47 protein-coding genes and 2 pseudogenes (1 of these 49 running past the window's edge) are annotated in these 57671 nt (G+C 39.6%); 25 read left to right on the forward strand and 24 right to left on the reverse strand.

Annotated features, from left to right (window positions below):
- Nucleotides 1-988: NHLP bacteriocin system secretion protein (locus tag HWQ42_RS27350; protein ID WP_292817437.1), on the forward strand; the 988-nt coding region annotated here is incomplete at its 5' end.
- Nucleotides 989-993: 5 nt separating this feature from the next.
- The gene (locus HWQ42_RS27355; RefSeq protein WP_292817564.1) at nucleotides 994-5583 is read left to right on the forward strand and encodes an NHLP family bacteriocin export ABC transporter peptidase/permease/ATPase subunit; all 4590 of its coding nucleotides are present in this window, start codon (nucleotides 994-996) and stop codon (nucleotides 5581-5583) included.
- A 159-nt stretch (nucleotides 5584-5742) separates the two neighbouring features.
- Here the strand turns inward: HWQ42_RS27355 and HWQ42_RS27360 are convergent, their stop codons facing one another.
- Nucleotides 5743-6969, reverse strand: a complete 1227-nt coding sequence (locus HWQ42_RS27360; RefSeq protein WP_292817439.1) for a glycosyltransferase family 4 protein — start codon at nucleotides 6967-6969, stop codon at nucleotides 5743-5745.
- A gap of 505 nt (nucleotides 6970-7474) precedes the next feature.
- On the opposite strand from HWQ42_RS27360, the gene HWQ42_RS27365 reads away from it, so the two are divergent.
- From HWQ42_RS27365 to HWQ42_RS27380, 4 genes are all read left to right on the forward strand, one after another.
- Nucleotides 7475-7690 (forward strand): hypothetical protein, encoded by a 216-nt coding sequence (locus HWQ42_RS27365; protein ID WP_292817441.1) that lies wholly within the window; start codon nucleotides 7475-7477, stop codon nucleotides 7688-7690.
- A gap of 976 nt (nucleotides 7691-8666) precedes the next feature.
- Nucleotides 8667-9830 carry a glycosyltransferase gene (locus HWQ42_RS27370; protein ID WP_292817443.1) on the forward strand — a complete coding sequence of 388 codons (1164 nt, stop codon included), beginning with the start codon at nucleotides 8667-8669 and terminating at the stop codon, nucleotides 9828-9830.
- Between the two features lie 446 nt (nucleotides 9831-10276).
- Nucleotides 10277-11134 (forward strand): hypothetical protein, encoded by an 858-nt coding sequence (locus tag HWQ42_RS27375; protein ID WP_292817445.1) that lies wholly within the window; start codon nucleotides 10277-10279, stop codon nucleotides 11132-11134.
- Nucleotides 11135-11855: 721 nt separating this feature from the next.
- Nucleotides 11856-12254, forward strand: a complete 399-nt coding sequence (locus HWQ42_RS27380; RefSeq protein WP_292817447.1) for a hypothetical protein — start codon at nucleotides 11856-11858, stop codon at nucleotides 12252-12254.
- A 266-nt stretch (nucleotides 12255-12520) separates the two neighbouring features.
- Here HWQ42_RS27380 and HWQ42_RS27385 read toward each other — a convergent pair whose 3' ends face one another.
- Both HWQ42_RS27385 and HWQ42_RS27390 read right to left on the reverse strand, forming a co-directional pair.
- A complete protein-coding gene (locus tag HWQ42_RS27385) occupies nucleotides 12521-12727 on the reverse strand; it encodes a hypothetical protein (RefSeq protein ID WP_292817572.1) in 207 nt (68 codons plus the stop codon).
- Nucleotides 12728-12959: 232 nt separating this feature from the next.
- On the reverse strand, nucleotides 12960-13448 hold the full coding sequence (locus HWQ42_RS27390) for a hypothetical protein (protein WP_292817449.1): 489 nt from the start codon (nucleotides 13446-13448) through the stop codon (nucleotides 12960-12962).
- Between the two features lie 170 nt (nucleotides 13449-13618).
- Between HWQ42_RS27390 and HWQ42_RS27395 the strand changes: the two genes are divergently transcribed.
- Nucleotides 13619-15001, forward strand: coding sequence for an XRE family transcriptional regulator (locus tag HWQ42_RS27395; RefSeq protein WP_292817451.1), 1383 nt, complete (start codon nucleotides 13619-13621; stop codon nucleotides 14999-15001).
- Between the two features lie 191 nt (nucleotides 15002-15192).
- On the opposite strand, the gene HWQ42_RS27400 is transcribed toward HWQ42_RS27395, so the two are convergent.
- Nucleotides 15193-15699: a hypothetical protein gene (locus HWQ42_RS27400; protein WP_334811796.1), complete on the reverse strand. Its 507-nt coding sequence runs from the start codon at nucleotides 15697-15699 to the stop codon at nucleotides 15193-15195.
- A gap of 255 nt (nucleotides 15700-15954) precedes the next feature.
- Nucleotides 15955-16185: a helix-turn-helix transcriptional regulator gene (locus HWQ42_RS27405; protein ID WP_190737527.1), complete on the reverse strand. Its 231-nt coding sequence runs from the start codon at nucleotides 16183-16185 to the stop codon at nucleotides 15955-15957.
- Nucleotides 16186-16345: 160 nt separating this feature from the next.
- Between HWQ42_RS27405 and HWQ42_RS27410 the strand changes: the two genes are divergently transcribed.
- The 11 genes and pseudogenes from HWQ42_RS27410 (at nucleotide 16346) to HWQ42_RS27460 (ending at nucleotide 22211) form a co-directional block, all read left to right on the forward strand.
- Nucleotides 16346-16942, forward strand: a complete 597-nt coding sequence (locus tag HWQ42_RS27410) for a hypothetical protein (RefSeq protein WP_292817455.1) — start codon at nucleotides 16346-16348, stop codon at nucleotides 16940-16942.
- A 40-nt stretch (nucleotides 16943-16982) separates the two neighbouring features.
- A complete protein-coding gene (locus tag HWQ42_RS27415; protein WP_292817457.1) occupies nucleotides 16983-17150 on the forward strand; it encodes a hypothetical protein in 168 nt (55 codons plus the stop codon).
- Between the two features lie 123 nt (nucleotides 17151-17273).
- On the forward strand, nucleotides 17274-17600 hold the full coding sequence (locus HWQ42_RS27420) for a hypothetical protein (RefSeq protein WP_292817459.1): 327 nt from the start codon (nucleotides 17274-17276) through the stop codon (nucleotides 17598-17600).
- Nucleotides 17593-17793, forward strand: coding sequence for a hypothetical protein (locus HWQ42_RS27425; RefSeq protein WP_292817461.1), 201 nt, complete (start codon nucleotides 17593-17595; stop codon nucleotides 17791-17793). Before HWQ42_RS27420 ends, HWQ42_RS27425 begins: the two co-directional genes overlap by 8 nt.
- Nucleotides 17794-17818: 25 nt before the next feature.
- Nucleotides 17819-18273 (forward strand): annotated as a pseudogene (locus HWQ42_RS27430) (DUF1392 domain-containing protein).
- 43 nt (nucleotides 18274-18316) lie between these two features.
- Nucleotides 18317-18610 (forward strand): hypothetical protein, encoded by a 294-nt coding sequence (locus tag HWQ42_RS27435; protein WP_292817463.1) that lies wholly within the window; start codon nucleotides 18317-18319, stop codon nucleotides 18608-18610.
- The gene (locus HWQ42_RS27440; RefSeq protein WP_292817464.1) at nucleotides 18594-18791 is read left to right on the forward strand and encodes a hypothetical protein; all 198 of its coding nucleotides are present in this window, start codon (nucleotides 18594-18596) and stop codon (nucleotides 18789-18791) included. Before HWQ42_RS27435 ends, HWQ42_RS27440 begins: the two co-directional genes overlap by 17 nt.
- Entirely contained in the window at nucleotides 18788-19477 is a 690-nt protein-coding gene (locus HWQ42_RS27445) for a hypothetical protein (protein WP_292817465.1), read from the forward strand. The genes HWQ42_RS27440 and HWQ42_RS27445 overlap by 4 nt, the downstream gene beginning before the upstream one ends.
- Entirely contained in the window at nucleotides 19465-19650 is a 186-nt protein-coding gene (locus tag HWQ42_RS27450; RefSeq protein ID WP_292817466.1) for a hypothetical protein, read from the forward strand. Before HWQ42_RS27445 ends, HWQ42_RS27450 begins: the two co-directional genes overlap by 13 nt.
- Nucleotides 19634-21892 carry a plasmid replication protein, CyRepA1 family gene (locus HWQ42_RS27455; protein ID WP_292817467.1) on the forward strand — a complete coding sequence of 753 codons (2259 nt, stop codon included), beginning with the start codon at nucleotides 19634-19636 and terminating at the stop codon, nucleotides 21890-21892. Before HWQ42_RS27450 ends, HWQ42_RS27455 begins: the two co-directional genes overlap by 17 nt.
- Nucleotides 21867-22211: a hypothetical protein gene (locus HWQ42_RS27460; protein ID WP_292817468.1), complete on the forward strand. Its 345-nt coding sequence runs from the start codon at nucleotides 21867-21869 to the stop codon at nucleotides 22209-22211. The genes HWQ42_RS27455 and HWQ42_RS27460 overlap by 26 nt, the downstream gene beginning before the upstream one ends.
- Here HWQ42_RS27460 and HWQ42_RS27465 read toward each other — a convergent pair.
- The 4 genes from HWQ42_RS27465 to HWQ42_RS27475 all read right to left on the reverse strand — a co-directional run bounded on the left by HWQ42_RS27465 (nucleotide 22167) and on the right by HWQ42_RS27475 (nucleotide 27399).
- Entirely contained in the window at nucleotides 22167-22442 is a 276-nt protein-coding gene (locus HWQ42_RS27465) for a hypothetical protein (protein WP_292817469.1), read from the reverse strand. The genes HWQ42_RS27460 and HWQ42_RS27465 overlap by 45 nt on opposite strands.
- A gap of 275 nt (nucleotides 22443-22717) precedes the next feature.
- Nucleotides 22718-24976, reverse strand: a complete 2259-nt coding sequence (locus HWQ42_RS27470) for a glycosyltransferase (protein ID WP_292817470.1) — start codon at nucleotides 24974-24976, stop codon at nucleotides 22718-22720.
- 46 nt (nucleotides 24977-25022) lie between these two features.
- Nucleotides 25023-25109 carry an adenylyl-sulfate kinase gene (locus HWQ42_RS35635; protein WP_334955196.1) on the reverse strand — a complete coding sequence of 29 codons (87 nt, stop codon included), beginning with the start codon at nucleotides 25107-25109 and terminating at the stop codon, nucleotides 25023-25025.
- A 4-nt stretch (nucleotides 25110-25113) separates the two neighbouring features.
- On the reverse strand, nucleotides 25114-27399 hold the full coding sequence (locus HWQ42_RS27475; RefSeq protein ID WP_292817471.1) for a glycosyltransferase: 2286 nt from the start codon (nucleotides 27397-27399) through the stop codon (nucleotides 25114-25116).
- Between the two features lie 168 nt (nucleotides 27400-27567).
- Between HWQ42_RS27475 and HWQ42_RS27480 the strand changes: the two genes are divergently transcribed.
- The 4 genes from HWQ42_RS27480 to HWQ42_RS27495 all read left to right on the forward strand — a co-directional run bounded on the left by HWQ42_RS27480 (nucleotide 27568) and on the right by HWQ42_RS27495 (nucleotide 33642).
- Nucleotides 27568-28356: an ABC transporter permease gene (locus tag HWQ42_RS27480; protein WP_292817472.1), complete on the forward strand. Its 789-nt coding sequence runs from the start codon at nucleotides 27568-27570 to the stop codon at nucleotides 28354-28356.
- Nucleotides 28353-29708, forward strand: a complete 1356-nt coding sequence (locus HWQ42_RS27485) for an ABC transporter ATP-binding protein (RefSeq protein WP_292817473.1) — start codon at nucleotides 28353-28355, stop codon at nucleotides 29706-29708. The genes HWQ42_RS27480 and HWQ42_RS27485 overlap by 4 nt, the downstream gene beginning before the upstream one ends.
- A 112-nt stretch (nucleotides 29709-29820) precedes the next feature.
- Nucleotides 29821-31275 (forward strand): tetratricopeptide repeat-containing sulfotransferase family protein, encoded by a 1455-nt coding sequence (locus HWQ42_RS27490; protein WP_292817474.1) that lies wholly within the window; start codon nucleotides 29821-29823, stop codon nucleotides 31273-31275.
- 78 nt (nucleotides 31276-31353) lie between these two features.
- On the forward strand, nucleotides 31354-33642 hold the full coding sequence (locus tag HWQ42_RS27495) for a glycosyltransferase (protein ID WP_292817476.1): 2289 nt from the start codon (nucleotides 31354-31356) through the stop codon (nucleotides 33640-33642).
- Between the two features lie 620 nt (nucleotides 33643-34262).
- Here the strand turns inward: HWQ42_RS27495 and HWQ42_RS27500 are convergent.
- Nucleotides 34263-36275, reverse strand: coding sequence for a tetratricopeptide repeat protein (locus HWQ42_RS27500; protein ID WP_292817478.1), 2013 nt, complete (start codon nucleotides 36273-36275; stop codon nucleotides 34263-34265).
- A gap of 1065 nt (nucleotides 36276-37340) precedes the next feature.
- Between HWQ42_RS27500 and HWQ42_RS27505 the strand changes: the two genes are divergently transcribed.
- A complete protein-coding gene (locus HWQ42_RS27505) occupies nucleotides 37341-37475 on the forward strand; it encodes a hypothetical protein (protein ID WP_292817480.1) in 135 nt (44 codons plus the stop codon).
- 25 nt (nucleotides 37476-37500) lie between these two features.
- On the opposite strand, the gene HWQ42_RS27510 is transcribed toward HWQ42_RS27505, so the two are convergent.
- The 13 genes from HWQ42_RS27510 to HWQ42_RS27570 form a co-directional block, all read right to left on the reverse strand.
- Nucleotides 37501-40440: an AMP-binding protein gene (locus HWQ42_RS27510; protein ID WP_292817482.1), complete on the reverse strand. Its 2940-nt coding sequence runs from the start codon at nucleotides 40438-40440 to the stop codon at nucleotides 37501-37503.
- 61 nt (nucleotides 40441-40501) lie between these two features.
- Nucleotides 40502-40651: a tetratricopeptide repeat protein gene (locus HWQ42_RS27515; protein WP_292817566.1), complete on the reverse strand. Its 150-nt coding sequence runs from the start codon at nucleotides 40649-40651 to the stop codon at nucleotides 40502-40504.
- Between the two features lie 15 nt (nucleotides 40652-40666).
- Complete coding sequence (locus HWQ42_RS27520; RefSeq protein WP_292817484.1) at nucleotides 40667-40852, reverse strand: tetratricopeptide repeat protein; 186 nt, start codon at nucleotides 40850-40852, stop codon at nucleotides 40667-40669.
- A 70-nt stretch (nucleotides 40853-40922) separates the two neighbouring features.
- Complete coding sequence (locus tag HWQ42_RS27525) at nucleotides 40923-42134, reverse strand: sulfotransferase (protein ID WP_292817486.1); 1212 nt, start codon at nucleotides 42132-42134, stop codon at nucleotides 40923-40925.
- Between the two features lie 25 nt (nucleotides 42135-42159).
- Nucleotides 42160-43770 (reverse strand): tetratricopeptide repeat protein, encoded by a 1611-nt coding sequence (locus HWQ42_RS27530; RefSeq protein WP_292817488.1) that lies wholly within the window; start codon nucleotides 43768-43770, stop codon nucleotides 42160-42162.
- An 89-nt stretch (nucleotides 43771-43859) separates the two neighbouring features.
- Nucleotides 43860-44282 carry a hypothetical protein gene (locus tag HWQ42_RS27535; protein ID WP_292817490.1) on the reverse strand — a complete coding sequence of 141 codons (423 nt, stop codon included), beginning with the start codon at nucleotides 44280-44282 and terminating at the stop codon, nucleotides 43860-43862.
- A 1-nt stretch (nucleotide 44283) separates the two neighbouring features.
- The gene (locus tag HWQ42_RS27540; RefSeq protein ID WP_292817492.1) at nucleotides 44284-45336 is read right to left on the reverse strand and encodes a hypothetical protein; all 1053 of its coding nucleotides are present in this window, start codon (nucleotides 45334-45336) and stop codon (nucleotides 44284-44286) included.
- Nucleotides 45337-45366: 30 nt separating this feature from the next.
- Nucleotides 45367-46680, reverse strand: coding sequence for an NAD(P)/FAD-dependent oxidoreductase (locus HWQ42_RS27545; protein ID WP_292817494.1), 1314 nt, complete (start codon nucleotides 46678-46680; stop codon nucleotides 45367-45369).
- Nucleotides 46677-46958, reverse strand: coding sequence for an acyl carrier protein (locus HWQ42_RS27550; RefSeq protein WP_292817496.1), 282 nt, complete (start codon nucleotides 46956-46958; stop codon nucleotides 46677-46679). The genes HWQ42_RS27545 and HWQ42_RS27550 overlap by 4 nt, the downstream gene beginning before the upstream one ends.
- 11 nt (nucleotides 46959-46969) lie before the next feature.
- On the reverse strand, nucleotides 46970-48553 hold the full coding sequence (locus tag HWQ42_RS27555; protein ID WP_292817498.1) for an amino acid adenylation domain-containing protein: 1584 nt from the start codon (nucleotides 48551-48553) through the stop codon (nucleotides 46970-46972).
- 371 nt (nucleotides 48554-48924) lie between these two features.
- Nucleotides 48925-50070, reverse strand: a complete 1146-nt coding sequence (locus HWQ42_RS27560; protein WP_292817500.1) for an acyl-CoA dehydrogenase family protein — start codon at nucleotides 50068-50070, stop codon at nucleotides 48925-48927.
- A 51-nt stretch (nucleotides 50071-50121) separates the two neighbouring features.
- A complete protein-coding gene (locus HWQ42_RS27565) occupies nucleotides 50122-50283 on the reverse strand; it encodes a hypothetical protein (protein ID WP_292817502.1) in 162 nt (53 codons plus the stop codon).
- 24 nt (nucleotides 50284-50307) lie between these two features.
- Entirely contained in the window at nucleotides 50308-51282 is a 975-nt protein-coding gene (locus HWQ42_RS27570) for a glycosyltransferase family 2 protein (protein ID WP_292817504.1), read from the reverse strand.
- A gap of 865 nt (nucleotides 51283-52147) precedes the next feature.
- Here HWQ42_RS27570 and HWQ42_RS27575 point away from each other — a divergent pair.
- Entirely contained in the window at nucleotides 52148-56125 is a 3978-nt protein-coding gene (locus tag HWQ42_RS27575) for a glycosyltransferase (RefSeq protein WP_292817506.1), read from the forward strand.
- Between the two features lie 218 nt (nucleotides 56126-56343).
- Here the strand turns inward: HWQ42_RS27575 and HWQ42_RS27580 are convergent, their stop codons facing one another.
- Entirely contained in the window at nucleotides 56344-56481 is a 138-nt protein-coding gene (locus HWQ42_RS27580; RefSeq protein ID WP_292817508.1) for a hypothetical protein, read from the reverse strand.
- A 59-nt stretch (nucleotides 56482-56540) separates the two neighbouring features.
- On the opposite strand from HWQ42_RS27580, the pseudogene HWQ42_RS27585 reads away from it, so the two are divergent.
- Nucleotides 56541-57671 (forward strand): annotated as a pseudogene (locus HWQ42_RS27585) (plasmid replication protein, CyRepA1 family) (its annotated part continues 687 nt past the right edge of the window); the annotation flags it as partial.

A 57671-nucleotide genomic window follows, 5' to 3' on the forward strand; every position in this document is an offset into this window, starting at 1 on the left:
TACCTTTCTTAGACTCTTTAGTATATGTGTACTATATTTAGATGCGTTTGCCCTGGGACTAGACTCAATTCGACAAGATCGGATTAGCCAAATACAAAGCTTGCAAGCTACGGAGCAACTGCTACCGACTTTCAAACAAAGATTAGATAAACGCCAGCAACTATTGCAACAAGGAGCAATTTCGGGTGATACAGTACTCCAGGCGCAGCAAGACTACTTAAACGCAGCCAAACAAATTAATGAAGCGCGATCGCAACTCAAGCAACTGGATGTCAAAGAAGTAGATGCCGAAAGACAATATCTAGAAAACTTGAACTCAATTAAAGATTTACAAGCGCAGTTAAAGCAACTAGATAGCAAACAGGTGACATCAGAACAACAGGACTTAGAAGCTGACACTAACCGCAAACAAGAAATTCAGGAAGTCCAACGAAATATTGCTCAATTAACAGTGCAATTAGTAGAGAACAGCCAGATTAAAAGCAGTTACACTGGAAGAATTTTAGAAATATCTGCAACACCAGGGCAAGTTGTACAACAAGGTACACCAATCGGAGCGATCGCTGCTCAACAAGCATCAGAGCAACCCGTAAGCGTCGCATTTTTCCCGATTGGTGATGGTAAGAAAATTCAACCAGGAATGAAGATACAAATCACGCCTAGCACAGTACAACGAGAACGTTTTGGAGGTATTATTGGTTCTGTTAGCGATATCTCAGCTTATCCAGTGACTAAAGAGAGCGCATTAAGCATTGTAGGCAATTCCGAAATCATCCAAGGGTTTATGTTACAGGGGCCACAAATTCAAGTTACTGCCCGACTACAATCAGACGCTAACACCTTCAGCCACTACAAATGGTCTTCTTCTCAAGGGCCTGAGTTGAAAGTAACTCCTGGTACTACTACTACTGTACAAGTCACCGTAGAAGAACGCGCCCCAATTACTTTTGTCCTACCGCTTTTAAAATCCTGGACTGGCATTAACTAGATATGATGTGGTGGCAAAATCTCCAGAGAATAATAAGGCATAAAAGCAAGCGGTGTCATACTCCGACTATACTCCAAATGGAGGTAGTAGAATGTGGGGCGGCTGCCTTGGGAATTATTTTGGCGTACTATGGTCGCATTGTCCCGCTAACGGAACTTAGGCAAGTTTGTGGAGTATCACGGGATGGTGTTAATGCTTTTAACCTTGTCAAGGCAGCCAAAACCTATGGACTCAGCACTAAGGGCTACAAGAAAGACTTAACTGCACTGTGGCATCTCAAACTTCCTTGCATTGTATTTTGGAACTTTAACCACTTCTTAGTCGTAGAAGGTTTAAGCAAGGAACGAGTTTATCTAAACGATCCGGCTACTGGACGGCGTAGTGTCTCTTGGAAAGAATTTAGCGACTCCTACACAGGTGTTGTGCTTGTTTTAGAACCTGGTTCAGGTTTCCAAACAGGGGGACGCAAACCCAGCAGGATTTTGAGTTTATGGTCACGTCTGCAAAAATCTCTTGGTGCGATGATTTACTGCGTACTAGCGGGTTTTTTGCAAGTAATTCCGGGATTAGCCATACCTGCATTTTCTCAAGTTTTTATAGATAATGTGTTAATTGAGAGTAAAAATGAGTGGTTGCGTCCGCTAATTTTAGGGATGATTTTCACAGCCGCGCTCAATGGATTTTTAACACTGTTACAGTTGCAATTTCTGCGTCAGTTAAAAGTCAAGCTGTCTGCGAGCATGAAAAGTAAATTCCTATGGCATATTTTACGCTTAAGCATCAGTTTTTACGATCAGCGATTTGCAGGAGAAATCAGTAGTCGTATACAACTTAACGATAGTATAGCAAACTTGCTTTCCGGGAAGTTAGCTACTAGTGCGATCGCCGCAGCTTCTATATTTCTATATGTAATAGTCATGCTGCAATACGACGTATTGCTGACTTCAATTGCGATCGCCTTTGTCGCTACAAATTTAGTTACTTTGCAATGGGTAAGCAGGCAGCGCACAGATACTAATACTAAAATGATGCAAGAGGATGGGAAAGTCCAGGGCATAGCGATTTCTGGTCTTCAAAGTATAGAAACGCTCAAAGCATCTGGATTAGAATCAGATTTTTTCTCGAAATGGGCAGGTCACTACACCAAAGCGATCAATATACGTCAACAATTGGACGTAACAAACCAAACACTAGGAATTTTACCAACATTTCTATCAGCTAGTGCATCTATGCTCATGTTAGCGATCGGCGGTTTGCGAGTCATGGATGGAGCCATGAGCATCGGCATCTTAGTTGCTTTCCAAGGCATGATGCATAAGTTACTTGAACCTATAAATAATTTAATGGGTCTAGGACGTGACTTGCAAGACATGGAAGGTAATCTTAATCGCCTTGATGATGTTTTACAGAACCCCATTGACCCACAGTTAGAACCGAAAACAGGCAAGGGAGCACAGGGTAAGTCTTCTCCTCTGCCCCAGACTTCTCTTTGCAAGCTGAAATTACAAGGGGATGTTGAATTACACAATGTTACCTTTGGTTATAGCAAAATAGCTCCACCGATAATAGAGAATTTTAATCTCTGTATCAAAAAAGGACAAAGAGTTGTTCTAGTAGGTGCTAGTGGTTGTGGAAAGTCTACTATTGCTAAACTTTTGTGTGGACTTTACGAACTCTGGCAAGGAGAAATTTACTTCGATGGCGAACTCAGAGAACAAATTGACCGCCAGGTATTAGTCAATTCTATCTCTGCCGTAGACCAAGAAATCTTTTTCTTTGCTGGCAGTGTTAAAGATAACTTAGCACTTTGGGACAGTACTATACCCAATGAATATTTAGTTCAGGCTTGTCAAGATGCTCAGATTCACGATGCGATCGCTTCTCTACCAAAAGGATACAATGCAGAACTATTGGAGGGTGCTGCTAATCTTAGCGGTGGTCAGCGACAACGCTTAGAAATTGCGCGTGCCTTGGTTAATCATCCCAGCATCCTGATTTTAGATGAAGCCACCAGTGCCTTAGATGCCAAGATTGAAAACCAAGTCAGTCAGAATCTCAAAGCGCGTGGTTGCACTTGCATCATTGTGGCACATCGACTTTTGACCATACAAGATTGCGATGAAATTATTGTTATCGAACGCGGAAAGATAGTTCAACAAGGAACTCATGAGCAATTACAGCAAATTGAAGGGCCATACTTGCAATTGATTCGTAGCGAACAAAATCTTAAGTTTGAATCTAATATTGTCCCAACAGCAGAAACTAATGTTGCTGATGATTCCTCTATTTCTCCCACTTCTTTAAGCAAGATAGATGCTATCAAAAATCCTATCCAAAAGATAGATGCAGAATTACTCAGATTAGAGTCAAAAGAACGCTTTGAACGCGAGTTAATGACACAAACATTAGCAGAATTGGCATCTGTGCTGCAACCAAGGTCAGATAAAGTAAGTAATCGCTCAACGTTGAATAAAAATCTCGATTTAGGTGACAGCCAGCAAGCTTTATTAGTCGCGGCTGGTGCTGTAGGCAAAGCTTTAGGAATTGAAGTTCGCCCCCCAGCAATTTCCGAAGATTCCCAAGAAATCAAAGACTCTGTAGAAGCTCTAGCTCGCGCTTCCTGTATCCGAGTGCGGCAAATTAAATTGCCAGACAACTGGTGGCGACAGGATCTCGGCCCTATATTGGCATATACCGAAAAGACAAAGTTGCCAGTGGCATTATTACCAACGTCTGATACCCGTTATCAACTCTATTCGCCTAGCGAACAAGCCTCTGTCTCTGTAGATGCTCGCACGGCAGCAACACTAATTCCAAATGCTTATATATTTTATCGACCTTTTAGCCAGAAACATCCCAAAGCTATTGATTTACTTCAGTTTGCTTTCCAACGACATTATAGGGAGTTGATTGTAATTTCAGGGGCGGGAATCACAGCTACTTTACTCGGAATGCTCACGCCTTTTGCTACAGCTATCTTGATTGACAAAGCTATCCCTGATGCAAATCGCGCTTTACTGGGTCAAGTTGCTTTTGGATTAGTGGCTGCTAATGCAGGCGCAACGTTGTTTCAATTAATTCAAGGGCTGGCTACGATTAGGCTAGAAACTTTTGCCACCTCCTCTATTCAAGCAGCAATTTGGGATCGATTACTTAATCTCAAGCTTTCTTTTTTCCGCTCTTTTTCATTTGGTGATTTAAATTCTAGAGTCACTGCTGTTAGTCAAATTCACCAAAGATTGGGGAATACAATCTTAAAATCAACTCTTTCTAGCTTGTTTTCGTTGCTCAATCTTGGATTATTGTTATACTACAATATTTCCTTAGCTCTATTAGCTTGTGCAGTCGCACTGTTAAATACGGCTGTGACTATTATCTTCGGGATTGTGATCGTCCGTATAGCTCGTTCGGGATTAAACTATGAAGGTAAAATCTATGGTGTAGTTGTACAGTTGATTAATGGAGTAGCTAAACTCAGAGTCGCTAAAGCTGAAACTCGTGCTTTTGCTTACTGGGGTCAACAGTATACCCAACAACTAAAACTAATGCTTGGTAGGCAAAGTATTGAAGATAATCTTGCTGTAATTAATCAAGTACTACCTACCTTAACGACTGCGGCTCTATTTGGGTTTGCTGCTAGTTTAATTGAACAGTCGTATGTATCGAGACAACCTAGCTTATCCACTGGTACTTTCTTAGCATTTAATGTTGCTTTTAGTACTTTTATTCATGGAGTAACCAGTCTCAGCAATACAGCTGTAGAAGTTTTGCAAGTCTTGCCTTTGTGGCAACGAGCTAAACCAATTCTCCTCGCAGAACCAGAAATTAAGTTAAACCAAGCAGATCCTGGAAAACTTTCAGGTAGATTAGCTCTCAAGCGTGTCAGTTTTCGCTACGGTAATGATTATCCTTTAGTATTAGATAACGTTAGTATTCAGGCTCAAGCTGGGGAATTCGTTGCGATTGTTGGTTCTTCCGGTAGTGGGAAATCAACTTTATTAAGACTACTTTTAGGGTTTGAATCCCCTAAATCAGGCAAGGTTTATTACGACGGACAAGATTTAGCCTCTGTGGATATTCATGCTGTACGCCGTCAATTAGGTGTTGTATTGCAAAATAGTCGGCTAATGTCAGCTTCTATTTTTAATAATATTACTAGTGGTGCAACTCTGACGATGGACCAAGCTTGGTCAGCGGCTCGAATGGCAGGTTTAGCAGATGATATTGCTGCCATGCCGATGGGAATGCACACAGTCGTCAGTGAAGGCGGTAGTAATCTTTCCGGTGGGCAACGGCAACGGCTATTGATTGCACGAGCTTTAGCACTCAAACCGAAAATTTTATTGTTTGATGAAGCTACTAGTGCGCTCGATAACACAACCCAAGCGATAGTTAGTCAAAGCTTGGATAAATTGCAAGTCACTAGAATTGTTATTGCTCATCGGCTTAGTACCATCCGCAATGCTCACCGCATTTATGTACTTAAAGCAGGTCGAGTTGTGCAACAAGGAACTTTTCAAGAATTATCAACTACTGAAGGATTGTTTGCTCAGTTGATCGCTCGGGAGGGCATTGTCAACTTAATTGAACAGTAATCTAAAAAGAAGGCAAAATACAACCAAACTGCAAGCTGATGATTTCATTGGCAAAGCGATGAGAAGCGTAGATTATGGGCAATGAACAAAGCAGAGGCAGTATCCAGATTTTACTATCTACCGTCCTCCTCATTAACTTGACAATCCTGGGAAATTAAATCAGGTTTTGTCCGCTCGGATTGCTTCAAGGTAAATGCTTTTGAGTTTAGAAGCATAGTCTTCGATAGAATGATGTTCGATAATTCTAGAGATCGATCTGTTTGATTTATCTAGAATTACTTTGCGATCGGCAAATATCTCATGTACTGCTTGCTCAATTCCCTTACGGATCAATTTACTAATGACGAATCTACCTTCTTTTGTCCTGTAAATTGCTTCTCCTAAAGTATCTTTAGGAATTTTTATTATCCACCCTACATTATTATCGTTGATTTCTGTTAAAGCTCTAACATTAGTTGTAATTACAGGGCATCCTGCTGCTTGAAATTCTAAAACAGAATAGCCATAAGTATCAGCATAGGTTGGTAATAAACCAATATGAGACTTTTTCATTAACTCAAGAACCTCCTGATTAGGCAGACGTGGAAAATAGTTAATCCAATCAGAATTTTTCTGAATTAGATGCTTTGCCTTTTCAACATCAGCGAGTATTGTTTTAGTAGCATAATTATCAGTAGCAAGAGAACTAACAATTGTTAATTCAAAATTGTATTTATATTTATCTTTTAAATATTTGAACATCTCAACTATTTCTTGCCCTCCTTTGCGAAAGAAACCAGAACCTACAAATATAAATTTTATCTTTTCATCTAAGTTAAGCTGTTTATTTTCATATTTGTGGATCAGCAATCTTTGCGGCGGATGCATAACTATCAGTTTGCTTTGTATGCTTTCTTGATATTCTGAAAATTCTTTTAGAAGCATTGTTTGCATATTAGCATTGCAATCAGACATAGCAATAATGCGGTGGCAAGCATCACCAGATAGTGCTTTAAAAGCCTTGTGTATTTTAGCTTCAGTTTTCAGAGCAGAAAAATCTGATTCTAGCTTGCGAGCGTGCGGATATGAAATCAGGCAAGTAAATCTTGGGAGGTACGTTTCAAATGTTGTAATCCAGGGAATAGAGCTATAACTGATAGTATTGAAAAAATGAAGCAGACTAACTTGATTAAGATTAAAATCATAAAATTGATAGTAAGAGTCAAATCTAGGATTTTTAGTGTTAAATCTGGACAAAACTTTGCGGTTGGCAAGTCGATTTTGGTTATTCGCAATCATCTCTTTTAAGCTGAAAATATCGCAAACTTTTTTGTATTTAGCGTCAGGCACTATGCCGATAATGTTTCTTTCCTCTGCATATGAATTGAACTGATAACCAATAAGCACAATTGGCTTCTCCTTTTTCCAAGAGTGACGTAATTAGAACTGAAGTATTTAGCGATACAGCAAGAGCAACGGTTGTTTTGCTATCTTTTTGAGTTATCTTGTTAAGATTATTTATCATAATTTTTACCCAGTCTTACGTTAAAAATATGACTTTGTGTTTCGTTATATATTTTGGCGTTCATCGTACTCCTTCTCCTAACGCAGACGCTAACGCGAACGAAGAAGCAAGCTACGCGTAGCTTCTCGCACTGCGAAGCAGAACCCGAAGGGTAGAGAAGACGTTGGCACAGCCATCGCTCGATGAATATTCCGACTTCAAAAAATCGCGTTGCTCCCGCTTCAAGTTTAGAGGCTTTTTGCCCAATGTATTTTTTCTTTCTTGTGTAAGTCTTGATTCGGTTAAGTAGAAAAGTGGGAAAAGTGGGATGTTTTACATAAAGTGTTGATTGTTATGTTAATAAGCTGTTAAATTAATACATGGAGTACATAATAACGGAAAATGAACATGAACTCTTCACAAAAAACCACTAACGAAGAATTACTAGATGGTGAGCTATCAGAAGAATTACTAGATTCAGAAGAATTACTAGATAGTGAACTATCAGAGGAAGAATTGATCGCAATAGCAGCCGGAGCAACGGAGCAGGGTTTATCGGGATCGCTTAAACTGCCTAAACTGCCCCTGATAGGAAGCATCAATGTTAGCGGAAGTATTCGATAAATTTAATACCAACTCTCTATGAAGCTGCACATTGTATTTTGACCCCTTCTAACCTCCCTATGCATTGTCCAGATTTTTTTTACAATCTTGCAAGGTTTGCTATACAAAGTTGATTAAGATTGAGTTTTAGCAAGTCTTGAGAATTAACCACTCATGGTTATCTGGAAAAGAGCATTTTTAGGGATTTCTAGAAAATTAAATGCCATCTGTCGCTTTTACCATTCGGAGCGAATACGATATGTCATAGCGAGCGCAACGAAGTGGAAGCTTGGCGATCGCAAAGGTTTTGGGATTACTTCACTACCAAGAGCGCTCTGTACCTTGAGGGAAAGCTTCCCAGCAAACCTGATGACAATTGTTCAAACGGACACGATCTGACTTTTGGCTATTGACACGAAGATATATACCAGTTGCGTGAGTCTTAATATTATTAAAATAGCTGGCATTTGATTACTTGTAAATGCTTCATAGAGAATCTGTAATAAAGTATTAGGGTTTGGTAGTTAGTGAGCGCTCCCTCTCACAAATCTTAAGAAAGATCCGAGAATAGATCGCAACCTTAAAGAAAGTGCCATAAAGGGTACTTTTTTCCATATAACTACTAAACCTTTATTTTTATTGGCGCTTTTTAGCGATCGCTAATTATGTAAGGCGATCGCGAGAAGCTTGAAAGTCCTACTTTCAAAGGAAATTTTAGAATCATTGTTTGAAAAGTATGAAAGAATCTACTAGGGGCTTGCGAACACTAATGTGTGCGCTTTGCGCCCAGCGCATCCCAAGCTCCAGCCAAGCTAAACTCATCTGTCCAGTGCTAGAAGTTCACGGGGAGGGCTGTCTCTCGCACATCCTTTGGAAATACCAAGCATTTCAAAACACTATATTAATAGGTTATTTTTGTTGCCCCTAGCAGAATTTCTTGTCAACTGCATGTCCGCATGATTCATTTAAACCCAATCCCTTTCACTACTACCTATACATGAGTACTATAGTCATCACAACTCACGGTACATTAGGAGACAACTTGCCTTATATTGCACTTGGAAAAGCCCTGAAAAGTAGAGGGCATGAAATACGCATGGTGGTAAATGAAGCGGTACATTCCTATGTTTTAAAAGCTGGACTGGAAGCTTTTACTAGCGCTCACTCAAGGGTTGGCCCTGAAGAGGTGCGAGGTAATGCACAACTATGGAATCAATTGCCTTTATTGAAGGCTAAGTCAAAAGACAAAACAAAATCTGTGAAAAACAAGGATGACATAATAGATGGTGCAACACCTCTGTTAAAGGTATGTCACGGTGCAGATATGTTAATTTCTGATTCTGAGCAAGATATATTTGCCGCTGTAATAGTAGATGTTTATGATATTTACTGGGTTCGAGCTCGTGTGACTCAATTTTCTCAGGGATTTTCTGACACAAAAATTGAATATCATCCTTTTTACAAAAGTTGGCTAAATACCGAAAATTCAAAGCGCTTTATTTTGGCTGCCAGTCACCATTTTTGCCAATTATCTCCAGAATATTCTCACGTACATCAAACAGGTTTCTGGTTTTATGAAGATTCAGATTGGAGCGGCGGCAAACCCAGCGAAGAGATTAAGGAATTTGTTGAGCAGGAACCTAAACCTTTAGTACTTTCATATAGTAGTCAACCTCTGGAAAATCCTCAAGAAATTGTGGAAGTTCACGTCCGTGCTGTGGCTAAATTAGGTCGGCGAATTTTAATTCATCAAGGCTGGGCAGACTTTAATCAAAGTCATTTACCATCAGATATCGATCGGGATAACGTCATATTTGCTAATGGTTTTATAGCGCACGATTGGTTGTTTTCCCGTGCCGCCGCCGCTATCGTTCATGGCGGAATTGGGACGATCGCACGGTCATTGCGTAATGGCTGTCCTGTGCTGGTGGAACCTTTTGCTTTCGATCAATTTTTTAACGCCTTACAGGTACAAAAATTAAAAGTCGGAACTGCTATGGATACAGAGAAGCTGACAGCAGATAGAGTTGCTAATGTTTTAGATAAAAAAGTATTGACACCTGACTATAAAAAACGGGCTGTTGAAGTTGGTAAGAAAATTAATGCCGAACAGGGTTTAATGGCAGCCTGCGACTTAATTGAAAGCTGGTTGTCAAGCTGATGCTCACAAGAACAGTAGACCGAAAACTTGTGCGATGTCTTCTGGTGCATCGGCTTCTGTTTCAGAGAACGTAAGATTAAGTATTCTAAACCATGATAACTGGAGATATGAAGTTATGTAGAGAAGGATATTTCGTCGCCTTCAACACAAGAGTATTTAGTGTAAAGCCCAATATTTTGTAAACTTGAATAAGCTGTTTTATCTCAATAGTAGTGATTAATAAATAGTTAGCCAACGCTCGCTTGATATTTTCTTATATAGAAATTTCCGAGATTTGACAACGTGCTAATGTGAAATAAGCTATACTCCTTTCGTTAAATTAAAGAAGTTGAATTTATGATTGAAGTATTACCATCAAGCTCTTATAGTTATGTTGAAGATTTGAATATTTATGGATTATCACAACATATTTTAATTCCTGTAACTATCAGACAAAGCTCAAGAATATGACTAATTTTAGAGAAAGAATAGAGGCATCTAGACTAAAATTAATAATTGTTGAATGCGCCTTTAACGAGCAAGAATTCACATTAAATAATTCCAGCAAAGATACTATTATCATCAAAGTTAAAGCAACAGATGTAATGTGGCAAAAAGAAAGACTATTAAATATAGCACTATCTCAACTGCCGACAGCGTGTAAAAAAGTTGCTTGGATAGACTGCGATCTTTTATTTAATAACTCGGAATGGGCTGTAGAAGCATCGAAGCTTTTAGATATATTTCCTGTCATACAGCTTTTTGAGATCGGCATTAGGCTACCAAAAGACCAGGAAATATATAGAGGAGAAGGAGAAATATGGCAAAGTTTTGCTTCTATTTATCAAGATAAACCTAACCACATATACAAAGGATATATCAATCATGGACATAGTGGTTTTGCCTGGGCAGCTAGGAAGGATTTGTTGTTAAAGCATAAATTATATGACGCAGCTATAGTTGGAGGAGGAGACGAATATATGGTACATGCTATGTGTGGAGCTTGGTATTCAATATGTGTTGCCAGAAATTTAGGAAAAAGCAAATATCATTTTAATTACTTCATAAATTGGGCAGAAAATTTTTATAAAGATGTTTCTGGTCAAGTCGGTTGTGTATCCGGTTCTGTTTTTCATTTATGGCACGGAGATAGTAAAGACAGACAACATCTTGAAAGAAATATTCAACTTCATATCTCTAATTTCGATCCGAAAAATGATATATCTATTGACGAAAATGGTTGTTGGAAGTGGAATTCCGAAAAAACATATATGCATCAATGGATAAAGGAATATTTTTTACAAAGAAAAGAAGATGGTGATTGAATATTGGAAATTATCGACGTTCTCTATCCAGCGCTCAATAGCGAAATAATTGCTGGAGTCGGTGAAACCATACCTTACCCTGGAGTCATAGAAATTGAAGGTAAAACATCTAACGTGAAATAAGATATACCCTTTTTATTACACTAAAGAAGTTGAATTTATGATTGAAGCATCACCATCAAGCTCTTATAGCTATGTTGAAGATTTGTGGATTATCACAACATATTTTAATTCGTGTAACTACCAGACAAAGCTCAAGAATATGACTGCTTTTAGAGAAAGAATAGAGGCATCTAGACTAAACTTAATAATTGTCGAATGCGCCTTTAACTAGCAAGAATTCACATTAAGCAATTCCAGCAAAAATACTATTATCATCAAAGTTAAAGCAACAGATGTAATCTGGCAAAAAGAAAGACTATTAAATATAGCACTATCTCAACTGCCGACAGCATGTAAAAAAGTTGCTTGGATAGATTGTGATGTTTTATTTAATAACTCGGAATGGGCTGTAGAAGCATCGAAGCTTCTAGATATATTTCCTGTCGTACAGCTTTTTGATTTCGGTATTGAGCTTCCAAAAGACCGGGAAATCTATAAAGGAGAAGGAAAAATATGGCAAAGTTTTGCTTCTATTCATCAAGATAAACCTAACGAAATATACAAAAAATATAGTCGGCATGGACATACTGGTTTTGCCTGGGCAGCTACGAAGGGTTTGTTGTTAAAGCATAAATTCTATGATGCAGATATAGCTGGAGCAGGAGACGAATTAATGGTACATGCTATGTGTGGGGCTTGGTATTCAATATGTGTTGCAAAAAAGTTAGGAAAAACCAAATATCATTTTAATCACTTCATAAATTGGGCAGAAAAATTTTATGAAGATGTTTCTGGTCAAGTCGGTTGTGTATCTAGTTCTGTTCTTCATTTATGGCACGGAAATAGTAAAGACAGACAACATTTAGAAAGAAGGGTTCCACTCCATATCTCTAATTTCGATCCGGAAAATGATATATGTATTGACGAAAATGGTTGTTGGAAATGGAATTCCGAGAAAACATATATGTATGAATGGATAAAGGAATATTTTTTACAAAGGAAAGAAGATGGTAATTAAATAATGGGATAAAACTATCCAATTTATCAAGTAAAATTAAATAACAAATATCAAATTAGCATGACAGTTATATCACGCCGTAGAACAGCGCCCTTGTCAACAGTAGGGAAATAACTATGACCCAGCAAGCTACCAAAGCGTAGAACAAACAGGTCGAACTTGCCTTGCAAAGAACTATTGATTTGCGAAAGCGTGGAAGAGTTGGAGGAAGAGTTACCTGCGGTAACGGAGTGTACGACGCTGGCGCTTGTGGAAGCTGCACCGAGTCAATCTGCTTCGTTGTTCGCTGAAAACCAAGTCTCTGGTCTTGAAGCGATATTCCCTAAATTATTAGCTTGTTGGGTATGAGAAAATAAAACATCAATTTCTCTAATCTCACCAGCTACACGGCTAGAAGCTTTTACTTCCCCATAAGGTTTTAGTAACTCTTCCAAATAGTCTTTAGCAAATTGGTCGTGAATAAATCGAGTCATTTAAATTACTATGAAAGTTATTTATTCTAATTAATATTTTATCTCTTTTAAGAGCAGCTTTTAAAAATGCAAGCGCTCCAATTTTACATTTTTTCCTCTTTAATACTGAAAATGTCAACAATACCTATTCTACAGGCTTGTCAGCTAAAAAAGGCTTTTTTTAGGCTGATTAAATTAGCATTAATGTTATATTTTTGGGTAGTAGATAATGATTTACTCTGTATTAGTTTGCTTAAGCTCCGGCGATTGTTGCCAGAGCTAGAAGATTTATTTTAGCTTCTGATAGTCTTGAAAAAAAACGATTCAAATCACTTAAAAGTTGACAATACAAGCTATTGTTTTCATAAGTGCCAGTAGCATTCTCCCAAGAATCGCAAATTCTTGGGCTAGTAAGAGGCAAAATCAAAACAGATAGAGCCGCAATTAAAGGCACAATTAAGATAAGGTTTCGGGCATCAGTGATTAAACCACCAACTTCGCTCAGAATAGGTAAATCGTATTGGTGACGATGTGTAATTAGTGTATCCTTGGTTTTCTGTGGTTGAGTTTTTTGCTCCTTTTCTAAATTGAGATTGGGCTGGATATCTATCTCAATAACGTTCTTCCTGACTACTTCAATTGCCGTCACTAAATCATCTATAGGTTGTCCATTTCTGGCATGAGTGACAAGTATTGCTTCAAGAATTATTAATCTTGACTTGGAAGTTAATAGTATAGGCATCTGTTGATTAGCTTCATTGATGAAATCCTGGGTTGGTTGATGGTTCCAGTGGGGTTTTGGTTCGTCCTTTTGCTCAAATTACCGCGAAGGTTTTGAGGCGTTTGGGTGGGAAGTATGCAGAACTTGTAGAGCAGATGGAGCAGTCTTTTCAGCCATTATCTCAGATTCGTATGGCAATACGTGAATCTGACAAAGTGCGAGCGAGCGAGGAAGGTAAAGCCAGACTCAGACAAGCTTGTAAGGAAGTTGGGCTGACTCAAGAGAAATTAGCATCGCAGGCGATAGTGTCGATTGATACTGTAAAGCGCTTAATTGGCACCAAGAATAATCCAAATGGGGTTGGACGACAAGCAGTTAAAAATATTGCCAAGGTTTTAAATCTCAAACCTACGGATATAGTTGACGTTAAAGACTGGTATCCTCAACGGCAGTTCCCACCAGAATTTAAACAACTTATTGATGAAAAAACACAGCTTTTTTGTGGGCGTGAATTTGTATTTAGCGCCATAGAAAATTTCTTACAAAACAACCCAAATGGCTATTTCACAATTATTGGTGATGCGGGAATGGGTAAAAGTTCTATTGCTGCTAAATATGTGTTAGATAACCCAGAAGCCATTTGCTTTTTTAATGTGCGTGCAGAGGGAATAAATCATCCCGAATTATTTCTGAAAAAAATTCGCCAACAATTAATTGCTCGTTTCCATCTGCCAGATGTAGCTGATGCGGATTTATCAACTTTATTTACTAAAGCGAAGGAAAAATTATCCACTGGGGAACGATTAATTATTGTTATTGATGCCCTGAATGAAGTTGACCAGGAAGGAACAGCAAATATATTATATTTACCAACGATTATCCCCAACGGTGTTTATTTTCTCCTGACGAGAAGACCTTATAATCAAAATGAAAAAAGGTTGAATATTTCACCCAGTATCTCGACTCAAGAATTGGATTTAAGAGAGAAAATTCAAGAAAGTATTCAAGATGTGAAACAATATATTCGGCAATTTTTAAATAATAATAAATATAAGCAGGGTTTGAATCAGTGGATTCAGAAACAAAACCATATGTCTAATGATGAGTTTGTCAATAAAATAGCGACAAAGAGCGAAAACAATTTTATGTATTTGCGGTGTATTATACACGCGATTGCTGATGGCTATTATAATGATAAACCTTTGGATGAATTGCCTATTGGTTTGAAAGGTTATTATGAAAACCACTGGCATCTTATGGATATGACAGCTAAACCTTTACCGAGAAATAAAATCAAAATTGTTTATGTGATGTGTACTTTGTGTAGTGCTGTTTCTGGTGAATTGATTGCTAAATATTCCAAACAGAATGCATTGACTGTGCAAGAAGTTTTGGATGGATGGGCACAATTTTTACATAGACAGGAAAGCCATCAACCACCCCGTTATCGGTTTTATCATGAGAGTTTTCGAGATTTTTTGCACCGTCAGGATCTTGTCCAAGCTGCGGGGGTAAATTTACCTGATATCAGCGCAGAAATCACGGAGTCGATGATAAAAAATATGAATATATGATGACTGCTTCCATGATATGTTTGTCAAAGTGCGATAAGTAGTTAAGCGAAATTAATTACACAATGGCATACTTCGCCCAGTTGGTAGGTATTGGGTACTCTGGTTCGCTCCATGATGCGCTGCACCACATCTTTCACAATCCTACCACTTGGAACTTTACCACCCGCTTCCTCTACTGCCTTCTGCCAAGCTTATCTTTGTACTTCCGGCTCTAAAGAAACCAAAGGGCGTACTTGACGTTCATTATTTGGCAGAATTTGTAAACCATTGGTTAACATTTTTGGAGTCTGTAATTCATCCGTAGCTATTTCCTCTCTTTGTAAACCATTGGTTAACAAATTGTCCATGACTGTCGCTGCGGCAATCTTGTAGCTGGCTGCTATCCGCGTGTAACCAAACCTTTGCTTGCAATATTCTTCAAAGGTTTTGTGAGTTGAACGGTACAATTTGCGATCGCGCAATTCCGTCAGCGCCTTCCCTGCCTCAAAAAACGCTCTTTCGACTTTTCGCTCTAAATGCAGGCGATCACTAACTTCCTGCTCTGTCAACTCTGGAACTTCAACAGCAGTTACCGTAATTGTCGCTGTAGCTGAATTTGTTTGCTCAAAAATATCCTCCGCATAACTAGCAAGCGGGGTGTTGTCACTGGATTGAACAGGGATATCCTTTTTTCGCCTAGAGGATGGCTTTTTCGTCATTCCAACGTTTTTAATTCAATAGTATTTCTCTAAAGTCGATTGCAAAGTTGCAAAGTAAGTTTTAACTATTTATTACAAGCAGGAGTAATTACTGAGTCAAGGAAACGCAGGGAGGAACAAGAGGATTTACACTTCAAAAATTAATCCTCAAATTGTATCCCTGAATTTATACCCAGGACTTATTCAACTACATACAGACTTTCTTTAAAAATGCACTACTTTGCGGCAGTGATTATAAAAGAGAGAGGAGCAGAATTAGCTGCCCACATCTGTTACCTCCCTCAACTCAAATAAATCAGCTAAGTCACACCGGAAGTAGTCACATAACTTTTCAATCGTTTCTGTATCCACCCGCTTAAAGTCATTGGTGAACAGCCGATAAACAGCTGGGTAAGAAATGTTAGAACTTCTGGCAACTTCAGCCAATGACAGTGTTGGGTTTTTTTCAGCCATAAGCACAGCTAGGCGGCAATGCATTTTCCTCATGCCTCCATTAAACTATAGTTTTTATCATAATTGATTTCGTTATAATTTAGCAATTTAGTATTGTTATTTATAACGGAAGTGTTATAGTAGGTCTATGGAGAAAGCGCCCCCGACGACCAATCAAAAGCGCTTTCTCTCCCTTTAGTAAGGAATCTTCATTATGACCCATCCAACCTACACACAGCAAGCCCTTTGCCGTTACAACCTCCCCCGTCTCAAAAGAATCGCCACTGAAATCGGCGTTACACCCACAGGGGACAAAAGAGCTGCCGACACCTGGGTAAACGCAATCATCAGCCACCAATCCACCCAGCTTCATAAAGTTGTGGATGAACAAGCCCTCGCCCAAGCCGAACTCGACAACTACATCGCTGACCAAGCCCAAGTTGTAGCTCCCGAACCCCTCAGAATAGTTGAAATCTCGTTTGACCATCACGAATATTACGCTGGTACTCAACTGGTAGCCAGCATCAGCCATGACGATAATCTAACCCAGCCTTGGGTAGTGATGGTAAACGGCACTGAAAAATTCCGAGCTAACACCTGGGCAAGATGCAACCGCTTCATTGAATGGCATCACCAAGATGGAACACTCAACGAACCAGTACCCACACAAACTGAGGTTGAAGAAACTGCGACCACTGGTAACGAAATCATGGCGCAGATTTTCAACGAATGCGAGAAGTACGGCTTTGAAATCCTGGACGATGGGATTATACCAGAACGACATCAAACTGGGCGAAGTCGGATGCACTGACGGCTCTTGGTGGGTGATGCGTACTGGGGAATGTCAGCAAATGCCGTGTGATTCTGCAATGGAAGCAGTGCGATCGCTGTCGATGGTGAACGTGTCTACTGATGGTAAATCCATTTTTGATGAATATTTTTTAGAGCAACCATTAGAACAGCTAACTGGCGATAATTTGCAACGCCTACTGGAGAGAGCGGAGTTAGTGACAGCGTAAGTCTTGGGCTTCGCCTGGGAAAAGGTTAAAGGGTAAGGGGGAAAGGTAAATTTCTTCATTCCCTTCCCCTTTGCCCTTTCCCCCTTTCCCTAATTATTTATTCACTAATCCCCAATTAAATCTATGAAACCTACAATATCAATCCCTCAACACTGGGGCTACCCTCGCTTTGCTTTGGAGCAGCGTACAGAACAAGGCACGATTCTAGGACTTTACTACTATCCCTCTGGTACAGAATTGGCTGAACAATTTGATGAAGGGTGGCGTTATGTATTAATGCCTAACAAGAATTCTGAGGAGATATCGTACTTGCAAGAGAATCAAATCCAACCGTTATCTCCACAGGAATTGTTCACGCAAATTACCGCAGAGATTGACTTTTATCAACAGCAGATAAACATTCTCAATCGACAGTTAACCGTATTAACTAAGGGTGCAAACAATGGCTAACTCTACAAACAGCTTTGACCGTAGAGCCAATCATTTGCTGCGTTCGATTCGGCTTTGTGGCGGTTGTGTTCCATTACATCGGTTGCAATTCCAATTTTCGGATTCAGTTATTCAAACACTACTAGATAGAGAACTGGTGCAAGTACAGAACACTGGACGCGGCTTTGTGTTGGAGATTGCCGAGGATTTTTAGGTTATTAATTCCAGGGGAGAAAAGCATGATTGACCACATTAATGCACTTCAAACAAGTTGGTATCTTTCCCCACCTTGGGGACAAACAATTCCACCCGTTGAGGTGAATTTACTGGAGTATATCTACGAACCACGAGAACATTCGGCTATTGTTGCGGTATGCAATGGAAGCATGAGTGCTGGATTTATTCAATTGACTGCCGTAATGAAATACTGCACGCCACACAAAACCAAATCATCGGTACTGGAGATTTAGAAGCCATTAAGGTGCAAAAACCTGCCTTCGTTCTGGGCGAAAGAGTGATGCTCTGCTCTCACGATAGAGGAACAAAGCAACGGCTGATTCTGGGGATTGGGCTTGTTAATAACTCTTGGTTTTACCTTGTTGAATTGATGTCGCCAACCTTAACTCAATCACGGACTATATCTAATCGTTTCTCACTGGTTGGTGAAAAAAGCTTGGTGCGAGTAAATGTCTAATTCTCTCTAATCAACAACGAAAAATTATCACCCAACTAAAGTTATGTCACAAATCAAAGTAGCTCAAATTATCGAACAGATAAAGCAAGAGATCACTGTTGACTCTAATGGACAAGGTAAAGCCAGTATTTGGGCAACTACAAGGCTGGCAGATGTACAAGATTCTTCGCTTCGTCGTGCGTTACTAAGTGCGGCACTGGAACCCTCTGCATTAGCCCAAAGCCTTATACAACAAGGATTTAGCCCTGCGGCACTGGCAACCTGGAAAGCCTTGGAGTTCAAAGCATCCCTATTACTTTTGCAAACTTGGAAGATTTACTTTGACTTTGTTAACTGACACAGAGCAAAACTTAACTCGTACAGAAGTTTACTTTGGGCATCGCAAGCAACTTATTTATACGTCAGAAAAAGAGATATCCAAAGAATTGGCAACAGTTGAACTCCAAAATTTCTTAAGTGGATTAGCTGTTGAACTTCAGACTTTAAGGCACATTGAATTTAGTGAGGATGAAGTATGACTGTTACACCATTATTAGCACCAAAAATCACCGTCATCGAAACTGTCACCCGACATCCTCTAAACTTTTACGAGTCTCCATCGTGGTTCACAACGGAACTACTACGGCACGTGAAAGTGTCTGGTGTCATTGGTGAGCCGTGTGTAGGGCATGGAGCGATCGCATCATTATTATCGGTGTGGCCCTACACCAAGCAAATGTGGACGAACGATATTGATCCACATAAATCGGCTGATTACCATCTGGATGCAACACTATCCAAGTCATGGGCTAAGTTTCCCGATTGCGACTGGATCTGCACCAATCCACCATATTCGGAGTTTGCTGCACCAATTATCAAGAATGCCTTCCAAAAAGCGCGTATTGGTGTAGCTGCATTCCTTCTAACCAGCTTTCTTGAACCCTGTGATGACCGGGCGGATTTCTTAGAGCAACACCCGCCGTCACTTGTACTGATTCTGCCTCGTTTTTGTTTTCGCAAGGACAAGAAAGGTAAACGCTGGGCGACAGATAATATCACCATTTCATGCTTTGTTTGGGACAAACGTGCAACCACACAGCGTATTATTGTGCGTCCCAAATCTCAAATCGCTGGATTTTACAAGAACCCAGAACAGGCTATTTCACAGGAATGGGCAGAAAAAATTGTTCGGGCGATTGCTAAAGGAGAATTATGCAACAACTAACTTTATTTCCCGAATCTGCTCCTACTTTACCAGTCAACTATTATCCAGAATTTCTGAACAAGGAAGAAGCCGACGAACTTTACCAACATTGCCAAGGACTGCAATGGAAACAAAATCAAATCAGGATCGTGGGTAAAACAATACCCGTTCCTCGCCTTGAACCGTCGCAATGATGGACGATTGCGCGATCGCGATTTAAAAAAATACCAGCACATTGAACTTGGCGGCTGGTGGTGCAGTGGCACTGACCCGCTCAACAACTACATCCTGATGATGTGGGGCTGTTTTAAACCAAACCACCCCCGAAGAGATCGCCAGAAAATTCACAAATTGATCAAATACGAACACCCATTCAGAGAAGAAACACGCGCTTTCTTCCTCTTAGTGCCGAATCGCATTTGGGTGAAAGTTTCCAATCGTAGCGGCATCCCTATCACCGAAGAAGACCTACAGCACCCTGGTGGCTTCTGGCACTGGGTTTGGCGGCACAACGTACCAGTCACAATCGTCGAAGGTGTCAAAAAAGTGGGGGCATTATTGACTGCTGGTTATGCTGCGATCGCTATTCCCGGCGTTAACGCTGGATACCGCGCACCGCAAGATGAGTACGGTACTGCCATTAGTAAACCCTCTCTGATTCCCGACTTGAAATATTTTGCAACACAGGGGAGACAGGTCAACATTTGCTTTGACCAGGATAATAAACCTGAGACAGTCCAGCGAGTCAGAACCGCTATCAGTCGTATGGGACGGCTGCTGGTAAATGAAGGCTGTTCGCTGCGAGTTATTGATTTACCGTTAGGGGCAGAGAAAGGAGTTGATGATTTTATCTATGCCTTGGGTCAACCGGCATTTGACGCACTCTACAACACTGCCGTTGCACTGGAATTATGGGAGATTAAGCTGTTTACTCTGCTGACTTACCCGCCGTCCATTGCACTCAACCAAAGATTTCTCGGTCAGCTTCTCGTCCCCGAAGGTGAAAAACTGATTATCCTCAAGGCTCCCAAAGGTACTGGTAAAACGGAATGGCTGGCAACGGAGGTGGACAAAGCACATGACCAAGAGAGACGGGTATTAATCATCACCCACCGTATTCAACTGGGTGAGGCGCTGTGTAATCGCTTCGGTGTTAACTATGTTACCGAAGTTCGCACTAATGAAACAGGCACATTGTTAGGATATGGGGTGTGTGTAGATTCGCTGCATCAGGAAAGTCAGGCGCAATTCAACCCGAACGACTGGGCGAATGATGTGATTATTATTGACGAGTGCGACCAAGTATTCTGGCATTTGCTTAACTCTGGTACGGAAGTGCAAAAGCGTCGGGTATCGGTTCTCAAAAACCTCAAACAACTGGTACAAAACGTTTTGGGCAGCAGTCAAGGAAAGATTTACTTGTCTAGTGCCGATGTTTCCGACACAGATATAAAGTATGTTTTATCACTTGCTGGAGAATATCGGGTTAATCCCTTCGTTATCGTCAACAATTATCGTCAAGTAGCAGGCAACTGTTACAACTACTCTGGCACTAACCCGAAAAATCTCATCGCAGCGCTGGACAAAACAATTGCCAAAGGTGGGCATCATTTACTATGCTGCTCTGCTCAAAAGGCTAAGTCCAAATGGGGAACCCAGGCACTAGAAGAACGGTTCCGTCGCAAATTCCCACATTTACGGATTCTGCGAATAGACAGCGAATCTGTTGCTGATCCATCTCATGCGGCTTTCGGTTGTATCGCTCATCTCAACGAGATCCTCACTCAGTACGATTTGGTTATCGCCTCTCCAAGTTTAGAAACTGGGGTATCCATCGACATTCGAGGACATTTTGATGGTGTATGGGGGATATTTCAGGGAGTGCAGCCGGTTAACTCTGTGCGTCAGATGTTGGCAAGGGTTAGAGAAACTGTTGACCGTCACATTTGGGTGCGAGAGTGGGGGATGGGTCTTGTGGGCAATGGTTCCGCATCCATCGGAGGATTGTTGAGAAGCCAACACGTCGCAACACAAGCGAACATTGCTCTGTTGTCGGCGGCGGATAATGACGATTACAGCTATGTTGACCAGAATTTTCAGCCAGAGTCATTGCAGACTTGGGGCAAGCGTGGTTCTGTGATTAACATTGAGATGCGGCGCTATCGGGAATCGGTGCTTGCGGGGTTGGTCGAGGATGGTTACACCGTTATCGATGCCTTGGATGCTGACGATGATGAAAGTGGGTTAGTAATCGAGTCGGTTAAGGCGGCATCTGTTGAATTGTATGCTGCGGAGTGTCAGGCGATCGCGGATTCTGATGAACTCTCCCCAACCGAACTCAAAAAGTTGCAAGACAAAAGAGCGAAAACGAAAATCGAACGACATCAGCAGCGTAAGGCGGAATTGTCCCGTGAACTACGTTGGTCGATTGGGTAAGCGTGAAAATCGGGAGTGCGTCTATCGGTTTGTTGCCCCTGATGACGAGCGTGATTCGATTTTTCGCCAGTGGTTAAATCGGGATGAAGCATTTTCAAGGGAATCGGTGTCAGTCACAAACAATATAGAATTACAAACACAAGTCACTGGCACAATATCACACGATATTCCCCAAACAGTTACCCAGGTGGAAAATCCTATTGCCCAAGGCTGGAAAGGGCTGAAACTGAAATTGCAGCAGGGTTTGGACAGCGCTGGTCAGTTCTACCAACAGCTAGTCTCCACAATCGGCTCGGCTGTCGGTGTTGTTGACGGATAGCTCCCAATCACTCAGAATCCCGTCTTCTGAGTAAACCACAAATCCCGAATATTCGCTCTTGAATGGCACAAAGTTCTCTAAAAAAAGGCTACTAACATCAACTAAGGCAAAATCACCCGAAAAATCTTGTCTAGTTAGAATCGCTCCTAGCACGAGAGTAGCATGAAATACGCTTGCAACTACCAAACCAATCACGGCGACGCTAACTTTGGGGAGTCGAACTTGATTCATGGATTGGGTATGCTATCTAAAATTGTTGAAGGTATGCTATCACATCCTTAGCAATTTAAGATACACTCAGTACACCAAAAAGTTCTGCGATGCCTACGGTGTTCTCGAAGAATCGCTCAAGCCCAGAAATGGGCAATACTATTAAAGAATTACTCAGTACCCTGACGATTGATGAGCGTTGCAGCGTGATGCTGGAGTTTGACGTGAGTCCACCACACGGAAACTACAAAGGCATGAGCTATGGTCAATTGAGTGTATTGTTAAAGTACAAGAGATCAACGCCAGGTACGTAGAAAGGATTTTCCCACTAGCAGCGACCTGTTTAATATTAAAGATATGCCCCCATCGTTGTACACCTTCTTGAGCTTATTAATCACAAGAGAAAGTATTTCCATACCCGTCATATTAACATTAAGTTCAGATGTGTTTTGTGAAGGATTATCCCACAGCCAAGACGCACCATTTTGGTTCAATAAATGATAAACCTCTGCACCATAATCTTGGTATAGCTGAGGATGTTCTTCAGCAATTAACTCATAAAGATAAAGCAGTTGTTCGCGGTTGCCCTTTTGCAAGCGGGAATCAGAACGAATGCGATAAAAATAATGCAGTTCAGGAATTACAACTCCCAGCCAACCTTTTTCACACATATTAATCCAGCATTCGTAATCTTCTAAATTCTCTGCCAACACAGATTTCATACCGCCAGCAGCAAGGTAAGCAGCCTTTCGCACTACAGTACAAACACCAAGAGTATTGTGGCAAAGTAGATAAGGAAATTCCGTATTCCAAGCTACCCAAACTTTTTCCGAATTACCAAACTCTTTAATCCAAGAAGCAACAAAACCGACATTTTTATATTGCTTTAAAACCTTTGTTGCTTGTGTATAAAAACTTGGAGAAACTTGATCGTCAGCATCCAGAAAAGCAATGTATTCACCACTAGCTATCTCTGCCATTTTATTTCTCGCTGTGGCTACACCAAGATTTTGGGAGTGAATAATTTTTAGGTTACTATATGTTTGCTCGATAACTGCTAGAGTTTCGAGACTCTTTTTCTCTGTACTACCATCGTTGTAAATAATCACTTCTAAGTCAGGATAGGTTGAGGCAAATACAGAGTTGAGTGTTTCACCTATGTAGTGACCACAGTTGTAGAATGGAATGCAAATAGATATTCTACCTTTGATGCTTATATCTGTATCTACAACTAAAGATGAGGGATAAGAAACTTTGCCGTGAGGTAAATAGTTTAAAGAGGGAAAAATATTTCTATCTTCATGCTGCCCAATAACTTTTTTCAAATGTGCCATCCGTTTTGACAATACATTTTCCGGGGCAGAAATTTTCAAAATTAAAGTCCGAGCTTTTGACCCTAGCTCTAAAATTTCAGTTGTTGAATAACTGAGAACCTGGTTTAATTTATTAGCGAAATCATTACTGTTTTGCCAATCAAAAACTAAACCTCCTTGCATTGCTGCTGTTTGTAACATTTCTACATGACCAACAGCAGATGAGGCTAGAATCGCTTTACCTAAGAGCATAGACTCCAAGCAAGTATTAGGAAAATTTTCCCAGAGAGAGGGAAGAACTACGCACCATGCTTTCTTCAGTCTTTCATATAGTTGTGCCTGGGGTAGAGGTGAAGAAATTATTAGTTTACCTGAATTAATATATTGACGATATTTTTCTGTTAAATAAGCTTTCATATAACAGCCTTGGAGGTGATACCAAGTATCGCCACCAATGGCTGTCAGTTGAAAATTTATGCCTGCATCCCACAACTGACTGCAAGCTTCTAACAAGGGGATAATACCTTTTCTAACTTCTAACCTACCGAAGTAAACTATATCTCCCGGCGTGGGTAAGGATAATGGTAATTGCTCTTTATGTAAAAGTTTCTGAGGTGCTGGTAAAGGGATAATTTCAATGTCGAGATCAGGATTTAAAGTCGTTTTTACCTGCTGGGCAATGTACTGAGTAGGAGCGAAAATTCCATCAGCAGCGAGAATGCAAAACTTTTCCATTCTTCCTACCCAGTAATCACAAAGATGATAACTAGGCATTTTGTCAGCAGGATAAAGCAGATATTGAGGACTATGTAGGTTGAGAACTATCGGTACTCTTTGTAGTTCTGCACAGCCTAATAACTTTTTTTGCAGTAAAAAATAAGCAATCCCGCTATAGTCTTCGCTCTCAATAATATCTGGTTGACTGTGAATGCGAATATAATTAATGACTTCCTCTGCTAACTGATAGCTGATTGCCCCCCAGTAACCCATAACGTTATGTGGGAAGGCTGGATGAGTTTCAGAACGTGGATGAGCTTTTGTGGAATTTAATAAATAAGTATCTTTAGGAACTATTTTAATAATTTTCAGCTTGTTTTTTTCTTCAATTCCTGTTTGAAGACTGCGGGCAAAAACAGTGATGTCATGTCCAGCATCAGAAAACATCGCCGCCATATTGCCGACATAGGTAGCAATCCCACCAGGAACTGGAGGACATTCACTGGCAATCAAAAATATTTTCATATTCTTAGAGATGAAAAGTTGAGATTTTCTCTGGAATTAATGGGAATCACTTGTTCTCTAATCGCTGTGCAATTGTGACCTTGCCTGCTTTACTGAGTCCAGTTAACCACAAAATTACGCCACTTCCTTTCATATACCTAGATTTCCTCTTCTTGAGTCAAACGAAGCGATCGCTTGAGTTTAAGCCACTGTGTTCTGAATTTCCAGAACTTGGATGATTCCATTGCTCGTTTTTTCCAAGCTAATTCGTGTTTTTCTTGTTCAAGTTGATGTGTTTTTCTCTCTAAATAACGCTTTTCCTGCCATAAATGGCTTAAAGCTTGTTCTTGGTGCAGGTATTCTAGGGCAAGAAGTAGCATTTCTTCAGCTAAAGCCAAATTAATGATTGGTTTGGTTCTGGTTGGGCATGAAGCGATCGCCTTAGTAAATAGGGTATCCATGCGTTCAACCATCTTATCTAAGGAAAATAGTTCAACGACTCGTTGCCGCGCATAGTAACCGATTTTACAACGCAACTCGCTATCTTGAATTAAAGGAATTAATGCTTTCAGGTATGACTCGACTTCGCTGACCTCATTTTCTGCTTTAGGAACTAAAAACCCAGTTCCAGGTATAACTAATTCTGCTTGTCCTCCAACATGTGAAGCAACGATTGCTAATTGCATAGACATTGCTTCGTAAATCACCAGAGAAATCCCTTCATAAGCTGATGGGAGTAACAAGATGTCTGTTGCACAATAAATAGCAAGCATTTCTTCAGGATTAATAGCAGGCAATATATGAAAGTGTGAATCTAAACCAAAATGATTAATTTTAGCTTGCACTTCCGGCAACAAATGACCATTACCCACAACAATTATCGAGACGTTGAGAGAGCGATTAACTAGTTCTTGAACAATCTCAATTAAAAGTAGAGGACGTTTCTGTTCTACTAACCTTGCCGGAAATAGGATCACAACTGACTCATGAGGAATTTTCAGTTGCGATCGCACTTGATCACGCTTCTTTTTATCCTGCACCCATTTATTAGTATCAACGTTAGTATAACTAACTTGCAATTTTTCAGTAGTTTGCGGATTCAGACATCGATAATATTCCGCAAGGTGATGACAGGAGATGATTTGCAAGTCCAAAAATTGGCTAAATTTACAGGAAATACGTGGATATCCACATCCACGCCAACCAGGATCTATAGTATGAGTAAAGTCAATAAAAGCGATATCAGGAAATTCGTTACGCAGTAAGGGTAAGAAGTAATAAGCAATGTAAGAATTAGAAATAAAAACAATATCAATTTGACGTGATTGAATAATATATTTAGTGAAGTCTAACCAGTCACTATCTTGTAAAAAATTGGGCAAATGAAATATATCTGATGTGACTGCATAAAAATGTTTTTGCCAAGGATGTTCTGATTTGGAAGTTGTAACAATAGTCAGTTCGTAACCACAAGTCGCTAATAGAGTCACTAAATCGATATTAAATTTGTCAGCACCACCAACTTCTAAGTGAGGGAAAAAGCAAAGTATGTACTTACTGGAGTAGTCTTTTTCAAGAGGATTAATAATATCTATTTTCGGGAAGCGGGAATCCGAAGTAAAGTTATATCGTTCGATACTGAGATCGGGAAGATAATTGTGATTAAAAAAATCTTGATAGCGAGACTGAATTAATTCTATAACTCGTTTTTCTTCTGTAACGTTTGCTTTAGAAATTGTTAGTAAACCAGAATCAAGCCGACGGTAGCAATCTAAGTATTCAGGTATTGTCCAACCTTTTTGATTGTTGGCTATGGCTTTGAGCCATCTTTCCCAATCTTCGTAAAATCTCAGATTTTCATCAAATCCCCCCAGACAGTTGAAGTCTGACTTGCGATAAAGTAATCTACCTGTAACCCAATTTTGGTGAATAAATTGCGAGGGTTTATTAAAGCCGTGAGTCCACCAATATTCTTGAGCTTGGAAACCAACTGAGTAGGAGTTAACAAAGGAAAACTCTTGATGAGTTTCCAAAAATAGCACGCACTTCTCTATGTAAGTAGGATCAATCAGATCATCTAAGTCCATGAAAAATAAGTACTTACCAGTTGCATGGGTAATGGCTGTGTTCCTACCTGCTGCTAGTCCTTTGTTAATATGATGCTGCAAGGTTTTAATTTTTCCGTATCTTTTGGGTAAAGATTGAAACAAGACGCACGCTTCTGATTCGGTAGAGCAGTCATCAACAATTATCCATTCAAAATTTTGGAATGTCTGATTGATTATAGATTTATAAGTGGCTTCAAAATACTTATGGGCATTAAAGAATGAAGAAATAATGGATACAATTGGTTGCTGATATACTGGACTAGAAAATTTACATTTTCTCGTTTGCAGCACGTTGATAAATTCGCTGACAGCAGGGAAAGGTGTAACTGTAGACATAAAACAAGCAAACTGCTAGTGTTTACCTTGATTGTTAGTTGCTTACCTGCCTTGGAATTAACTTCCAATGCCAATAACACAAGTGCGCTTCAACACACTAAGTTAAAAATGATACTTTAAAAACATCATTTGGCAAGCAATCTTAAAAATTGTATACAATTGCCAGGTATGAAAAATTACTTACTTTTTAATAATCTCTACAAATATCGGCGCTACATTTTTTACAACGCTTGGTATGAATTACGTTATCGCTATGCTGGTACAGGTATAGGTATCCTTTGGAACATTATTAATCCTCTGTGCGAAATTCTCATTTACACAGTTGTATTTTCTTTACTACTTTCTCGTGGTGCGAGGGGGAGTTCCTACGCTTTATATCTTATGGCTGGACTGCTACCTTGGCGGACATTTGCGGAAACTATTGCGAGTGGTAGCAATGCTTTTGTACAAAATTCTATTTATCTGCGACGTTTAGCAATTCCTTCTGAGGTTTTTGTGGCTAAAGTCACTTTAACTTCGCTATTTCTGCTGTTTATTTACCTAGCTTTAGTGCTTCCTATTGGTATTTTGTTAGGTGGGAATCTGGGTTTTGGAATATTGTTATTACCAGTGTTGGGAGTAATTTTAGAAGGCTTAGGTTTTGGTATGGGGTTAATTTTGGCTAACTTGCAAACTCTTTTTCCCGATGTCAAGCAGATTTTACAATTTTTAATTCCCTTATGGAGTTGGATGATACCTATTTTTTATCCAGAATCCATTATTCCCAAAAATATTTTACCTTGGCTTTATCTGAATCCACCCTATGCATATATTCAGTCAGTTCGCAATATCATTTTAGAAAATCAAATGCCAGGATTTCATGTTTGGCTAATTATGCTTGGGTGGCTTGCTTTATTTGTTTGGTTAGGTAATGTTGTCAATCAAAAACTCCAAGATGAGATTAGAGATGTGATATGAGTGATGATATTATTTTGCAGGTGAATAATTTAAGTAAATGTTTTAAGATTTATCCAAATCCCTGGCATCGTGCTAGAGAATGGTTAAGTTTGGGAAATAACACTTATCATCAACCTTTTTGGTCGCTGAAAGATGTGTCTTTTACAGTGCGAAAAGGTGATTTTTTTGGCATTATTGGGGAAAATGGAGCGGGTAAAAGTACATTATTAAAAATAATTACCGGGGTGTTAAAGCCAACATCAGGAAGTTATCAATTAAATGGTAAAGTTCTCTCACTGCTAGAATTAGGAACTGATTTTAATCCCGAACTTAGTGGACGAGGAAATGCAATTTACAGCGCTGAATTGTTGGGATTTCCCCAAGGATATGTGCAAGAACGAATAAAAGAAATTGAAGAATTTTCGGAATTGGGAGATTTTTTTGACCGTCCCATGAAGTTGTATTCTTCTGGAATGAAGACAAGATTAGCTTTTTCTTTATTTGCGTTTTTGGAATGTGATGTTCTGATTTTAGATGAAGTTTTAGCCGTTGGAGATATTTTCTTTCAACAAAAATGCTATGCCCGTCTTGAGGAACTGATAGCAAAGCAGATTACGATTATTTTAGTGACTCACCAGTTAGCATCGGTACAGCAATATTGTAAAGAGGTAATTTTGCTGCATCATGGAGAAAAAATCTTTCAAGGAGAATCGATGAAAGGTATTATTAAGTTCCATCAACTAAAGATGGGTTTGGTTAATCATGTTTCTCCGGCTGTTCTTCAAGAAAAGCTAGAAGTACCTTTAGAAATACCGAATGATTTTTTTTGGCCTGCTGATGAAGTTTTTATTCCCGTTTCTTTTCCCCAGGCGAATTATGCTCAACTAATTAGTTACGTTATTTGTAACGTTAAGGGCGAGGGTTGCGTCAATTTTTTGCAAGGTGAACAAGCTTACTTATGCTGCGAGTTTCAACTGAAAAAGAGTATTGCTGTACCCATTGTAGCTGTATTCATTACTAATAAATTTAATGTCCGAGTTCATGTAAAAACTTCATTTCAACATAAAGTTAGCGTTCCTAACCAAGTTAATGAAGGGGATTATGTGCGTTTTTGTCGCAGTATAAACCTCAATATAGCTCCAGATGAATATGTTCTCGGTTTTGGTTTAGCCACCATGAACCCTAGTGATTATGCACGTTTAGATGAACTTCCACAAGCGGAATTTAACAGCCGCATTCAGATTTGCGATCTTTATGAAAAAGTGGGTGTTTTTTATGTTACGTCTCATTATAGTAACAATCATCACTCTCATTTTGGATTGTGTAATTTGCCGGGAAAGGGGCAAATTCAAGTTATTAAAAGCTCAAAGTAGTAATAAGCGATCGCTCCCCCATTACTTTTCACTTTAGTTGACAAAAATTACTTTAAAATTTAGATATTATCAGTCTCAAAAACTGAGTTTAAGAAGCTAAAGCAATCGCACAATGGCAAATGTAATAATTATGGAATACCAGTTAAAAAAATTAGTAACTCATTATCGAAAATCTCTACAGATCAAGCCTGAAAACCTAGTCGTTTATGAAAAAATAGCCGAACTTTATTATGAGCAAGGAGAATTAGATAAAACCCTCGAATTCTGCCAAGAAGCTTTGCAAATTCAACCAGATTTAGCATCAGTACCTAAAGTCTTAAACAAGATGCTACAAACTCTAGGTTTTGAAGGAGAAGAAATTACTGCCTTTCAAAATCTTCTCCAAAGTAAATTGGATTATGAAAGCTTTGATATACTGCTGTCACGTTCTCAAACAGTGAAAACTCCTACTGATGTTAAAACATGGAAGGATGCTATTGTATTGGGATATGACTTTAAAGAAAAAAAGCAATGGGATGAGGCAATTACTGCTTATATGAAAGCGATTGAAATTGAACCATCCTTATCTTTCTCTTATTTTACATTGAATTATATAATCAACTATTGTTTTACCCCTGAACTCAACCAATTAGAGAGAATAATCGCCTTCTATTATCAACTAATTCAACGACGTTTAACTTCACCCTATGCTTATGTAGTTTTAGGAGATATGTTAACCAAGCAAGGTAAAGTATCTGAGGCTATTATTGCCTATAAAGTTGCTATTAATAAAACCATTCATTTGAATCAAAATATTACAAACAAGTACATAAATTCTCCTAAAATTGACGGTGTAAGCTTCTTAATTATTGGCATGGGTAAAGCTGGCACTTTTTCGCTTTACTATTATCTGTGTCAACACCCTCAAATTATCCCAGCTACGGATAAAGAATTACATTTTTTTAATAAAAACTTTGACCTCGGAGTTGATTGGTATCTAGCTCATTTTCCTCCCCTTCCTGTAGAAGGAGGCTTTTTAACCGGAGAAGCAACTCCTTGGTATCTCGGTAGCTATGAAGTTGAAAAAAAAGTATTTCAGCTATTTCCCAAAATCAAGCTAATTGCTATACTACGTAACCCAGTAGATAGAGCAATTTCTCATTACTATATGAATCTTAAACTGATGAAAGAACATCGCACTTTAGAAGTAGCGATGACATCTGAACTGGAAACCCTAAAAGAGATAATAGACCTTACCCAAGTCAGTGAGAAATACTGGCAAACAGAAAAAGGATATCTCTGGTTTGGTTTATACTTCTACTTTTTAGAAAAATGGATGGCTATTTTTCCGAGAGAACAGTTTCTGATTTTGCGAAGTGAAGACCTTTATAATCAAACGAATAAAACTATGAAACAGGTTTATGATTTTTTAGAAATAACTGATTACTCGCTTTCAGCACATCCCAAAGTTAATTCTGGTTCTTATTCAAAAACTAACAACAAATTGCGCCAAAAAATAGATGATTTTTTTCAACCGCACAATCAGAAACTGGAAGATTATCTAGGTATAAAATTTAATTGGAAATAATTACATTAAAGACATTATCTATGTTTTGGTAATCAGCAAATTAATTTTTATAACAATGTTTTTGTATAAGCTATATTTATGAATAAATTGCTTTCCAGAATTAACTCTAACAACTTTGAAGTCAGCTTCAAACAGACAAGAAAAGACAAATTGCCCCCGGTAGTTACACGAATAGCATTACTTGTCACAACCGAATACGAAGGCATTTTTAGGAATGGTGGAATTGGCACTTACTACCGCACTCTCAGTGAGAGATTAGCAGCAGAAGACTTTTATGTTGTGCTACTGCTTTGCCAAAGTCAAAAGAAGTTTGATGGAGAGTCAACGATTCCCGCAGTGAAACATATTTTTTCGACCAGTGAATGTATGGATGTACTAGAATTACAGCCGACTCACTTGGCAATTTTATCTCAGTTGCAGGATGGGGAATGGGTAGACTACGAGAGCTATTGTGCGCTGTTTTTTGCTCAGGCGATCGCTACTACATTTCCTAACACCTATACCTACATTGAATTTCCAGAAATGCTGGGATTGGGATACCGCACGGTTCAAGCCAAGCGATCGCGTGTTTTAGGAGAAAATTGTGTGGTGGCTGTGACTTTGCATAGTGGGCAGGAGTGGCTGCAAGAAGCTCATGCAAGCTACACACATTCTCATCCTGACTGGTTTTGGCAAACGAGCCATTATGAGCAATATTCCTTTGAACAGGCAGATTTAGCATTTTTTCTGTCGCATTTTCTCAAAGAGAAAGTGGAGAAGTATGGTTGGAAAACATCTCATGCTTTGCATTTACCCTATTGTTTTTCAGTCATTGAACAACCGTTGAAAACAATTACGCTGAGAAATGATTTACAACGGCTTGTTGATCAAGATAAAATTCCGCTTGTCTTTTTTGGACGATTAGAGGAGAGAAAAGGGCTTTTCACCTTCCTAGAAGCAATCGAACTACTAGAAAGTAATATTATTGAAAAAGTTCATATCATCTTTCTGGGCAAGAACGTTGAGCTTCAGGCAGAGGGTTTACAAGGGTTAGATAGCCAGCAATATATCAAACAAAAGTTAGGCTCTAATTGCTACACTATTGTGACCGATTTGTTCAGTCAAGAAGCGATTCGGTTGGTTAATTTGTTGCGTTGTGCGATTGTTTGCCTCACCAGTAGTCAAGAGAACTTTCCCCATACAGCATTAGAAATGGGACAATTACCTGTTAGTTTAATCGTTTCAGATACAGGTGGATTTCGAGAAACTCTCAATCTAATTGAACGCACGGGTGGTGTGCGCTGGTTCATACCGGAGAATGTGCTATCTCTTGCACAAGCGATGATTCAAGCTATCTCAGCCTATCCAGAGAAATTTGGTGTACCGATGAGAGAGTTTCTCCATTTTGTGAATCAACGCTTGCTGAATCAAAGATTTGAATACATGAAGCAAGCTTTTTGTCAAACAGCTACATCACCCACAAGTTATCTAGATAAAAGTGAACCCAGGCGATGGATACTGGGTATGACTTCAATAGATGAGCAACTCTTTTTAGAGAACTATGCCCAAAATGAGTATTCAGGTAGAGGAGAGATTGTAGAACTCGGTTGCTGGTTTGGCTCATCAACTATTTCCTTAGTAATGGGACTTGAGGCTAATTCTTGTGTAACGAACAAAAACCAACGCATTCATGCTTATGATATTTTTATTTGGTGTTCACTGGCTAATATGCCGCAAAGTGTCATCGGCACTTCCTTAGAAGGAAAGTACAAAGATGGAGATAGTTTTCTAGATGAATACCTGGAGCGAATTAATCCTTGGAGTCATCTCATTCATGTCCATCCTGGGGATCTTGCAGAAATTGGCTGGCAACAAGGTGAAATCGAGTGTCTTTTTATTGATGCGATGAAATCCTGGGAATTAACAAATAGTATTATAAAAAATTTCTTTCCCTATCTGATTCCAGAAGTATCTCTGGTAATCCACCAAGACTTTGCTCATTACTATACATCTTGGATTCATCTAATTATGTCTCGCTTGCGAGAGTATCTAGTGCCGATTGAGCATCCCTTCATTTATTCCTCTAGAGCTTTTCGCTATGTCAAGCCGATTCCTAATGAGTTGTTACAAAATTCATATTCATTTGATAGTTTTTCTGAAACTGAGGTTGAAGCCGCTTTTGATTATTCACTAGAGATTACACCCAAAAAAATGCAGCCGAATATTCTGGCAGCTAAAGTCATGCACTTTATTCATATCAAAAATTTTGAAAAAGCTAAGTTGGAGTTTAAAGAATCAACAGCACAGCTTGATTATTTGGAATGGATGGAGTTGGCTGATGTTCAAAAAATAGCTAAGATGTACTACTCAATTGACCTACTTAGTTAACCTGAGTTCGATGAACCTCTCCCTCCCAGCCTCCCTCTCCGAAACGGAAAGGGAGGAGCAACGAAAAATTAAGCTTTTTGCTCCCCTCTGGGCGTCGGAGAGGGGCTGGGGGAGAGGTCAAATAAGACTTGTCGAACTCACGTTTAGTTAAAGCAGAATTAATTACACAAATGTTTTCTTTTCAATTAGCTGCGGTACAGCAATATTGTTAGGACTTAGGCACAAGAGATCCCCCAACCCCCTTAAAAAGGGGGCTTTTGAGTTCCCCCTCCCCAATTTATCGGGGGGTTAGGGGGGATCGAGGTTTCAAGTTTTTAGTGCGTAAGTCCTGATTGTAAAATCGCGTTAAAGTATTGCAGTGCGATCGCCTGTAAATTGGTTTGGCGATGAAAAGCGCGATCGCTTCCGAGAGGCTATTTTGTCTGACAATACAAATTTGATGTTTTCCTACTCTCCTGTCTTGACGATCAGCTCTCCTGCGCCATCCAAACGAGAAAACCCAAGATTTGCTCTTTACAGAAGGGCGTAAATAACTATCCAGTTGAAAAAGGTTAAAAAGCTTATAAAACAAGCTTTCTTATCTTCAGCAGAGCTGCCTTATTGTACTAGTTTAATTAAATTCAAAAGATTCTCGGTTGAAGCTGTAAAGCGCGACGGTAAGAGAGACTTGCATCATTAAGCTGACCTCGTTCTGCTAAAATATCTCCTAAGTGTTTGTGCGACCAAGAGTAATCTGGATTGAGTTCGATCGTACGTTGGTAAAAAGCGATCGCCTCATCCGATTTCTGATCTTTCTCTAAAGTCTTTGCTAATTCTAAGTGTATTTCAAAGTTATTTGGGTGGAATTGGAGTACAGTTTGGTAAGTGGCGATCGCATCACAAAAGCGATTTTGTCTGACTAAAGCATTGCCTAACTGCAAATGGATTTGAGCGTCATCTGGTATAACTTCTAGTGCTTGGTGATAAAGTTGGATGTCGTCAGTGTTGAATGCGATGCGAGAGCGATAATAGCTCATTACTCCCTCTACTCCCTGAGTTTGTTGGAGATATGACTTTAGTTGTACCGACTCGGTTTGAGAGGTATGTAGCTGAGACTGAGATTCTGCCAATTCTTTCTCAGTTTGTCGTAGTTGAGCTTGAATCTGCTCGGATTGCTCTTGAGTTTGTTGTAAATCAGACTGAGATTGTACCAATTCAGTTTGAGAGGTATGTAGCTGAGATTGAGATTGCTGTAGTTCTCCCTGAGTTTGTTGGAGTTGAGCTTGAATCTGTTCCAATTGCTCTTGAGTTTGTAGATGAGAATTTAGTTTTGTAAATTCTGTTTGCAAGGTGTGTAATTGAGCTTGCAATTTTTCCAGTCCTTGTTGATTTTGCTGGTTTGTAGGCAAAAAATCTACTTTCTGCTCATATTCATTAGTGAATTTAACTAAGTTAGTAAGACCTTTTAATCCAGACACTATGAGTTTAACTAAATCCGTTGTTCTTTGTTTGATAGACGGATAAAACAGAATTATGTGTAATAAAAGTAATATTAAAAACAAGGGTTCTCGGATAGATAATAAGGTTATTAAAGCTAAAGGCAACCACACCTCGTAAAAATCGTGTAGTGCTACGTTTGCTTTCCAAGCAGGAGCAGGATCAAAGGCATTTGCTAAAGCTAATTTGATATTAATAGTTTTTAATAGAAGATAGAGGATAAAGAAAACTAGCAGTATGGGAGTGAATCGAGAAATAACTAATACCAGTAAACTTAGCAGTGAAATTTCAATTGGGAAGATGATGTAACTTATCCAAAATCGCACTTTTTCTACATCAAGACTTGTCACCAATGTCTTCACACCAGATTTTAGATCGTTTTCTCTATCCCAAAGTTGATGCAGGAGAATTCCTCTGATTCCTGCACAAAATGACCATACTGTTGCTGTAATAGTCAGGATAATAGATTCTGGTTGTGGTGTTGTACTTAGGTGTAAAAAAGTGGCTGCAAAAAATAAGGTGGGAATGGCGTGCGCTCCGGCTGTATCGCTAATTACCCCCCACATTCCTCTTTCTTTTAATCGCAAGGGGGGTGTAGAGTAAATAGTTGGCAGCAAGTAGTTAATTCCTAGTAATATAATTGCCCATGTGCCGAAGTTCATTAGGATTGGCAATACAAAACCTGTGGCTGTAAATAAAATGCAAAATAAAAGGCGCTGCCACGATGAAAATTGAGCCATTGAATTGTTTTTACCAACTCTTTGGTCTACTTCGATGTCGAAAATATCATTAACAATATGTCCATAAGCCGATAAAGAAGATATGGAGAATAACAAGGCTAATACAGTTAATATTGATTGGATAACCGGGAGATCCATCAAAAGAATTTCGGCATAAGCAATAGCTAGTAAAGGCGGGATTTTATAAAGCCACCAGTTATCGGAGCGAATAATTATAAAGAACAATAAAAACAGTTTTTTTCTATTTATGTCTTGCGTTTTGGGTGATTTAACTATAACTTTAACCGTCTCTTCTTGTTTTTCTTTATGTTCAGCACTAGCATCTAATAGTTGATATCTGGCTAAAGCTTCTAAACAAAATGCTGTTGTCAACTCTGCGGAACCATATGTCGCTTTATCTGTATGGTAGCCATACATAGGAATTCTTTTCCATGAACCATCAGCTTGCTGATTTTTAACTAAAAAAATTATAGCTTTGTTTAGGTCTGGGGAGCAATAACCATAATTTAATAACGAGCATACGGACAGAGATGTTAATAATTCATTTCCAAAAGAACCATTAGGTTGTTGTATGTTTAGAATTTTATCGATTATGTTTTTTTTTGTAATGACGAGTGTCAAAGCTCCATTGTAGTAGGCTCTTGAAAGCATATAATAAAAGCTGATTTTATGATTATAGAATGGAGTAGAAATGTTTTCCCTATCTTTAAGTACTACTTGTATCAAATACTCAACGACTTTCCGAGTTTGTTCTGTTTCACCTAAATATAGTAGAACATTAGAATTCACAACGCAGCAGATGTCATTTTCTTGGTTTACATTCCAAGTCTCATTTGAGCAATAAATTCTTTTTTCAGAAGCAGCAAATATCCAACTATAAAATATGCCTTGCTGGTTCTGGTTGTTCAAGATTGTTTTTATATTTTTTTGAGATAAAACTTGATTTATTTTAAGAATATATGATATGCAGCAGGTATCATCTAAGTCTGGCGGAAGCATAAAATGATTTCTATTTTTCGATGAGCAGTATCTCCATAGACCTCCTTCTTCCATTTCAGCCATTAAAAATTTTAATCCGTGTTCTCTCAATTTCTGTACTCTTTCATCTTCTTCTAGAAAATTTAAAGAGTACAAGATAAGCGCGGTAGCAAAGGGAGAACTATCAAAATTCCATTCCTCTACAACTTGACCAGAGGAATCCTTATACCTTTTGCAAATCTCTGTTTTAAATTCTCCATAATTAAATTGATTATTCAACAAAAAATCTACGCCTTTATTGACGGATATTTTCAGTTGGTCTCTATATTCGTATCCTTTTGTATAGTCTTCATCGTAAATTTTTAGTACATCATTTTTGTCCATAGTTCTTTCCCAAATAATAGTATTGTAGCGATCGCGTCCCGTTTGACCTTCCCTACACGAAATTTTCAGCTTTCTTTAGTTGGTTGATACCGCAAGTTTATACCAATTGCAACAATTAAAGTGACTGATAGGCAAGTGCTGGGTGGTCAGAGATGCCATCATTCCTTAAGCGCGATCGCTCCTCTATTTTTCTTTGAATTGAGAAAACGTAGAAGTTGTGGAGAAAGCGATGCCGCAAGGCGGTGGCTACGCTAACGCACTCCACCTGTCACGAAATCGCTTATCTTCGCTCAGAAAGTAGGACACTATCAACTTCCTCCAAACAAGCATTCAATTTCTCTGCCAAAACTCGGACGTGGGGTTCATTATGGTAAGTTCCATGTCTACCCGGAACCCCAATAACTTCAATTCCACCGTCTACCCAATTATTCCAGCCATTGGGTTGCATGGGATCGAAGTGATTTGCGTACTCTTTTAGATACTCTTGATTTTCTTGTGCTGAGAAGTAAACCACTCGTCCCGAATATCGTTGTGGTTGGTGGTTAACTAAAATTTGATGATTCGCTTCTATCACTTTCAGAGTATTGTCAACTTGACGAAGACTGAAACCACTACTGATTAATTTTTCTCTGTCGCCTTGTTTACCAAACGATCTCCAGTGATGCAACCATTCCACTCTTTGCTCTTCTTCAATAAATGGATTATGACTATCTGACATCACAACCAGTAAAACTTGCTGACCCCGCTTTTTCAGTTCTTGAGCCATTGCAAAGGCAATATTGCCTCCCGAACACTGACCCCCCAAAAGATAGGAACCTTCAGGTTGAACAGTTTGAATTTCTTGAATGTAGTACATTACCACATCCTCGATGCGAGTGTAGGGGGCTGCTTCTCCATCTAAACCTACTGCTTGCAGTCCGTACAAAGGGCGTTCTGGGTGCAGATAGCGTGCTAATGTGGGAGCGAAACCAAAACCGCTAATACCGTGAACGTAGAAAAACGGTCGCTTGCAACCACTGGGCTTAATAGAGACGAGGGATCTAGAGCCAATTTTTTTCCAGTATTTCTGAACGAAAAGATTAGCTAGCTGCTCAATGGTTGGTGCTTCCGCTAAGATTGCCGAAGGAATAGCTTGACTGAATATCTCTTCTAATTCAGCCACCACAACGGCAGTCTTGAGCGAGTCTCCCCCTAACTCAAAGAAATTATCTTTGGTACTGATAGGTGAAATACCTAAAACCTTTTGCCAAATTTGAACTAACTGAAACTCTACGTCATTCTGAGGTACGCTTTCTAGCTGACTGGATGCACTCTCTAAAGTCCAAATAGCAATACTATCCAAACTGCCATCAACAAAAGCTTTCCGACAGGCTTGACGCTGAATTTTACCGCTAGAAGTCTTAAGAATACTGCCTCGTTTCAGCAGCACTACCCCATAAACAGGTAACTCGTAGTGTTCGGCTACAGCATTGCGGATAGCACCCACCACTTCATCAACATTAAGATTTTTACTAAGACCGCGCTCAACCTCAAACGCTATCACTAATTGTTCGACTCCATCAACTTCTATAGCAAATGCTGCCCCATAATTTGGACGCAAAGCCCCATGACTTTTTTCCACCACCCATTCAATATCCTGGGGATAATAGTTTTCGCCCCGAATAATAATCAAATCCTTGAGACGACCCCTAACAAACAATTCCCCATCTTGAATAAATCCTAAATCCCCCGTCCGCAGAAACGCCCCCTCTCCCGTATCTGCGATGGAAGCTCCAAACGTCTCCTGAGTCGCATCGGGACGCTGCCAGTAACCCTGCGCTACCCCCGCACTCGCTACCCAAATTTCCCCAACTTCATCGGAGGCGCAGCGAGTCAACTTTTCTGGATGCACAATAGCCACAACCGTATTCTCCAACAGCCGACCCGAACCCGCCAACCTTTGCCCCGTCGGTGTCAGGACAAGGCGATTTTGTGCCAACTCCTCAGCCGAAACCGTGCAGAAAACTGGATTATCCGTTTTCCGACTGGTTGTGACTACCAAAGTCGCTTCTGCCAGTCCGTAACCCGGGGCAAAAGTCTGGCGACGAAACCCGCAAGGCTCAAAAGTTTGGCAGAATTGCTCTATCACTTCCGGGTTGATGGGTTCGGCAGCATTTCCCGCCGCTTGCCAACAGCTTAAATCCAGCGTGGCGCGTTCTTCTGACGTTATCCGTTTCAAGCAATAAGCATAAGCAAAATTAGGGGCTTGGCTGTGGGTAGCGCGATAGTGGGAAATTGCTTTCAACCAGCGTAGCGGCTGCTTGATAAACGCCATTGGCGACATCAAATAACAAGGAGTGCCATTATAAAGTGGTGCGAGAATCCCCTCCACCAATCCGTAATCGTGAAAATAGGGCATCCAAGTTACGGTGACGCTGTGGGAGTCGCAATAGTTCTCGGTTAACCTCTCCCCCAGCCCCTCTCCTTGCAGAAGAGGGGAGATAGTTTCCCCCATTCCCTTGTAGGGAAGGGGGGTTAGGTCTGCTTTATACCCGCAAGCTTGTTGAAGTTCTGCTAAATGTCCCATCAAGTTTTTGTGGTCGAGCATCACTCCCTTGGGGGTGGAAGTGGAACCGGAGGTATATTGCAGATATGCTAGGGTGTCGCCATTAATTTCTGGTTGTTGCCATTGGGCGGCTAGTTGTGAGGGAATTTTCTCGGTAGCTATCCAAGGAATAGTAGCGATTTGGGGTGTTTTTTGGGCGATTGCTCCCCCTACTAAGTAGTAGTTGAGTAGGAGTGATGCCCTGCCGTTGAGTCGGCTGACAGAGCTTTTTGCCTTAAACGTTAAATGATTGCCATCACTGTTGGCTAGTAGGCTGGCGCTAGTTAAGATTAATGAAGCTCCAGCATCCGATGCGATCGCTTCCAATCTCGGCAAAACTCGCTTCATCCGTGCCGCTTCCGGTGCAGGTGCAGGAATAGCAACCACTCCAGCATAAAGACAACCAAAAAAAGCAGCGATCGCTTCTAACCCTTGGGGATACACCAGCAAAACTCTTTCACCTGGAGATAACCGAGATTGTAAATAAACTGCGATCGCCCTAGCTTTTTCATCCAATGATCGATAAGTTAAATTACCGCTCTCGTTCTCCCCATCCACCAGGAAAGTGTAGGCTGTTTGGTCGGGTTGTTGGGATGCGCGATTATGCAGGAGATTGACGAGAGTGCGATCGCTCATTTTTGCATTGTATAAATTTTTAATAAGTTTTTTCTAGTTAATCTACGAGCTTTAGTTGAATTCATAAAATTCTGGGTTGAAGCTGTAAAGCGCGACGGTAAGAGAGACTTGCTCCTAATAGCTGACCTCGTTCTGCTAAAATATCTCCTAACTGTTTGTGCGACCAAGAGTAATCTGGATTGAGTTCGATCGCACGTTGGTAAAAAGCGATGCCTGCGGCGGTAAACTACGCCTCATCCCATTTCTGATCTTTCTCTAAAGTCTTTGCTAATTCTAAGTGTATTTCAAAGTTATTTGGGTGGAATTGGAGTACAGTTTGGTAAGTGGCGATCGCATCACAAAAGCGATTTTGTCTGAGTAAAGCATTGTCTACCTGCAACAGAATTTGCCCATTATCTGGCTTAATTGTCAATGCCTGATGCTAAAGTTGGATTTAGAGTGATTTTCTACGAGACACTAGGGGAACGCACCATAAGTTAATTTTACTCCCAATTAAATTTTCTGCCTAAATAGTCTTCTAATTCTCGATTATAGGGTTGAAAAAATTCTGCTAACTGGTATCGTAAAGCATCAGGAACAGAATGATAAGACCCCTGATTGTAGTTACGATACTCCGTCAGTTGGTAGTCTGGCAAGTTCAAAAAACGATGAACTTGCTTCATTGTAGATGATGGGTTGCTATAAAAATCTTCACTTTTGAGAATTAAAAGCTGTTCCTTTGGAAAAACATTCATCCATTTTTTGATAAAATAAATATACACGCTCGGTATTGTATGTATTAAGGAAATTTGTTCAAGTAAAGAGTCCTTGCTAAATTTTTTATTTTTGACGCTTAATGAATCAAAGTCTGGTCTTTCTTCCAGACGCTCAATACTAAATTTAAAAGTTTGTTCTAAAGAATTTTGTCCAATCCCTAAACGATTGATAAGGTAAAAGGATGAAATTGCTCTATCAACAGGATTTCTGAGTAAAAAAATTAACTTAATATTGGGAAAAAATTGAAATATTTGTTGAGGATTTGCGCAAAATAAATATGAGGGAGTTGCTTCGCCAATTAAGTAATTATTATCTTGAATTGCCGGAAAATGGGCATAGTAATAATCCAGTCCTCGATCAAAAAAGTGAGAAAAGAAATTAATTTCTTTTTCAACAGCAGTAAGAACTTGAGGATGAGAAGTTAAATAACCGTAAATCGAAGTTGTTCCACACCTGGGTAAACCACAAATGATAAAATCTGGCTTTCGTGATTTTTGAGAATTCCAATGCTGTTTAGCAAGTTCTGGATGAGATGCCAATATCTGTTGATAACTAAAAGTTTTGTAACAAGTAATTGCTTCTTTTACTTTTCCTTGTTGACTCAGTAAATTACCCAATAAATATTGAGCAAATAAAAAAGATAGCTGATTTTTAATAGTTTGTTTGAGCAAATCAATTCCGAGTTGCAGATGATCGGGCTCGATTGATTGGTTAAATATATTTGAAAAAAATAGAACGTTTTTTAAATCATCGTAATATAAATGACAATTGGGATTAGATTGAATTGCTTTTAAGTAATAATCAAAAGCTCGATTAAATTCAGCTATATACTGATATTGTTTGCCAATTTTGTAGAAAATTGTAGGATTGTCAGGCTTGATCAGTAGAGCCTTTTGATAGTGCGCGATTAAATTTTTTGTTTGCTTTTCTGCTAACATAAATAACCTTCTTTCTTAACTCATGTCAATTCAAAAACCCTCGCTTGCAGTTGCAAAACCTACGGTAACAGACACTTGCTTCGTTAATTTGACCGCGTTCTGCTAGTATATCTCCTAAGTATTTGTGCGACCAAGAGTAATCTGGATTGAGTTCGATTGCACATTGGTAAGAAGCGATCGCCTCATCCCATTTCTGATCTTTCTCTAAAGCCTTTGCTAACTCTAAGTGTATTTCAAAGTTATTTGGGTGGAATTGGAGTGCAGTTTGGTAAGTGGCGATCGCATCCGAGAGGCGATTTTGTCTGACTAAGGCATTGCCTAGCTGCAAATGGATTTGAGCGTCATCTGGTATAACTTCTAGTGCTTGGTGATAAAGTTGGATGTCGTCAGTGTTGAATGCGATGCGAGAGCGATAATAGCTCATTACTCCCTCTACTCCCTGAGTTTGTTGGAGATATGACTTTAGTTGTACCAACTCGGTTTGAGAGGTATGTAGCTGAGATTGAGATTGCTGTAGTTCTCCCTGAGTTTGTTGCAGTTGAACTTGTGTTTGCTGTAGCTGAGTTTGCAACTGCTCAATTTGTATCTGAGTTTGTATCTGAGTTTGTTGCAGACTTTCCCGATACTGCCCTATTTCTGCTTTTGCTTGCAGGGTTTCAAGTTGTTGTGCTTCTAATTCTTGGTTTTTCTGGTCAAGTTGCACTTGGAGGCTTTCCAACAAGGTCTGAGTCTGGTGCTTTTGGAGTAGCAATTTCTTAATATTCAAACCTAGAAGCTGACTTGGGGCATTAAAAATCTCTAGCTCTTCTAGAATTTTAAAAACTTCTTGACCAATTGGTTGATAAAGTTCCACAGGGAAATGAACAAAATCAATCATGTTTTTAGTTCTGCTTTGCTTTAAAACTTTATCTACATCAACAATCCAAAAGTTCAATTTTCTTGATAATTCAATCAACGCTAAATTGAATTCTCGCCGTCGTAAGCTTTCAGGGCGTTTCACAAACTGATAATTGTGGATAATATTACCCGGTTCAATTGTTAAAGTGTTAAATACTAAAATGTGGGCGTTAGTAACTTGTCGAATTTCTTTAATTAATTGAGTTAAATTATCAATAAAAGTTTCTAAGGTCATCCTACCTAAACTGACAAAATACTTCCTAAACCAATTTGCAGAAGATAAATCTCTTAACATCAAATCCATGCGTTGATTGTTCCACCAGCCACTAGGATCGATTAAAAAGCCATGTTCCCGATGTTGATAAACCACTCTCGCTACGTCAGCAGCAATTGATAAGATTATTACTTGCTTAGGAAACTCTTCAATACCGCTACCATGAGAAACACAAAAATCGGGTTTTGATAGTTGATTTTCAAAGAAATTATCGGGAAGATAAAACTTCTCTAAGACGGGAGCTAATAAATTTTGAGGAGATTTTTTGAGATTTTGCAGCAGGATATCCGATCTAGATTTTTCAATCTGCCCTTCTTTGATAATGCAGCAAGTTCCTTTCAATATTGGTTTAATTAGAGGAACACAGGAAAATACCGATGGAAGATCGCAGCCTCCCATCATATAGATCCCAATTTTATTTTCTTGATGTGAATCCGACCAAAAAATAATATGGTTAGAATCCATATATTCTCCAGTCGCATTTCTCTCAATGTTTATTTTCATAAATAGATAATTACTTATAATCTTCTCGAATTAGAAGTAAAAAAGCGAAATTATACATAAATACCAGGATATGAAATTAGATTAGGAACGACTCGAAGTGTACTAGCTGCTTCCAACTTAGATTCATTAATTTCTTCATCTACATCGGTAGTTAATACAGCTAGCAATGCTCCTACTTTCTGATAAACAAACTCTTGTGCATAGGTGCGGCGTAAAAAACCTATATCAGCAGAGCAAACACGGACGAGCATATCTAATTTGTGAATTTTCTCTGATGTATTTTCCGGTTCTGCTAAACTTGCAAGCACCCTTGCAGGTGTTTCTAAAACAAGATTATTTTTCTCTTCTTCTATTTTGACTTCAAAAATATCGTCTCCATAATCGATTTTATCTCCTTCATCCTTGTACCATTGAATAAAAATTCCTCCTTCAGTACCTTTATTGATATAGGGCATGAGCAGTTTAAACAGCATCTTAATCTTTCCTACGTCCGATTTGCTTAAGTAAAGGGCGATTTTCAAAAAAACCTACATCTGTTATGACTCGTAAAAATTCTTGGCAGATAACCTGATAAGCTTCAGGTGAATAATCTAATCCTCTAGTAACGTGCTGTGCTGCACCCAGTTCAGCTAAAAGTGATTCAACATCAATAAGAGAAATTCCTTCTTGCATGGAAAGCTTGAGTAAAGCTAAATTTAACTTTTGAATTCTCTGGCGTAAGGTTTCGCCGATGTTATGATAATTGGTAGTGCGATCGCTCGGATCGAAATCGCAACAGTTATAACAGATAATATACGCACCTGTTTTTTCTTTCAGCAGTTGAATAAGCTGGCTAAAATTGGCTTGAGATTGCTCGGTAGATAATAAGCCTGTGGGAGAAAAATGCTGTTGAAACTCCTGTTTTTCCGCCTCAGATAGTTGCTGTTCCCAATCTTCAGGAATATCGATGAGATACCCTGTTTGGCTATGTTGCCATAAATTTTTGGTAATCTCTGCCTGGGTAGAAAAGACGATAATATCGATATCTGCTGCTAGCAAAGAAGTAGGAGATTGTCCCGTTAACAGGGTTTCTAGCTGCTTACATGGGAAGCTACCTAATTGTTCAAAAGCGTGGCATTCATTTAAGAAGGGAATTTCTCCCAACTGTTGCAACCAAAGGTCGGAACGTCCACCGGGTTCGTAGATAATTTCAATTTGAAAAGCGCGATCGGATTTTTCATTAATTAAATCTTGTAAACTTTTATCTAACTTTTTTCCTCCTTGTGTTGTGGGAAGTAGAGAATCAATGGCATCACGATCGCCTTTGACCAAAATACGGATGGTTGGTTTATCCCCCATCTTGACCTGTTGTTGTTGTTTCCATGTTTTTCTACTTTCCTCCTGGTCTTCCTTTCGCATCATCCAAACTGCCAATGCTGGTGCTAATTCGTCGGGGGGGCTTCGCTCGATAACAGTTGTTTTTATTTCGGTAATCTCAAACACTGGTGTGAAGGTAGCTTTTATGTAGGCGATCGCTTCCTTCCGCAATCTTTCTTCTGACTTGAATTCTAATATTTCTCAGATCATTTCTTCAATAACCCTGAATTTATTAGAATTAATTTCTCTTCCGTTCAGGCTGGTGGCGATCGCCTGAAAGTTCTCAGGTCTGGTCGTCATTGTAGACCAGGTTGCCATCAATTCTTGTTCTAAAGCCCTTTCCATTTGAATAGTGGTTTTTGCCAGATCGCAGGCGCGATCGCCTGACTGATAGTGTGGAAGTGCTAAAGAACGAGCCACTTCTAACCTTCCTTGAAGCTGGCTGCTAAACAGTGCTTGATTATGAACCAAAGAACTAGGATTTTTAAAACTGCGGTCAATCGCCCAAGTCGCAGTGTAAGCAGAATACATTCCTAAAACAATGCCGATCGAGAAAATCGGATCTATAAATCCAGCAGCATCACCAATCAGGAAAAATCCCGGCCCCGCTAACTGAGTCGAGCGATAGGAATAATCCTGAATTTTACCAAAACTGCCTTCGCAGAATTGGGCATTTGCTAACAGGTCTTCTAGAATCGGTATTTCACAACATTTTTGTCGAAAATAAGACTCCCAAGAACCACCGTTCAATTGAACGGTTTTCATAAATTCCAGAGGAAGAACTAAGCCGACACTGGTACTTTCCCTCAGAGGTATATGCCAAGACCATCCCCAATTTCCCGTCTCAGCAAAAGAACAAATAAATGTAGTTGGTAAAATTGTTCGCAAATTTTCCACTGAATGAGCTTTGCCATCGAAACCAATATACTTGGAGTTCTTAAAGTATCCCCACAAACTCATAAACCGAAAATCTTTGTCGATAGTGCGGATGCCCATTTGTTTCGCTATCACAGCATTTTGACCGCTTGCATCAACAATAAAGCGACAGGTTATCTTACCTAAAGTTTTGTCTTGGAGTAGACGGTAGGTGAGGCTTTGCTCTTGTTGCCCATCTTGTAAATCAACTGATAAAACCGACACTTCTTCAAAAATTTGTACTCCCTTCTCTCTAGCATTTTCCAGTAATATTAAATCAAATCGGTCTCTTTCAACGTGCAGTCCTTGGCGTGAGTAACCGAAATCCTTAAAATCAATTTGTCGAATTCGACCATTCCAAAAGGTTGTACCCCCCGCTTTCTGAATAAATCCTTCAGCAGCAATTTTGTCGCTTACTTGAGCTAAATCAGTATACTTCCAAAATTGAGGAATCGTATTTTCTCCTATATGATGGCGCGGGTGCTTGTGCCGCTCCAGCAAAACTACATCGTATCCCTTCTGGCTTAAAAATGTGGCAGCTGTCGAACCTGCTGGTCCGCCGCCAATTATCACTACATCACACTGCTGGGGGATGTTCATGCTTCAATACTCCCAAGTTTGGACATCACTAAGGATTTAATAGTATCGATATTCTCAAAATTATCTAACAATACCTCATCTGGATTGATTTTAATATGAAACTGTTCTTCTATAAAACTAATCAATACAAAAATTCCTAGAGAATCAATGATTTCTTCCTCAATTAGAAGTGACTCATTATCTAAAATTATTTCTGGCTTATCGTACATAAATTCTTTGCTTATCTGGTTTTTGAGGATTTCTTCCACATCTTGTTCTGTATAGCGTTCTGCTGGCATAATCTTAGCTCTCAAAGTAATTTACGATCGACTTTCCCAGTGGAAGTTTTTGGCAAAGCTGCCCGAATCTCTATAACAGCAGGAATCATATACTTCGGTAAATATTTCGAGCAGAAACTCGCTAAATCCTGCTTTTGTAAAATATCGTGGTAAACCACAACAGCTTTGATAATCTGACCAAACTGTTCGTCAGGAATAGCTACGACTGCTACCTCTGCTACTTGAGGATGGTTGTATAATGTCGTCTCTATTTCTCCTAAATCGATTCGATAACCGCGACTTTTTATAGTGCGATCGCGACGACCTAAAAATATGTAATTTCCATTTGGTTCTTGCCTCACTAAATCGCCAGTTCTGTAAACGAACTCCTCTCTTTGCTTTCCCGTTGTTGACTGAGAGGGCATATCGAACGAACAGGATACCAAAACCTCCTCAGTCACATCTAATCGCCCCCAATAACCATTCATCAGCGATCGCCCTCGCACGTAAAGTTCTCCCACTTCCCCAACCGTTGCTATTTCTCCCCTGTCGTTGACAGCAAATACCTCATTTTCTGCACAGGCTTTACCAATAGGCAAGGTTGCACTCGATTCATCGGGAATCTTCTCAACTGGATAATAAGTACAAACATTCGTTTCCGTAGGCCCGTAAAGATTATAATATTTTGCCTGCGATATGCATTCCATCAGCTGCCGCAAATATTTAATCGGAAAAACTTCACCTGCAAATAAAATTGCTCTTAAATTGGAGAAGTCATATCCTGGTAAATTACCATGCAAAACCAATTGGATGAGGGACGAAGGAACCGAGTACCAAATTGTTATTTTTTGTTCAGCAATAAATCTAGCTAAGTCAAGCGGAAAAATTGTTAATTTTTCGGGAACGATAATTACAGTACCGCCAGCTTTCAGTGTGGTAAAAATATCGAAAACTGATAGATCGAAGTGCAGAGGAGCGTGATTGGAAACGCGATCGCTATAACTTACCTGAAAACATTCACTAGACCAATTAACAAAGTTCAACGCCGCCCCATGATTAATCGTTACTCCTTTTGGAGTTCCAGTCGAGCCTGAAGTATATAAAATATAAGCTATATCGATTTCAGTTACTTCGTTGACAGGTAAAGGAGATAAAGGTGCTTGCAATACATCCTGCCAACTGATAAAACTTTCGACTGTTCCTGAAATCTGAAAGGTATTCTCACCGACAATGATTACCCACCGAACGGGAGCGAGTTTTGGTAATACCTGCTTTAAACTGGCAATTTTTTTAGCAGTAGATATTAACACCTCGATCTGGCAATCCTGAATAATAGATGCAACGCGCCGAACGGGAGCAGATGGATCAAGAGGAACGTATACAGCACCGGCTTTGAGAATGCCGAAAATTGCCGCTACCGCTTCAATCGATTTGTTGAGATAGATCCCGATGCGATCGCCTTTTTCGACACCAATGCTTTTCAGAAGCAAAGCTAATTGATTAGAAACTATGTCTAGCTCTCGATATGTTATGGCAGTGTTTTTATAAATAACCGCTTCTTTATCTGGGTGTTGCTTGGCACTGATTTCTAAAATATCTTGTTGGAGATTGGACATTAACAATCAAGTTTAATAAGTTACGGATTAATAAGAGGTTGAATGAACAAGTGTTTCACTGTGACTTTAGGCACTTTCAGATCCCCCCTAACCCCCCTTGAAAAGGGGGGACCGGAATCAAAGTCCCCCAATTTATTGGGGGATTTAGGGGGATCTAGAACGTTTTGCTACCGACAAGAGAACTTTTCAAACATCCTTTTATACTGACTTTTAGCATTAAGTCTAGAAACATCGAAATAGTAAGGGTTTTCAGCCCGGATAAATTCTCAAAAATTTATATTTAATGATAATGGGCAACCAGAGAATAGGACTTTGGTATCGGTACATCGTAAGCGATCATTTCGCCAAAAAGATAACGGGAAAAGTCAGATTTACAATCCCATAAATTGAGCAATAATCTGATACTGAATTTCAGAGGTTCCTGAATACAGCCGACTGCCCAAAGCATCTCGTAACTCTCGTTCCAAGCCTAGTTCCATTAAATAACCATATCCCCCATGAATTTGAATGGCATCTAAACAGGATTGTACCCAAGATTCGCTAATATAAAGTTTTGCCATCGCTGCTTCCATAAATGCAGATTTACCTGTTTGTTTTAACCAGCCAAACTTATACAATAAACTTCTAGCTGTTTCCAGTCGCATCTTCATATCCACAAGCTTACTAGCAACCAATTGAAATTTCCCGATTGGCTGTTGAAATTGCTGTCGATGTTTGGCATATTGAATGCATTGCTCAAGTAATCTTTCCATAGTGCCAATAGCACTAGCAAGGATGAAACCACGCTCCCATTCTATGCTGTGACTAAATACAGCCATTCCTCCACCTTCTTTTCCCAGCAAGTTAGCGGCGGGTACTTCACAGTTATCTAGAAATAATTCGGACATTTGTGCCGTTCTCAACCCCATTTTTGACATCTTTTTTTTGACAATAAAACCCGGAAAATCTTTTTCTACTAAAAAACAAGTAATCCCCCTTTTTCCTCGCTCCGGATCTAGGGTGGCAAAGACTAGGATTAGGTTGGCGATCGCCCCATTAGTAACAAACATTTTTCTACCATTTAAAAGATACTTATCTCCCTTTCTTTGGGCAGTAGTTTGCAGGCTGTAAACATCTGAACCTGCCTCTGGCTCAGTTACCGCATGACCACCAATTAATTCGCCTTTAGCAAGTTTGGGAAGATACTTGAGTTTTTGTTCGGGAGTACCAAACGTCAAAATGGGAAGTTCGCAAGCCCATGTGTGAGCAGCAATTGAGAAAAGCAAGCCGTTATCTTTGCAACCGTATCCCAAACCTTCTAAAGCATAAATAGTCGTGAGGGTGTCTAATTCTTTTCCCCCATATTCTTGGGAAATTAGCAAGCCCATAATTCCCCACTCTCCACATTTTTTCCAACCTTCTATGTTGAATTCTTCTTGTTGCTCTAGCTGAAAAATATTTTCTATTAATGTCGTTTGACAAAATTCAATTACATTTTCTTTAATTTCAATTTGCTTTTCATTCCATGAAAAATTCACTCTTAGCACCTCTAGCGAATAACATGACTATTCCAGAAACTCCATACAATATCAACCAGAGCAAAATTTATACAGTTGTAAATTAACATCCAGTGCGGGTGAGGGAATGGCAATGATTTCGACCGTTCTGGATGATTTGGCAGCGCGATCGCTTTGAAACCCTCGTCGGCGGGTTTTGCCTGTGCAGCCGGGACTTCTAGTCGCCTGGTACAAAATATAAGGTAAGCAATATTAATTTCAGTCTAACTTCACTCTCACTCTCCCATTTTTGCAATCTTTAGAATTATACAATTTCATTCCAGCCTCCCAACCGTGACGAACACCTACAATCGACTCTTGAATGTATTGAAACAACAAAGAAAAAGGCAGATTGTGAGTAAACTTAAGGCGTAAAATCCTTAACAAACAACGGTAGATAAGCAGGAAAGTCAGACGGATTAAAAACATTGCTAAAGGTAGCTTTTGCCAACCATGTTTTAAAGCAAAATAGGTAGTATTTTTAGCTAAGGAATACCAACAAGTGAGATGTTGGCGATCGCGACGATTATGACTAGGTTGCACATAGTGTTCTACAACCACATCTGTATGATGAACCATGTAACCAGCTTCCAGCAAACGCAAACAAACATCAGTTTCTTCTAAAAAATATTCAAAAAACTCATCAAAATAGCCAATTTTAACTAAAGCTTCTCGTTTATATGAAGCATTGGCTCCCATTACACCGCAAAACCATTGAGGGCTGGATATATATCTAGTTGTCTCTGTAACCGAAAGAACTGGTCGAGATTCGCTCAAACAGCTATTGACACCTCTAGCAAATTGTAAAGAAAAATTTTGTTGAGTTTTATCTATAACTGCTCCACCCACACAACCACAACTAGCTCCCTGTTCTTGGTAAATTTGTAAATGTAAATCTATCCAATTGTCGGGAGGAATAACATCGTCATCTAGATAAAAAATAATGTCTCCTGTTGCAGCTTTCAAACCTAAGTTTCTAGCCACACTCACATTTCGTTGCTCAGTAAAAATAACCTGATTAATAATATCCTTGTATTCTAATAAAACTAACTCTGTATCATCTTGTGCTGGGCCAACCACTAAAATTAGCTCTTGAAAGGAAAATCGCCATAGAGAAACAGCGCTCATCACTCTTGAGAGAAACTTACACCTGTCTACAGTACAGATAATCACAGTTGCAGAAGGAGATAGCATTACAAATAATTTAGTGAGAATTTATAGAGCTTTTCGTTTGTATGCAATACAGTCTGACTTCTCTCCTTTTAGGCTATCCATTACCCGGATCTTTCTTAACATTTGCCAGAGTATTCACTCATGTTTTTATAACCCTTATTCGTCCGTTGTTAATTCTCAATAAAAACCTAATTTTCGCGAAATTATTAAGAGTCAATTTGTCAAGTATGCCTGATACCTCAGTGTCCAAGATGCTTACAAAACAAGGGTTATAAGATTGTAAAGAAAGATGTGACTAATGGATAGCCTAAAAGGAGAGAGGCTTTGAATCTTACTCCCCAACGCTAGTAGGGAAGGGGCTGTTCTTGTTAGGTCTGTATTCGACTCAACACAGAGGCGCTAAGTTGAGAATTAAGAGCGATTGCTTAGGATTCAGATCGCCGAGCTATTAAAGAACTCGGCGATCTGGTTTCTCACGATTTATGCTTTCACACATTTGGAATGATCCCCCCGGTTACTAGCAATCGAATCATAGATTTCAACGCACCTTTTGATTTTTTAGCTTTTATTCATAATTGTGTATATTTTTTTACATTTCTTATAATTTCTTTAATCCATATCTCCAAGAGAGTTGATACTTTTAGCTACATCTGGAAAAAATTAATAATTGTAAAAAAATACTCTTGAAACAGAGTTGGTAGGGAGTGAAAGTGTATACTGTCAAGCATTTACCTACCATGTTGGTTAAAAATTTATGCTTTTGAAGTAGTATACTTTCTCTAAGTTCAATCAGCAACAGGTATTTAAATTTACAATTTAAATATACCTAAATGCAGTTGTTAATTAAAAGACATTAATGCTATTAATTTAGCGAAATTATTCTAAAATGCGTAAAATTCCTAATTGGGAAGGCTTTGAAATAAACTTTCGACCTCAGTTTTCAGAAAAACTTAACCCCTCCCCTCAAAAAGTAGCAATCCTCGTTAGCAATGAATTTGAAGGTTTTTCTCAAAATGGCGGTATAGGCACTTACTATACAACTTTAAGTCAAAAACTTAAATCTGATGGTTGGTACATCATCCTGCTTCTTTGTCAAACTGAAGCTGATTTCCAAGGAGAAGCAAGCTTCCCTGATGTAGATTGCGTATTTTCTACTCACGAAATAAAACAGGTTTTAAATCTTCAACCAATTCATTATCAAATTTTAGCTACAACGCAGCAAGATGCAATTAACAATAGCTTTAACTATCAGAGTTTCTGTTGTTTATTCTTCACTCAAGCAGTCATGGCTAGCTTACCAGATGCAGTAGTTTATGTAGAGTTTCCCGACATTTGGGGGTTCGGCTACCGCACAATTCAAGCTAAGAAAACTGGATTGCTGGGTAACAGTTGTCTCACGGGTGTTACTGCTCATGGATGCTTTGAATGGCTGCGCGAGGTTAATAGTAAATATACTCTAGAGCAACCCCAATGGTTTTGGCAAGCTTACCACTACGAGCAATTTTCCTATGAGAATGCAGATGTAGCTTACTTTCCTTCATACTTCCTCAAGTCAAAATTAGAAAGTTATGGTTGGAAAACATCCCAGTCCAAGCATTTACCATACTTTGTACCTACTATAAATCAGCAGTGTAAAAGTGAGGGATTCGCAAATCAAAATAATCTTAATATAGATAAAATACCCGTTGTCTTTTTCAGTCGTTTGGAAGAGAGAAAAGGACTTTGCACTTTTGTAGAAGCAATCAAATTACTGAATCCTATTTTAGTTGAGAGAATTCAGATTATTTTTATCGGAAAAATTATTCCCCTACAATCGTCCCAACTACAACATCTAGACAGTCAGCAGTATATCGAACAACAACTTAATAGTCACATAGCCTACAACTTAATACCAAATTTATCTAGTCAAGAAGCGATTAAATTTATTACTGAATTAAATCACCCAATTGTTTGCCTGACAAGCCTACAAGAAAACTTTCCCAATACGGGATTAGAAATGGGACAGTTACCCGTTAGTTTAGTGGTTTCAGATACGGGGGGATTCCAAGAAACTTTAAATTTAGTTGAACGTTCTGACTGCGTGCGTTGGTTTCACCCAGAAAATTCCCATTCCCTCGCTCAAACTATAAACGAGGCAATTAATGCTTATCCTAAAAAACCATTAATTCCCCAATATGAAGTTTTAGAACAAGTAAATCAACGCTTGCTGAACCAAAGATTAGAATATATGAGTCAAGCCTTTATTAATGCCGCTCCTAAAGAACCTCAAACTCCTAAAGTTACAATTGCTATTGTCTGCTGGCACACAGTAAATACTATATTAGAGTGTCTAGAAAGTCTTGCCACCCAAACTTATAACAATTTTGATGTGATTATCGGGTATCGAGAATCAATTGATGAGTATTTACAAGAAATAATTACTCAAGCTCAAACTAAGTTTCCTAGCTATAAATATTTAAATTTAGATGTTAACTGGAGTTTGGGAGAAAGTTATAACTACTTAGTCGAGTTAGCAGCAGGAGAGTATGTTTTACAGTTAGCTGTGGAACATATTGCCTTACCAGATATGCTAGAAAAGTTAGTGATGGCTGCGATCGCATCGAATGCAGATGTGGTAGTATGTCCGCAAGTTACACTTCAAGCGGATGGAGAACTAAAAGCGATGCCTGCGGCGGTAAACTACGCCTTCATCGATGGTTGCTTGCTCAAATTGCTGGAGTTTAACCACAACCAAGATATATCTGCGTTATTTGCTCTCAAACTGCTGCAAGAATTTCGTTACTCGCCAGAGAGAGGATTGTTCGCTCTCAATTGGCACATCTTAGCAGCAGCGATCGCCACTGGTAAAGAAATTGCTTACTACCCTTATCCTCTCTATGCCACTGGCAATTCTACATCAATAACTAATCCTGTAAATCTAGCTAAAGAACGGTATTATCTGCGTCAATACTTGTATCAAATTGAGCCTAGTAAGTGGAATCAACGCCAGCTTAATTTCCTGCTGACAGGTATTGAACAACTTCTGCAACAGCAAAACTCAGATAAAGTATGGCACTTTACTCATCAAAATAACCAAAATTTATCTCCTCAGTCTCAGGCTTGGATGCTAACTGCACAGCAAATTCAAGACGAACTCACACAAACCCAAGAAACTCTAAAAAGCGTGCAAGCTTGGAATCAGCAGCTACAAGCTGGAAAAGACTGGCTAGAGGCTCAATGGCAGACATGGATGCTGAGGACACAAAAAGCTGAGTTGGAGTGGGAACGATGGCAATCTTTCAGTACGATGATGTCTGCGAGTAAGTTTTGGCAACTCCGCAGTGCTTGGTTAAAATTTAAACGGCTTCTCGGTGGGAAAAAACCTGACCCGCTTGTGTTAGCAAATCAAGTTAACTCCGACACTCGGATTCGAGATTTTGTGGCTCTGATTGCTAGTCAAAAAGTGAGATTTTTTCAGCCCGAAGCTTCTAAAGCTCCTGTAGTTTCGATTATTTCTGTGTTTCCTAACGACTATCAGTATTTTGAAACTACCTACAGAAGTGTAATTAACCAAACCTGGCAAAATTTTGAATGGATTATTGTCAATGACGGCTTGACAAACGCCGATGCAGTAGCATTCATTGAGTCATTGTCTCAAAGAACGAACAAAATAAAAGTCCTCTCTCATTCTAATCAACAAGGTGACGCAGCAGGACGCAACACAGCGATCGCTCAAGCTGAAGGCAAATATTTATTTTTTATTAATTTAGTTGACATTTTTGACCCTACATATATCGAAAAAAGTGTTCTGTTCTTAGAAACCCATCCCACATTTTCCTTCGTTAACTCCTACTCTGCTGTCTTTCAAGCACAGGAATACTGGTGGAATCATGGCTTTAGCCAACCTGCTTCATTCTTCCATGAAAATCAGTTAAAGGGAGGATTGCTGTATCGCAAAGTTGATTTTGAGCAACTAGGGGGATTTGACGCAGACTTAAAGTTATATGCGGATTGGGAACGGTGGCTAAAAGCGATCGCCAATCAACAACTTGGATGGACAATTCCTGAATATTTAGAGTGCAATCGCAGTATTAACTCTTTAGAGCAAGATCCTTGGGAACTCAAGCGAGTAACTGAATTAATCCAGTCGCGCTACCATGATTTTTTTAGCAGTACCCCGACTGCAAATATTTCTCTCAACCGTCAATCACTTAACCCGCAGCAACTCAAATATAAAATAGCCGGACAAAACTCCCTTAAGCGCGACAATTCTGGGAAACGCTTGCTATTTTTCTTTCCTTCCCTCTCCAATAGCAATGTTGATCAATTTCATCTGGACTTAGTGACGCTACTGGAAAAAGAGGGTTATGAAATGGCGATCGCCACAACCTTAAAATCAGAGCATCCTTGGTATGATTCTTTTTATCGCCTCACACCAGACATATTTCATCTACCTAATTTCTTAGATGAAGTATATTGGTTGGCTTTTATCCGCTACATTATCCAATCTCGTCAAATTGATATTGTTGTAATTTCTCACACAGAAATCGCCTATTACTTCCTCCCTCTACTCCGTGCTGAATTTCCTCAAGTTGCTTTTATTGATTGGACATACACTGGCGAGTCCAATTCCCAAAGCAATAATTACTCCACTGTCTCTAGTCAATTTAGTCAGTATCTTGACTGTCAAGCTTTATTCTCTCCAGAAATGACTGCGGTTGAGAAAGATATTAATTATCCAACTAAATCTAAGTTGAGAGTTTGCTCCAGTAATTTTGAAATGATAAACATTTTTACTGAAGCCATCCAAACACGTCAAATGCAAATCCAATCAAAAATTGACACGGAGTTAGTAACTGTAGCTTTATTACTTGCACTCAGGTAAATTTAAGCTCCATAACATACTTGCCCATCACAAATTTTCTCCTATTCATGGGTGGGGAATTGGGTTTCGCAGATCGCGGAATACACTCGACTGATGCGTAGACGCGGAGCGGCTTGTCCAAGGACATTATTTTTACACAAATCCTTAGTGCAGATTGCCCAGGAGCAATTATTCTAACTATTAACACTATTAACTTTATGCGGCTAGCTTACTCTCAGTCAATATTCAGTCTGTTTGTGAGTTACTAATTTCACATCAAGCTCTACAAAACCCAACAGCTTCTCTTCAACAGCAGTCAAATACGGTCGCTTCAACTCCCCTAAATGCTTCAGCACAGCACGGGCTGCCTCTTCCAAGTTCTCGTTTTCCCGTAATCTACTGATGCGTAGGCGTAGCCCGCCGCAGGCATCGCTAAATCGTCAACAATTATCGGCACGCAGCCGGAAACTGTTACAACTATTCTGGCACTAACCCGAAAAATCTCATCGCAGCGCTAGACAAGGCGATAGCTTTTGGTGGGCATCATTTACTATGTTGCTCTGCTCAAAAGGCTAAGTCTAAGTGGGGAACCCAAGCATTGGAGGAACGGTTTAGCCGCAAATTTTCACACCTGCGGATTCTGCGGATTGACAGCGAATCTGTTGCAGACCCCTCTCATGCGGCTTTTGGTTGTATCACTCACTTGAACGAAATTCTCACCCAGTATGATTTGGTTATCGCTTCTCCAAGTTTGGAAACTGGGGTCAGCATCGATATTCGAGGACATTTTGATGCTGTTTGGGGAATATTTCAAGGAGTGCAACCGGTTAACTCCGTGCGTCAGATGTTGGCAAGGGTTAGAGAGACTGTTGACCGTCATATCTGGATCAGAGAATGGGGGATGTCGGTTGTAGGCAATGGTTCCACATCCATCGGAGGATTACTCAGAAGTCAACATGTTGCAACACAGGCTAACATTGCGCTGTTGTCGGCGGCGGATAATGATGACTACAGCTTTATTGACCAGAACTTCCAGCCAGAGTCATTGCAGACTTGGGGTAAGCGTGGTTCTGTGATTAACGTTGAGATGCGGCGCTATCGGGAATCGGTGCTTGCGGGTTTGGTCGAGGATGGGTACACCATTATCGATGCCTCGGATGCTGATGATGATGAAAGTGGGTCAGTAATCGAGTCGGTTAAGGCGGCATCTGTTGAATTGTATGCTGCGGAGTGTCAGGCGATCGCGGATTCTCCAACCATCTCTGATGCCGAACTTAAGAAGCTGCAAGACACAAGGGCGAAAACGAAAACCCAACGACATCAGCAGCGTAAGGCGGAATTGTCCCGTCGCTATGAAATTGACGTAACCCCTGATTTAGTCGAGAAAGATGACGACGGCTGGTATCCTCAACTGAGAATGCACTACTATTTGACGCTGGGGCGAGAGTTTTTGACCAACCGTGATGCGAAACGGGCTAAGGCACAATTGTCAGCTGGGGAAAATTCGATTTGGAAACCGGATTTTAACAAGGGGCAGTTATTGCCTGCTGTACTGTTACTCGAAAAT

This window comes from Nostoc sp. JL23 (assembly GCF_017115065.1).
Classification (GTDB): Bacteria; Cyanobacteriota; Cyanobacteriia; order Cyanobacteriales; family Nostocaceae; genus Nostoc; species Nostoc punctiforme_A.

Excerpts from the sequence above, each read along its gene's own strand:
- HWQ42_RS27480 (WP_292817472.1), top strand. The coding sequence starts at position 27,568 with ATGAAAAATTACTTACTTTTTAATAATCTCTACAAATATCGGCGCTAC.
- HWQ42_RS27485 (WP_292817473.1), top strand. The coding sequence starts at position 28,353 with ATGAGTGATGATATTATTTTGCAGGTGAATAATTTAAGTAAATGTTTT.
- HWQ42_RS27385 (WP_292817572.1), bottom strand. The coding sequence starts at position 12,727 with ATGACTCGATTTATTCACGACCAATTTGCTAAAGACTATTTGGAAGAG.
- HWQ42_RS27395 (WP_292817451.1), top strand. The coding sequence starts at position 13,619 with ATGGCAATACGTGAATCTGACAAAGTGCGAGCGAGCGAGGAAGGTAAA.
- HWQ42_RS27490 (WP_292817474.1), top strand. The coding sequence starts at position 29,821 with ATGGCAAATGTAATAATTATGGAATACCAGTTAAAAAAATTAGTAACT.
- HWQ42_RS27535 (WP_292817490.1), bottom strand. The coding sequence starts at position 44,282 with ATGCTGTTTAAACTGCTCATGCCCTATATCAATAAAGGTACTGAAGGA.
- HWQ42_RS27405 (WP_190737527.1), bottom strand. The coding sequence starts at position 16,185 with ATGAGGAAAATGCATTGCCGCCTAGCTGTGCTTATGGCTGAAAAAAAC.
- HWQ42_RS27435 (WP_292817463.1), top strand. The coding sequence starts at position 18,317 with ATGTCACAAATCAAAGTAGCTCAAATTATCGAACAGATAAAGCAAGAG.
- HWQ42_RS35635 (WP_334955196.1), bottom strand. The coding sequence starts at position 25,109 with ATGAAAGGAAGTGGCGTAATTTTGTGGTTAACTGGACTCAGTAAAGCA.
- HWQ42_RS27400 (WP_334811796.1), bottom strand. The coding sequence starts at position 15,699 with ATGACGAAAAAGCCATCCTCTAGGCGAAAAAAGGATATCCCTGTTCAA.
- HWQ42_RS27555 (WP_292817498.1), bottom strand. The coding sequence starts at position 48,553 with ATGTCCAATCTCCAACAAGATATTTTAGAAATCAGTGCCAAGCAACAC.
- HWQ42_RS27425 (WP_292817461.1), top strand. The coding sequence starts at position 17,593 with ATGGCTAACTCTACAAACAGCTTTGACCGTAGAGCCAATCATTTGCTG.
- HWQ42_RS27530 (WP_292817488.1), bottom strand. The coding sequence starts at position 43,770 with ATGGATTCTAACCATATTATTTTTTGGTCGGATTCACATCAAGAAAAT.
- HWQ42_RS27510 (WP_292817482.1), bottom strand. The coding sequence starts at position 40,440 with ATGAGCGATCGCACTCTCGTCAATCTCCTGCATAATCGCGCATCCCAA.
- HWQ42_RS27550 (WP_292817496.1), bottom strand. The coding sequence starts at position 46,958 with ATGCCAGCAGAACGCTATACAGAACAAGATGTGGAAGAAATCCTCAAA.
- HWQ42_RS27420 (WP_292817459.1), top strand. The coding sequence starts at position 17,274 with ATGAAACCTACAATATCAATCCCTCAACACTGGGGCTACCCTCGCTTT.
- HWQ42_RS27375 (WP_292817445.1), top strand. The coding sequence starts at position 10,277 with ATGACTAATTTTAGAGAAAGAATAGAGGCATCTAGACTAAAATTAATA.
- HWQ42_RS27370 (WP_292817443.1), top strand. The coding sequence starts at position 8,667 with ATGAGTACTATAGTCATCACAACTCACGGTACATTAGGAGACAACTTG.
- HWQ42_RS27390 (WP_292817449.1), bottom strand. The coding sequence starts at position 13,448 with ATGCCTATACTATTAACTTCCAAGTCAAGATTAATAATTCTTGAAGCA.
- HWQ42_RS27410 (WP_292817455.1), top strand. The coding sequence starts at position 16,346 with ATGACCCATCCAACCTACACACAGCAAGCCCTTTGCCGTTACAACCTC.
- HWQ42_RS27355 (WP_292817564.1), top strand. The coding sequence starts at position 994 with ATGTGGTGGCAAAATCTCCAGAGAATAATAAGGCATAAAAGCAAGCGG.
- HWQ42_RS27465 (WP_292817469.1), bottom strand. The coding sequence starts at position 22,442 with ATGAATCAAGTTCGACTCCCCAAAGTTAGCGTCGCCGTGATTGGTTTG.
- HWQ42_RS27475 (WP_292817471.1), bottom strand. The coding sequence starts at position 27,399 with ATGTCTACAGTTACACCTTTCCCTGCTGTCAGCGAATTTATCAACGTG.
- HWQ42_RS27450 (WP_292817466.1), top strand. The coding sequence starts at position 19,465 with ATGCAACAACTAACTTTATTTCCCGAATCTGCTCCTACTTTACCAGTC.
- HWQ42_RS27495 (WP_292817476.1), top strand. The coding sequence starts at position 31,354 with ATGAATAAATTGCTTTCCAGAATTAACTCTAACAACTTTGAAGTCAGC.
- HWQ42_RS27415 (WP_292817457.1), top strand. The coding sequence starts at position 16,983 with ATGCCGTGTGATTCTGCAATGGAAGCAGTGCGATCGCTGTCGATGGTG.
- HWQ42_RS27470 (WP_292817470.1), bottom strand. The coding sequence starts at position 24,976 with ATGAAAATATTTTTGATTGCCAGTGAATGTCCTCCAGTTCCTGGTGGG.
- HWQ42_RS27365 (WP_292817441.1), top strand. The coding sequence starts at position 7,475 with ATGAACTCTTCACAAAAAACCACTAACGAAGAATTACTAGATGGTGAG.
- HWQ42_RS27545 (WP_292817494.1), bottom strand. The coding sequence starts at position 46,680 with ATGAACATCCCCCAGCAGTGTGATGTAGTGATAATTGGCGGCGGACCA.
- HWQ42_RS27525 (WP_292817486.1), bottom strand. The coding sequence starts at position 42,134 with ATGTTAGCAGAAAAGCAAACAAAAAATTTAATCGCGCACTATCAAAAG.
- HWQ42_RS27500 (WP_292817478.1), bottom strand. The coding sequence starts at position 36,275 with ATGTATGGCTACCATACAGATAAAGCGACATATGGTTCCGCAGAGTTG.
- HWQ42_RS27570 (WP_292817504.1), bottom strand. The coding sequence starts at position 51,282 with ATGCTATCTCCTTCTGCAACTGTGATTATCTGTACTGTAGACAGGTGT.
- HWQ42_RS27445 (WP_292817465.1), top strand. The coding sequence starts at position 18,788 with ATGACTGTTACACCATTATTAGCACCAAAAATCACCGTCATCGAAACT.
- HWQ42_RS27575 (WP_292817506.1), top strand. The coding sequence starts at position 52,148 with ATGCGTAAAATTCCTAATTGGGAAGGCTTTGAAATAAACTTTCGACCT.